Here is a 57,671-nt window from a genome sequence, read left to right on the forward strand (position 1 = left end):
TCTTTGATTGGATAAAGTTAAGTGTTTTAAATGACAATGAAAATATTAGTGTAAAAAATACACTAAGACAGCATATTCAACTCGATTAAAAAATATTTAACGCGATTCTGTTACATACATATTATTGCATATAATGTCAAAATTGGCTAAGTTTAACAAATAAAAACAATCAAAATATAGTATGTTGGAAATATACGGGATCAAAAACTGTAACACAGTGAAGAAAGCACTGGATTGGCTAAGTGCAAATGATATTGCCTACACTTTTCATGATTATAAAAAAGAACCTGCCACACAAGAAAGACTTGAAAAATGGGAAAAAAGCATCAGCTGGGAGTCTCTCGTCAATAAAAAAGGTACAACCTGGAAAAAGCTATCTGCTGAAGAACAGGCGCTAGTGATAGATGCATCTTCAGCCAATACTGTACTTCTTGCCAACAACAGTATGATTAAAAGACCTGTCATTGAATTTGAGGGGGGAATAATTCTCGGTTTTGATGAAGCTATTTACCAAGAAAAACTACTAAAAATATGATGTACAACCCCTTCAAATACCTTTTCTATCTCGGTTTAGTGGCTGCCCCTCTGTTGTCCCAAGCCCAGCAAAAGAGCCAATACAATTACTCCGAAGCTTTCGGTCCTAATTTCTACACTGAAAATGGCACAACTTATCGGTCTGCCAGTGGCAAGCCCGGCCCTGCTTATTGGCAGAATTCGGCCAGCTATTCCATCAAAGCAAAGCTCAACGACCAGCAAGATCAAATCAAGGGCTCCGTTCAGATTACCTATACCAACAATAGCCCCGAGGACTTGGACTTCATCTGGTTTCAATTGGACCAGAACCTGTTCAACAATGATTCCAGAGGACAGGCGACCATTCCGCTATCCGACAGCCGCTATGGCAGTTCAAACAACAGCTTTGAAGGAGGCTACCAATTGAACAACCTCGCCATCGACGGAAAGTCCCTGGCAACGGCATATACTATCACCGACACCAGAATGCGAGTGGATCTTCCCAGCCCCCTAAAAGCTAAAGGAGGGAAAACCACGATCAGCATGGATTTTGAATTTTCCATTCCCGAATATGGCGCCGATCGTACAGGTATTCTGAATACGTCAAACGGCAAAATATATGCTATTGCGCAATGGTATCCTCGCGTTTGTGTATTTGATGATATCCTGGGATGGAATACCCATCCTTATACCGGACCAGGTGAATTCTATCTTGAATTTGGCGATTATAACATCGAAATCACGGCACCTGCCAATCATATTGTCGTATCAGGCGGCGAACTCTTAAATCCCGATGAAGTATGGACTCCAGAACAGCTAAAACGCTATAACGCCGCAAAGAGCTCTGACGAAACGCTCCTGATACGCAGCGCAGCAGAGGTCGCCAGCAAATCATCTCGTCCAGCCAAAAAGGAGCTCACCTGGAAATACCGCTTAAATAATGCACATGATGTTGCTTGGGCCTCATCTCCGGCTTTCATTATTGATGCCGCTAAAATAAACCTTCCTTCAGGAAAATCATCCCTAGCGATGTCAGCTTATCCAAAAGAAAGCAATGGAGGTAATGCTTGGGAACGCTCGACAGAATACACGAAAGCGTCGATTGAACATTATTCAAAAAAATGGTTTGAGTACCCCTATCCTGTTGCTGTTAATGTAGCATCCAATGTTGGAGGTATGGAGTATCCTGCTCTTTCCTTTTGTGGGTATAAAGCCAAAGCGGCCAACCTATGGGGAGTTACAGATCACGAATTTGGACACAACTGGTTTCCTATGATAGTAGGTAGCAATGAAAGGTTACACGGCTGGATGGACGAAGGTTTTAATACCTTTATCAATGATATCTCGACAGAAGTATTCAACAAGGGTGAATATGCTATGAAATACGGCAAGAAAAATGCATTAGCATTAACCTTATTCAACCCTTCACTGGAGCCTGTTATAAACAGCCCTCAGACCATGAAAGAACGTAATATTGGGTATTTGGTATATTACAAGCCTGCATATGCACTACACCTACTTCGGGACGAAATAATTGGTCGGGAACGCTTTGACAAAGCTTTCCGCAAATACATCGAGCATTGGGCGTACAAACATCCGGCTCCAAATGACTTCTTCCGCACCATAGAAAATGAAACCGGAGAAAACCTAAACTGGTTCTGGAGAGGGCTTTTCCAAAACAACTGGCAAATGGACCAAGCGATCACTGAAGTACGTTATGTAGAATTGGATCCGTCCAAAGGTGCTATTGTAACCGTTGAAAATCTGGATAAACTACCTATGCCGGTAGAAATAGAAGCAACTACAGTAAATGGTAAAAAATTCACGGTCAAACTTCCTGTCGAAATATGGGAACGGAACAATAAATGGACCTTTAAATTAAATTCCACGGAAAAACTCACCGAGGTAAGATTAGACCCTCGCGGTGTCTTCCCTGATATCAACCCAGACAATAACACATGGCGATCCAAATAACAATGAAATCGATACGACTAATAATTACGACCTGCCTATTCATTGGATTACAACATTCCTTTGCTCAGGATATAAAAGGCTATGTTTATGAGCTTGTCAGCAGCACGCCGTTATGGAATACCACCATAAAAAACTTAAGAACGCAGGAAATCGTACAATCCGATCGCGATGGTAGCTTCAAAATCGCCGGTCAGGTCAATGACTACCTTGTTTTTACCAATCCTGGATACAAACAAGACACTATATTCTATTACGAAGACAATATCCGTCGGATATATATGACCCGAGACGAGAGTTTAATCTCTATTGACGAGGTCGTTGTCAGTAGAATGACAGACAGCAGATTGGCCGCCGAAATCGCGAAGGCGCAAAATGAAGGAAAAGCTGTAGATGCAGGCCAAGAACGCGGAGGACTACGTGTTTCACCATCTAGACTATTCGGCAAAAAAGCAAAAGAGGCACGCAAGAACTTGGCTTTACTAGTTTCAGAACAGGAAAAAAGAGAGGTTGACCGTCGATTTACGACACAACTGATCGCAGCTACCGTGCCGTTAAGCCCAGATGAGATCGCATTGTTCAGAGAACGTTTCAGACCGACTCCCGAACTGATAAAGAAAGCTTCTAACGAAGATCTAAAGGTATATATACTTGACTCTTATAAAAAATTCAAGTCCGACAAATAAAATTATATTATGATTTTACGTTTTAACAGCATAATTGTACTTTTTTTATTAACATTTGCTACTGCTCATGCTCAGAAAGTAGATCTCAAACTAGAGCAAAAGCTAAAAAAAGAAATCGCTGACTTCCGTGGGGATATTGGCATCTACGTACATCAACTGAAGAGTAACAAGATTGCTGCGGTTAATGCTGATACGACCTTTCCCACAGCCAGCATTGTGAAGGTACCTATCTTAGTAGGAGTTTTTCAGAAGGTAGCACAAGGTGAGCTCAAGCTAGAACAACCGTTTCAATATTCGGACAAAAGAGCGTATGGAGGATCAGGTCTTATGCAGTTTTATAAAGACAGTGCACAGACCGATTTATCCACCATGATTTCGCTCATGCTGACCTATAGTGATAATGTAACTTCAATCTGGTTACAAGAACTAGCAGGCGGTGGAGCTCAGATCAACCCTCTTATGAATCAACTGGGGCTGACACAAACCAAAGTAAATTCCAGAACAAAAGGTCGAGAAAAAATCTGGGAAGAATATGGTTGGGGACAGACTACCCCACGAGAGATGGCCAAACTCTTTACGTTAATCCGTAATGGCCAGGTCATCGATCAGCGTCATTCGGATAAAATGTACCGATACCTCAAAAATCAATTTTACAATGGTCGGTCTCTATCGCAAATTCCCTCGTGGGTTAATACTATTGCCAAAACAGGATCAGTAGATCGTGCACGCGGTGAAGTAGTATTAGTCAATGCTCCCAGTGGAGATTATGTTTTCTGCATTCTGACTAAAAACAATGAAGATGCAAGTTGGACCGACAAAAATGAAGCAGAAGAATTAACAAGGCGACTATCCAGTATTATCTGGAATCATTTTGAACCGAAGCATCCCTTTCAAAGCTTTGCTCCTATAAAATAAAAGAAGGTGTCCAAAAGGACACCTTCTTTTATTCAAATGTAATCTCACCAAAAAACTCGGGCAGGTGAAAATTTGGCTTATCATTCTTAATGGCACTCCATGAAACAAAATGAGGCCTCGGCAGTCCATCCCCACACTTATAAAAATTAGCATGGTACGTTTTTCCGGAGTAGGAAATATTACCAAATATCTGCTTCGGGATCTGTAGAAAAATCTCCCACCTCTTTTCTCCTTTTCTTTTCACAATCTTTGTACAGGCATCTACACTTTCTACGGATTCTATGTCCAGGCGTTTACGAAGCGACTTATCTGTTGGTCCGTACCCTATCAACCCTGTAGCCAATACATTAAATTCAAAATTATAATAAGTCTGTTTTTGATCAAAAGAAACAAAGAACTCTACACAACTATCCTCCCATACATTTTCGTTAGGACGGATATATTGTCCCTTTACAAATTCCTCCGTTACGGCATAGTGCAAATAAATAAACTTATCGGAGTGCGCTATCTGAAAACGTACCTCTGGACAATAGGGATACATCGACTGCCACGGGCATTCAGCGATAACATTCCAAGAAAGTGTTGCGAAAGTCTCTTCGAGCGCCTTAAAATCATTATCTAAATCAGTAATCTTTTCAACAGTCAGTTTATTCATACAGTTTTATTTGCTCTTTACGGCCTAATCGACCAAACTTAATTAAAATGCACCGTATTCACCAATATAATTAATTAACCAAACTTTGATGAAGTATATCGATAAGCTCTTCTTCGTGCGCTTCCAGTTCTTTAACCAGCTTTAACTGTGTATTAGTTCGTACGAGATTATGATCCATATAGTGTACTTTATAATAACGGTCACCGTCAATATAATCGGTCAGAAAACGAACAGCTTGCATGTAAGGCAGCAGTAAAACGCCATACCATAATGATTCAATTTCTTTTTCAGTCAAAAAGTCCTTAGCTTCACTGAAATACCCTTCCGTATATGCTTGGAACAAAGGAATATTCAAAACCACCTTATTCACATCCTTTTCATCCTCCGCAGCTGTATTGATAATAGTACGTATCGCATCTCCAAAATCATAAGCAATATAGCCAGGCATCACTGTATCAAGATCGATCACACACTGTACATTATCATCTTGATCCAATAGTACATTATTAAACTTTGTATCATTATGTGTAATACGTAACGGCAACTCACCATTTTTTGCCATAATAATTATACGGCGCATGCGTTCCTCACGTTCGAAAATATACGCAAGAATATCCTCTACCTGACTTAATCGACCTACCTTATCATCCGCTATCGCCTTTCTTAGGTTTGACAGTCTAAATTCGACATTATGAAAGTTGGGTAAAATTTCCACAAGCTTAGTTGCATCCAATGAGGAGAGTTGTTTTTGAAACTTACCAAATGCCATTCCTCCGGAAAAGGCCTGCTTAGGAGTTTCCACAATATCATAGCTTTTGGTACCATCCAATAGAATAAAGACACGCCAATAATCACCACTTACGTCTTTAAGATATTTAGCCCCCTCATTCGTTGGAATAATTGTCAACGTATACCTATTGACATCTTCTACTTTTCCCTGCAGTACAGATTTTAAATGATTGGTCACCAAATCTATATTATGCATAAGCCCTTCAACATCGGGAAATATGTGATGGTTTATTCTTTGCAATAAGTAAGAAACTCCACCGTCTTTCATTTGAAGTCTAAAAGTATCATTTATATGTCCAGAACCAAAACGTTCTATACCAACGACCTTACTATCGAGTTTAAAACTACTTGCTACTCGCTCCACTTCCTCGGAATCGTACAATGACATAGATTAATGTTTATAATTATTTTTATTTAAAAAACCGTTAAATTACTGCAATATCAATAATTAGAAACATTAAGTAAAGTTTTTTTTTCAATCAAACGATTGCACTATTAACTCAATAATAAACGAAATTATTCTACGTTTTACTTTCACGATTTATTATATTCGTAAAATACACCTCGTATATTCATATGATAACTGAAATAATCATAATTCTCGTACTCATTTTATTAAATGGTATTCTTTCCGCTTCCGAAATCGCAATTGTCTCTGCCCGAAAAGCCCGCTTACAGGCTTCAGCGGCCAATAATCTGGGAGCAAAGCGCGCGCTAAAACTCAAACAACAACCGAATCAGTTCCTTTCTACCGTACAGATCGGTATTACTTTGATAGGAATCCTGACTGGTTTTTTCTCTGGGGGTTCTATATCGACCTACCTTGCCGAAGTATTGAATAATGTACCTGCTCTCGCACCCTACAGCCAGTCTCTTTCGGTGCTTATAGTCGTTATTATCATAACCTACCTATCTTTGGTTATTGGAGAGTTGGTTCCAAAACGTATAGGAATGGCAATTCCAGAAAAATATGCTTCATTGATAGCGATACCGATGGATACGCTCAGTAAAATAGTAAAACCATTTGTGTGGGCACTGTCTGTATCGACCGACTTTATCGTCAAACTCCTTAACATCAAAGTCTCCAACAATAGTGTTACAGAAGAAGAGATCAAAGCCCTCGTCGACGAAGGTGTCGACAGTGGTATTATCGAAGACTTTGAGCACGATATGGTGGACCGACTGCTTAATATCGGTGACAAAAGAGCGATCAATATGATGGTACACCGTAGCGACATAGCCTACCTAGACCTTGAAGATTCGATGGAGGATATCAAAGCATACATTACCAAAAACGAGCATACGGAATATCCTGTCTGCGATGGCAATTTTGACCAGATAAAAGGCATTGTCCACACCAAAAGTATCCTGAAAGCCTTTTTAAATGAAGAAAAGATAGACCTTAAAAAGCTTGTACAACCTATTCCCTTCGTAAACGAAAACAGCAGTATCTACTCTGTACTTGATGTATTAAAATCAGGCAAGGTGCTACAAGCAGTCGTCATTGACGAATACGGAAGTCCACAAGGTATTATTACCGTAAAAGATATCATGGCAGGCTTAGTCGGCGGCTTCGATGACAACTCCTCAAGTAGCCGGTCTAAACTGTTCAGACAACGAGAGGACGGTACATTTGTACTCGAGGGACGTTATCAACTCGATGACTTTTTCGAAAAATTCGATATTAATATCACCGACGAGGATGAAGACGAACTGGGTAACATAACCACTTTAGCAGGTTTAGTTTTCCTATTACTCGATCACATGCCTATGGAAGGCGAAACTGTATTCTATAAAGGGTATCGCCTCGAAGTATTGGATATGGATGGCAACCGCATCGATAAAATCGCTCTCTCGAGACAGGAAAATCATGGGGCTGCTGAAATCTCTAATATAGATTAACTCAGATACTGGTTAATGACAGTCAACATTTGAGATTTGGTTAACAGCCCACTTTGCCTCCAGACCTGCGCTCCATCCCGATATAGAATCATCGTCGGTACCCCTTGTACAGCAAAGCTTTTAGCCAATGCCTGATTTCGATCGACATCAACTTTCAAAACCGACAATTGATCACCAAAATGGTCTTTGACCTCTTTTAAGATAGGAGCCAATGTTTGACAAGGCCCACACCATTCTGCAGAAAAGTCAACAAGAACCAACTTGCTTTTATTTATTAATTCATTAAAATTTGCCATAATTATTACAACAACGAATAAAATTCCCTTTTGTTTTCATCTCTTTAGGATAGCACACCGCTACCGTTCAAAAGGAATACATAATTTCTCCAATGCTTCTATATCCCCTTGAAACATATTCAAGTCGACATAGCCTTTGATTCCCGAAACAGCTCCGCGTTCGGAGAACTGCCAAAAGTTCCAATGTCCTTTAGGCTTTTCGACCCAAAAGTTATAATTGGCGATCCACAGCGTATAGTCACGAAACTCCTTTTCCAAGAAATCAGAGAAATAGCTGTCGCCCGAATATACAATAGGCTTCACTTTATAGTGATCCTCCACTCTGTCCAACCAACGCTTCAGACCGACCTTCAGACTATCCATAGATTGACTTTTTGGGCGTTCTTCAATATCCAATACCGGAGGCAGATCTCCTGATGACAGCTTCACCGTACGGATAAAATTCTCAGCCTGCTTTACCGAGTTTTCATTAGGTCTGAAATAGTGATAAGCGCCACGCAACTTATTCCGTTCCTGTGCCCCTTTCCAATTCGTCTGGAACTTCTTATCTTTATTTTTCTGCCCCATTGTAGCACGTACAAAGACAAAATCTACTGGAAACTCCTGATTGATAAGTTCTACTTCCTCCCAATTGATTTTCCCTTGGTATTCACTGATATCGATTCCAAAAACCTTATCCCGATGTTCAGACATCAAAAAGATATTACGCGCATCATGCTTATTCTTATCTGAGTCCGTAAAACGAGCCTCCTTACCGACCAAAGCTTTAACGTAATAGAATATACCTGCACGATAATGCCAAACAGCAAATAAAAAAATCAGACCAATAGGAATAAGAATACTCCACATCAAATAAGGTTTTCTATCACTCGCCGTTGAGACCAACTTCTCCTTACTCCTTTTCTGATACTTTGCCATAGTGCACCGAAAATACTGTATTTATTAGATTCAAGCAAGATTTTTAACATGACAAAAGGTAAAGAATACCGTGCTTTCTTAGTTTTTTTGCCTTCCCAAAGACCTGAAAACAGACAAGAACAAAATAATTCATCTCATTTTCAATGGTTAATATAATATAAGCGCTTTTAGTTTTGCAGAATTAGTTAGTTTTTCTACTTTTGTGGCGGAGAGCTGGCAGAGTGGTCGAATGCGGCGGTCTTGAAAACCGTTAACTGTAACAGGTTCGGGGGTTCGAATCCCTCGCTCTCCGCAGAGAAACCTTCATCGAAAGATGGAGGTTTTTTGCGTTTAAGAGGGATGAGAACCAGAAATAACCACTTACTTTATGAGTTAATTTCTTATTTTGCAATAAGTCAATCGTAAAAACGGGACCACAAGTCTTAGCCTCATTTCAAAAAGCTTAAAAACATGATTTTAGAAGTAGCAGTATTAAACGTAAAGCCTGGCAGAACCCAAGACTTTGAAAAAGACTTTCAAATAGCTGCTCAATATATTTCGTCCATAGAGGGCTATCTGAAACACTCCTTACAGAAGTGCATAGAAGTAGATAACCAATATCTCTTATTGGTAGAATGGACTTCAGTCGAAGCACATGAAGTAGGATTTCGTCAGTCACCGCAACACCAACAGTGGAAAGCCTTACTGCACCATTATTACGACCCTTTTCCCCAAGTTCTACATTACGAAAGCATATAACCAACTATGATAAACTACAATAACAAAACATTTGTTGCTGTTGCCAACAGTGATAACGGAGAAACATCCGCTGATACCGTATTTAACTACAAACAAGAAGGCTCAATGCTTACGGCACATTATCAAGGCGGTAAAATAATTTATGGTCATCTGATTGGAATTGTGGACGAAGCAGGTATTATAGATATGCGCTACCACCAAATAAACAGTGAAGGAAAATTAATGACCGGAAAATGTATTTCTCGACCGGAAATTCTAACGAATGGAAAAATACAGTTGCATGAAGAGTGGCAGTGGACATCAGGTGATCTGTCTTCTGGTCAATCTATTGTAGAGGAGATCTAACCTACTGTTGCAATCATTATATTCTAGGTAGTGGCTATAGTCTACGCCCTGCTATAGACAAGATGGTTCCCTATGAAGTTGAGACAATCCCTCGCTCAAAGTCCCCTCAAGTCCGTACAAGTCCGCTAAAGTCCGTTCAAGTGCGTCCTACCTTCGGTATAGCTGGGGTATAACCGGTATGATCCCGTATACGTTCTATATTACGATATATCTGATCAACTGAACACATTCTAACGAATCCATAGAAGCCTACGGCAACCGATTCAGATCACGACACCGCGAAATTGTGAATCTGATTGGGTTTGATATGAGCGTATAGGGAAAGAGGAAATAGAAAAGTCGTTGGTTTTACGCCAACGACTTTATCAAATTGAATCAATATATTTCAGGCTCATATTCTTGCAGCGATTCCAGGAAAAGTAGTGAACTAATAAAACGTAAAATATCTTCATTATGAGAGTCTGTACTGTAACCGATAAATCGATTACTCAAGACATCTTCTAAACATTTATCAAGTAAATTTCGCCAATCATGAATAGATCTTTTCTCAAAATTATCATACAATAACTTCCATGGCCGTTTAATCCATTCATACCCTGAATGGTGCAACTCATTCTTTTTCTCCCCAGGGTATTTCCATTTGGTATTAAACGCTACACCTTTATTACAAAGTTCTAGATAATGCATCCAATAAGAGTCAAGGATAAACAGAAAGTCATGATAGTAGTAAAGTATGTTACCTGGATTACCGTGGAGTTTCCAAAAATTAGTCGTAAAAAGAATCTTTCGTGAAATTGCTAAGGCATTCTTAAGCTCTTCCTTATTGGTATAGCTCAACCCACCTTGCAAATCGCTATTATAATCAAAAAAAGATTCTCTAGATATAAACTCATCACAGATAGTTTTCAAAACGGCCATATCTAATTCAGATAAGATATTATCTTTTTCGTAATGATACACGGTTTGAAGCGCACTGATAAGATCATTCATCTCTTGCATCATTCTAAAATAATATGGATCGATTTCATTTGAGTACTTCACGCAAGTCGGCATTAGTCCTTCAAATAGTAAATAGAAAAGATTCCCTCGTATGATATCTAGAGAGCTAGAATTGTAAGAAAAAACAACTATTCGATATCCCTCAGAAACGACATCTTTAGTCGTTTTTTTTGTCTTTCTATTGGGTACGGAAGCTTCGATCTGATCGTATGGAGTTAAAAGACTCTCGTGAACAAAAGACGTTGGTCTTATTTTAGAGATCAACCATCCAGCTTCAAATAGCCGCACAAGTTTTTTGTACTTCTTGTATAAAACAAGTGGTGAATCATAAGTCAACCAATAATTTCGACGTATAGCAATTGTCAATATTTCAAATAATTCATCTTGCAAAGCTTCAGCCGATGAAAAATCAACAAACAAGTTGTCCAAGACTAAATACGGATTCAATATTTCTTGTTTTGTCAATAATGTGATATAATTATTTTCGTATTCTACGTGATGCATAATGTTTTAATTTAGGTATTACGTTAAAGGCAGTTCTAAGGCTTTCAGAGCACAACCTTCGTCAATCTGAATCATCTTCATTCTTGGATTATCTCGATAAGTTAACTTACTGCGCCCCCAAAGACCTATTTCTACTTCTTCTGTAAACCAGATAGAAACTGTCGAATCGAAATGCGCATGAACAGTTCCTTCGGAACATTCCAAGTTAGCGCCATCATAATATCCCCTTTGATTCGTTAAAACACGTGAGATAATGCTTTCACCGGATATTTTTACACGTGCATTTTTTAACACCGTACAGTCAATTGAAAATGCATCTACGCAAATATCCAAACTCCCTTCTTTTACTATAATACCCGTCTGATGTAAAAACAATGTGTCTACTGATTTCACAAAGCAACGATCTAGTAGTCTAAGCCCTTTCAACTCAGTGAAGGTTATAGTTATTTTAGGATAATAGTCATGTAATAATAAAAAACCATAGAATTCAGGTTTGGTACATATGACCAATTCTCCATTAACAACGTCTATATCGATCCATCCAGCTCTGTCGGAATCCTCGTCAATGCTAAACGAATTACCTTCTCCCTTTTGAAGCGAAACCCTACATCGGGTTTGCACAACGATACTATCAAATTCTATCATAGTGTTTTTGGTTTAGTAATCATTAAGTATTGTGATATCCGCTTTATGCCTATTCTTTTCAAACCATCTTTTAAACCAATGTTGTGTATACATATGATTACTCTTCCAGAACAGTTGCATATGTTCATGATCCATACCATCGATAGTTTCATGTATTTTTAGTTCAGCCTTTAGTTCTTGAAACATCTGTTTAATTTGCTTTTTGGAATAAAGCGGTTGCCCATATTTGCTAGAAAGAAAGAATTTCATTCCGATTTTACGTTGTTCATTTGATGCAGAACTATGATGTGAATAACTTAGCATCCACATAAAATCACCTAGTATTTTTTCGACTTTGACATCTAATATGGCGCACAACATTCTAAGATTACTTGGAACAAGTAGCTTTATTTCTCTACTTTTACTAGAATACATTTCATCGATATCAGCATATTTGTGATACATATCGACCTCTACAATTTTCTTTTTCTTTCCCATAACTGTTTACATTTAGTTTATACAAAGAACTTCAGTAAAATCCACGTACCGAACCAAAACAACTTGTAACGCACCAATCCGATTAGTAAAAAACAAAAGCCAATTTGTAAATTACCAAGACACAAGATTGTCGATAAACAAATGACAGAATATTATTAACTTTGAGGTATGAGTAAGGAAAACAAGATCGGATCAAAAATTAGCCGCTTACGTGAGTTACGTGGCATGAAGCAAGAAGCATTAGCAACCGCACTTGGCGTAAGTCAGCAGACGGTATCTAATATGGAGCGCAGTGCTGAGATAGAAGAAGACTTGTTGGCCCAAGTATCACAGGTACTAGGTGTTACTCCAGATGCCATACGTAATTTTGATGAAGAAGCCGTGTTTAATATAATTAATACATTTAACGATAATAGTTCTAACAATGGTGCATGGAGCACGCAGCCGACATTCACATTTAATCCCATAGAAAAATTACTAGAAGCACACGAAGAAAACAAAAAGCTCTACGAGCGCCTTCTAGAAGCCGAGAAATCTAAAGTAGAATTATTAGAAAGGTTATTAAAAGACAAGTAGACATCAACATTTTTTGTATCAGCATCTCGCAGAAAACGCTTAAGATATAGTTTCTACTTTGCAGCTACGAATAAATGTAATTCCGATGAGTCGAACTCGTTGAAAGCTTCCTTTCGGTTACCCGAGTCCGTGTCTCTACCTAGTTTCATACTGCATTCACTATATATATACTGCCTATATACGCTCTAGCAAGGGTAAAAGCGAGTTGTATCTATAGTCTCTGCACCTCTAATCCACGCTAGACTCGGACTCAACATGGAGTTGACACGGACTCAGCATGGATACACTGTACTTTGGACCAGTATCCACAGTACCTCTTTAGTACATCAGACAGCCTATAGAAAGGTATTGCATAAACAAACAACAAACGCTGAACCCATTCTTGCCAATTGACAGCTGTTAATAAAACCGTTTACCAGACGACGCGGTGTGACGATCAAGGTCATAAACTGCAATGTCATTTCTAATCTTTATTCCTTTGCAAACTGTTTAGTTGTCAAATGCTCGCCAAAATGATGAACAATTTCGCTTAACACATAATCCTGTTGCATACGGTTAAATGCGGATGACGCATCAGAAATTAAAAATGTATTGTACCCCTTTTCGTGGGCATCACGCAGAGTGCTTTCTACGCAAACGTGGGTAGCGTATCCAACTAAATACAAGTTTTCGATTTTGTTGTTACGTAGATATACGTCCAAATTTGAACCAGTAAAGCCACTTGCACCAACACGGCCTATAACTATAAATTCGCTTTCGATCGGTTTTACCGTTTCATAGAATTGTGAACCAAATTCATTAATAGGGAAAGTTCCCGCACTTGGTATAGCTTTGCGCAGACCGCTTTTGCCGTTTGCTAATTCGGGATAGCCTTTTTCAAAACGTAATCCCACGTGGATAACTTCTATATTGTTCTTTCTTGCGTAATCCAATGCCTTTTCGATATTAGCTATTGAGTTGTGCATCATTTCCTTATCCTTTACCAATGCTTTATACAATTTACCATCTTGGTGCATCCATTCGTTTTGTGTTTCGATAAGGATAAGTGCTGATTTTTCTTGTGCCTGTACGTAATTCATACTTAAATAGATTAGTATAATTAGAATTGTCGTTCTCATATTATTTGATTAAAAAAAGTGAACTACTTATTTTAGAGCCAGCCAACTATCGTGTAACCATTTTTCAGTAATGCGTTTATGCTCGCTGTTATTCCATTTTATGTTTCGTTCAAATGTAATTACAGAGCCATCAAACCCAACAATTACCCACCCATAATCATTTTGTGATGCTCGATAACATTTGTACTTCATTCCTGCTATCACTGTTTTGATTCCGTTAACCAAAATTTCTTCATCGTGTCTTTCTATCCAAAGATTTTTCAGTTCATTAGCTAATGAGTTGTCTAACTTCAACAAAAAGTCTTTTGCTATTTTTTCAGTTTCCGATTTTGAAAGCATCTTGGTATTGGAATATCTTTTATCCATATTGGTAAATCCCAAAACTTGTTTATCCTTTTCTGAAATCACAAAGGAGTAATGCTCTCCTTCGACACCCTTGTTTTCTGATTTTTCAAAACGAAACAGGTAAGCCTGAACATCATCTGCTTTTACTTTATCTACAGAATGGAATGAATATCCATTGGGAATTTTTACTGTCTTTTGAAATGCTTCCAAATAGGGTTGTGCATCATTCCAAGAAACTTCTTGTGTAGATACAGGGTTTAAACGATTTGCTTTTACAGTCATAGCCATTGTTATTAAAATTGTCAGTAATACTGTTAAAATAATGATTATCCTTTTCATACCTAAAATGCTCAAAATATTCAATAATTGTAAATTATTTACAATTGCAAAACAAAGACTATTATTTTATATTTGCAACATTAATTGTAAATAATTTACAAAATGAGCAAAAAGGAATCAAATAAAGATCTGTCATTTGACTTTGACTTTTTAGATAAGTTAGTTGTCGGGATTGGTGAGGTATCGCAGATTACGGGTATTCCTACACGTCAAATTCGGTATTGGGAAGAGAAAGGAATTATTACAAGTCTGACTGAAGAAGAAGGTAAAAACAGACGCTACAATTATGAAAACATAAAAAAAATGTTACTCATAAAAGAAATGATTGACGAAGGATATACGCTTGATGCTTCTGCTGAAAAGGTCAAAAAGAGAATGGAAATGATTGAGGAAACGCTGAATAAGCTTACAAAAAAGTAATTGCTATACAGATTGTTTGTAATAGCAGTCTAAATTGAACCGTGTCACATCACTTCTTTTAGGGCTGGCGACCAGAAGTTCCAAACCTCCGTTTACCAACCCTAAGAGAAACTGCCAAAGGACTTATTTCTATCTCCAAGATACTACTTCGGTCACAACAGCTCTCCCGTTCAAAACGGTCCTAATAAAGCCTCAGAAGTATACCAATCGATAAATTAATTACCGCTCGTTCTCTTGGCTTTAAGATTAGTAGGCCACTCCATTTGCTTCCCTTGTTTATCTATCGGCAAGACTATTTTATCCCGCGACACCAACTCCGGCTCTTCACAGGCCAGATAGGTAAGAATCGCAACAATGATTGCATTCTGCTTCACTTCATCAAAAACGATCTTGTCGTAGGTATCCCGATTGGTATGCCACGTCAACTTACCATAATCCCATGACGTTGATGACAGGCCAAAAGCTGGTATTCCTCGCTGTACAAAGGAAGAATGGTCACTCCCACCCGTGCCAGGCATACCGGGGAAGGTGGTCTGGATTTCACGGCGAAACTCTTCAGGCAGGTATTGAAGCCAACGGCCAATGTATTCATACGATTTTTCAAAACCACTGCCTGCAATGCGTACAATACGACCTGTACCATTATCCTGATTCCATACCACCTGAATATTCTTAGCGATCTCGGGATGATCTTCTACAAAAGCCGAAGATCCATTAAGTCCCTGTTCCTCGCTCCCCCAGTTTCCGACCAATATGGTTCGCTTATTATCGGGATACACTTTCTTTAAGATGCGTACCGCTTCCATCATCGTAATCACCCCCGTAGCATTATCGGTAGCACCTGTTCCTCCATCCCAAGAATCTAGATGGGCAGATAAGACCACATATTCATGTGGCTTTTCTTTACCCTTTATTTCAGCGATACTGTTATACGTTTTTGCTGTTCCGAGCTCTTTCGAGTTGCCCTCTAAAAGCACCCTTGGTTTCACTCCTCTTACCGCCATACGGTAGAGCAATCCGTAATCCTCTAGTGCAATATTAAAAACAGGAATCTGCTTCGACTTGGCATCAAATATCCGTGTCAGCCCAGGCAACTCCGTCCAATAGGAATCTATAACAGCGACTGCTCCTGCTGTTTCTAAAACCAGGGGTATCGTCCGGCGTGTACTCTCCGTATAGGACATACTCAAGTCCCATTGTTTCTGTTGCTCATTTTTTAATGCTTGGTAGTTTTCATACCCTTTTGTAGAGGCCGATTCCTTCCAGTTGGCATCCGACCTGCCTGATATAGGGTTCATCCCGATCAGGACGATCTTTCCTTTTATAGTTTTTAACCAAGTCTGAAAATCTGCTGCGGATTTGAAGACTGGCATTGCTATTACTTCCGCCTCGATTCCCTTTCCTTTTGTCATGGGGCTAAATGCCAGCTGTGTCCCTTCTAAAGATTTTAGCCTGGGAAATGTCATGGTCGCCTGCGAAGTGCCGCGATCCCAAGATCGCCATTCGCCATAAACCTCATTCCGTGCCTCCGCACCGAGTGCTGTATACTGTTTGACTACCCAATCATGTGCCTGTTGCATCTGTGGACTACCGACCAGTCGGGGACCAATCATGTCCACCAATTCAAAAGCATAGTTTTCCAACTGCGAATTAACATTTGCTTCTTGAATGATAGCAGAAACTATTGCATCCTTATTCTGTGCCACAACAGAAGTACTGCATACCAATGTACAGCCGAGCACAAGTGATTTTAAGATGGTGTATTTAGTTCTTGTTATTCTCATTAGATTATAATTTAGTTTAGTTCACCCTAAATCTACTAAAGAAAACTTATAATCTTACTCAAATCCTTCATTCTTCCACCATATGCAGCCACATCGCTTTACTTTCCTTTACAACAAAACTGCTGACGAAAATCTTTTTGCCTTGAATAAAATATTCTAAACTACGATCGATAGTTATCACTTATATGCTCTAATTAAACACGAGTATACAGAATGTCAAGGATCTTTATTCCTAATGAATGCAGTATACTTCAAAGAAACGGGTACACCACATTGATTTCTAAAGAATTACACTTTCAGTATATTTATTCCCATTAGAATCGATTGCCTCAACCTTAATAGTCACACCTTTTGTTACCGTTGGTTTATAGTAAAACATGTGATCATTATAGGCTTCTGGTTCGGCAGATGGTCGGTGCGCGGGTTTATCGTCTCCAAAATAGGCATCATAAGCATCCCTATCCATTTCGAACCTTAGGTTTTCTGTTAATGTGGTTTTGTAAACTCCATTCTCATATACTTTGACAGTCCAGTCGGTATGCCACGCAAAAACATTGACTATAATCCCATCTTTTCTTGATTCAGTAACGGCCTGTCCCGGTTTATAGATCTTGATCTGATAGTCTTTCGTTTGGTCTGTTCCTTTATAATACCAATTTTTAATCTTGTTACCTTCTATCTCGTATACCGCATAACCGCGAGGACTACCATCATTACACAAGTAATTCCAAAAAGCCCCCATCACCGATCCCAAATTATTCTCTTCGATATTCTGGTTGATTGTAGTCATGCGGTTATTGTGAAGATGACCAGTCAAGATACGGACTTTATATCCCTCCAAAAGTTTATAAAGCTCTTCCTTATTGCTCGTTCCGAGGTTAGGACGGTCTCTTCTTGACGTATAGATATGGGTTCCTAGAATGATTAACTTGTCTTTACTTACATGTCTCAAATCCTCTTTCAACCAGTCTAATTGATTCTGCGTAATATGTGCACTGTAATCACTATGTCCATTATAGTTCACATTGTCCAACACTATAAAGTGACAGTCTCCAATATTATATGAATAGTAAGTGGGTCCAAAATTAGACTCAAACTGATAAGCTGCTCTAGAATCATTCCCTATTACTGTACGATCATGATCATGATTACCAATTACCTGAAACAAGGGTATTTCCAAGCGCTTCATCTCATTTGCATATTCCGTGAAATAGGTCATATTGTCCCATACAAGGTCTCCTAATGAGATACCGTACACGGGTGATTCTGATTTCATGGTCTTTACATAATCCCTAATCAATGGCACCTCTGTCTGACGTAACCAATTCAATTCTACAGATTGACCGATCTGCACATCAGCCAAAGCTAACAATTGAAATTTATTTACGATTGCCTGTTTTTTCAACGCAAAATCTTTTCGTAAAACCTTGGTACGATCTGTACCAAGCTCTTGATATATTTTGGGTAACCCATTTTCCAAAGGGATCGCATAATCTGCAGGTATAGATACAAATACAAATTTAGCAAGCTTATCGGCTTTTAATTGATAAATTCCCTCTGCATCAGTAATGACCGTACTGTAACCATCACTTACTACTGCACCAACAACTGGGTTATTGCCGTCCATAAGTTTGCCTACGAGATTTATCCCCTCCTTTATAGTTATATCAGAAGGCTCCTCTGGAGATGGGTTTCTCACCAATCGCTCATCTTCACTACAGCCAACAAAGAAAAGCAGACTTATTACTAATAACTTGAACAATATTTTATGTGTCATAATTATTTACTTTACCATTAAATTGATTGACTATTTTCCTTTACCACCATATCCTGGATTGGGATTTAAAAGATTATTCGCAGAAATAGCGGAGTATGGGATCGGGAATCTATTTCTTGTGACATCAGTTGGTTCATGATCCCACCATTTTTCTCCTGTAAATGCTCCCCAACGAATGAGGTCTGTACGCCGACGTCCTTCTCCCAAAAATTCAATAAGCCATTCGTCCAACATCCTGTATTTATCCAAGTTGCTTGCAGTTACTGGATCTGGATCCATTCCATTAACGAAATTTCTCTTCCTTACGGCATTGATTAAATCCGCACCACCTTTTGTATCACCTCCGCGTAATTTACACTCTGCCAACATGTAATAGACTTCTGTAAGACGAATAACAGGACAATCTGGATCAAACTGCAAGGCTTGATCGGCAAGATTAGGTTGTGGTACTTTCACCAGCCGGACCCCACTATTCTCCTCCCCTACCTGAATACTCGAAGGCAGTTTCGAAATGTCCCCCCCGTATTTCGAGTTGAGTTCTTTGAATGGAGCAACGATATCTATGAAATTCAAGATCTGACCTTGATAAGCCTTGGTCCCTTTGGTAGACTCTCCCGTAATCGGATTCGTTTGGGCACCGACCAAGAACATACCTTCGAAATTTTTGCTTCCTCTATAAACAAAAGGCTTCTTACGAAGGTCATTGTCGTGGAATTTCTCGTATGGATTCCCTAGTTTAAATTCGGTATATACTTCTCCCGTTGGCTTGCGAGATGGGCTAAGCATGAATCCATTATAGGGGGCTCCGTTACCAGCTACTCCACCAAAATACTTGCTACTTTCCTGATGATAGAAATAACGCCAGTACCAGTTCCATGCCGTTTCTGTTGCTCCACCTCCTTTGGAAGGAGCAGACCAAATAACTTCAGTAGAACGGTCATTATCAAACCCATGTGGGCCCCACCAAGTTTTATCTAACTCGTAGTTGCCATACACACCCTTAATCAGATCTTCACATATAGCTGCACAATCTGCAAACCGATCTCTCCCCGTGTAAGCCTCTGCATTAAAATAAAGCTCTGCCAACATTGTCGCTGCAGCTGCCTGTCGTATGTATCCGTCCTCAAAGCCACCAAGCTGTATCTTTTTCTTTAAATTAGGGATTGCTCTTTTCAGTAGGCCTTCAATATGATCAAAAGTCTCTTGGTCACTGGCTCTAGGCTTCAACTCATCCTGTGTAGATTCATAAATCGGCATGCCTCCAAAAAAGTCAAGACCTCGCATGTAAAACCATGCTATCAATGCTTCTAACTGTTGAACCTGATCTGCTTTATCTTGGTCAGTCATCCCTACTGTCGAATAATCTAATCTCTCCAGATCCTCTTTTGCTGACATCGTACGAGCTATTCCTCCTCCTACGCCATTATACGTATTCTCAACAAAGCGATCGTCTGGATTCCATGTATGGTATTGCAACCGGAAATACTCTCCCCCATTATACCAATCCTCTGCACGTTGAGGGCAGGTCATCGCATCAGTGGTCAGCTCCTGCAGATACCATCGATCCGCGCCAATAAACCATCTCCAATGTGTGAATGGACGAGCCAATACAGCATAAGTACTTTCTTTTGATGTAAAAAAAGTATCCGGAGTCACTGAAGAGAAATGCTTTTCATCCAACTCACACCCCCCTAAAAGGAGAGAAGCCGTTAATGCTGAGATTTTAAAATATGTTGATATGTAACTTTTCATCTCTTATCTATTTTTAAAATGTAAGTTGTACGCCTAATGTAAACCTGCGTGTTTGCGGGTACATACTAGCTGTGGTATTGATCTGTTCGAAACCTGGAAACAGGCCATTTAAATTTACCTGAGGATTGACTCCTTTATAGGAGCTCCAAACAAACAGATCCCGTGAACTGAAGTACAATCTCGCTTTTGAAACATAGGGTGTATACTTCTTCAAATCGAAAGTATATCCTGCACTTACGGCATCTAAAGCGAGAAAGGTAGCATCACTCATAAATACATCACTTAATATCTTTTCATCATTTACTGCAGCGTACCTGTCAAAGGCTTCTTTTAAAACGTTAAACTGTGATTGTGTGCGTAATCCATAATACATATTGATCTGACTGAATACATCGTAGTTGATATAGCTTCGCAAGGATGCCGAGAAATCAAATTGCTTATAGCTCAAATTATGATCCCAAGAAACTGTCAGCTTTGGGATAGCATTACCTGCATGGTACTTATTCTCATTGATCAGGTTGGTACTTATTCCCGGTACTACATCACCATTTTTATCATAAATCAGCCATTTACCATGCTCATCTAATCCAGCATATTTAAACACAAAAAACTGACCTATGGTAGCATTGTTTTCTAGACGGCCTCCCCTTCCAGGATTACCCGGCGAAGGAAACGCATCCATATCAATCACACCATCTTCTCCCAGATCTAATATTTTAGATGTGTTATGGGAGAATCTTGCTATGGTATTATAGTTCCAATCTTTTTTGCGCACGACCTCACTTCCCAACTCAAATTCCCAACCTTTATTCTCGAGCGTTCCTACATTACGCATAATGGTAGTATGTGTCATTGGAGGTGTCGGTGCGTCGGTTTGAAAAAGCAAATCTTTAACCCGCCTTTTATAAACGTCGAGTTTACCAAAGAAACGATTATTCCACAAACCAAAATCTAAACCAATGTTTAATTCTCCTTTTTCTTCCCACTTTAGATTAGCGTTGATATTTCGCTGTGGGCCATAAGCAAATATCCATTCTCCGCTTGGTGTTGGATACATCTGTGTATCTGGACTGTACATACGCGTCGCATACCCATTCCCAAAACTGTTATTACCAGTCACGCCATAGCCTGCTCTTAGCTTAAGATCACTGATGAAAGGAAGGTCTTTTATAAAGTCTTCTTCAATAAGACGCCATCCTCCTGAAACAGCCCAGAAATTACCCCAACGGTGGTTTGGTCCAAACTTAGACGAACCTTCCCGACGATAACTTGCCGATAAAATATACCGATCTTTGAATGTATAATTAATCCGAGAAAACATGGATAAAAGGCGCTCCCGAGGACTTTTCTCAGAATCCATAAGTGCCCTTCCATCGGTTAGCCAAGTACCATCTTCCATGTTCCAGGGACCTACACCTTCAATTGTAAAGTTGTAATTGGTCATATTGAAGCTTTCACCATTTGCTTCCCAAAAACTGTAGCCTGCTATAGCATCAATATTATGATCTCCATTAAAAATATTCTTATAATTTAAATATGCATCCGTAGAGAAGCGATTATTTTTACTAAAACCATGGTATCCCTCTCCCCTTCTGGAATTATCAACAGAAGATTTATGATAAGGTGACGTATAACGATACAATTGCCATTTTGACTCTTGGTAGCCAATTGTTCCTTTTACAGACAAGTTGTTAGAAAGATTTATCTTAAGAGATGCATCACTTAGTAGCCAGCTATCCTTCCCGTCATAAGTCTTTAGCATGATATCAGCGACAGGATTATAGCTGGTACCAGAGATTCCAATCTCTCTTACATTGTATCCGGATTCATTTGCATCGCTATAGATAGGAATAGTTGGATTCAACATCATGGCCGTATTAAATGAACCGGAACCGTTACGCTGATCACGTTGGGCCTGTCTATATTCTGCGCGAGCCTGAATCTCAACTTTATTATCAAACATAGAAAACTTACTGTTGATACGCCCCGAATAATCTTTCCGACCATCTCCAATAACGATTCCTTTCTGATTTTGTGTAGAAAATGTAGTATAAACTAATGCATTAGGACTACCTCCAGAAAGACTAATCACCTGACGATGAGAAAATGGTCTATCATTGGTCAATGCACTGTACCAGTCTGTATCATATCCGTAGTCTTGCCCGAGACCATACATCACATATTCACTTGAACTAAGCAGGTCTGGGCGTTTGCGAATTTGCTCTGTCGCAAATTCACCACTATATTGTATTTTCACTTCGCCAGCCTTAGCCTGCTTTGTTGTAATAAGTATCACTCCTCCTGCAGCACGTGTCCCGTAAATGGCACCTGCTGACGCATCTTTTAAGACATCAATAGTCTCGATATCTTCTTGATTAATCGCCCGTATATCTCCTCCCGGTATTCCGTCAATAACAACAAGTGGTCCCTGTCCCGCATTTACGGAAGCTACTCCACGCAGTTGAAAACTATTACTCGCGTTGGGGCTCGATGTGCCATCGATAGTAAGACCAGGAACCTTGCCTCTAAGAGCTGTGGCTATTGTAGCCCCTCCGAGTCCTGAAGGTAGTTTGTCACCTCTAATCGAAGTTATAGAGGAAGTAACTTGTCGTTTTTCTAACGAACCGTAACCAATAACTACAGCTTCACCCAAATCTATAAACGAGAGAATCATTTGAACATCGATCTGCGATTGATTTCCTACTTGAACTTCCTCTGTTTCATAACCTACAAGTGAGAACACTAATTTATCGTTGCTCTGAATATTATTGATACTGTACCTGCCCTCCAAATCCGAAACTGTCGATCTTTGCTGTCCTTTTACGGACACTGTAACTCCTGCCATTGCTTCTCCATCTTTTACGGTAACAGTTCCCGATACATTTTTAGTCTGCCCTTGTACCGTAACGAAGAAGGAAAAAAGCGCTAATATCAAACTCAAAGTGTGATTAAGCAAACGCTTTGTTGATTTTACCATGTGTATATATATCATTACTTATTAATATAGTAGGATTCGAAAATACTACGCATTTGGTCCTTTAATTTACTTTACTGTACTTTTCAAACTTCACATCGTTAAGTAACCATCGATTATATCTTCCTCCGAGTGTTTTTGTGCTTGGCTTAATGGTTATTTTCGTTTCTGAAGTAACTCCATATAGGATAACACTCCTCTCTATCCAATACCAATCGGTAGATGCATTATCAGGTATTTGTATATCAATATTATCCTTGAATTTTGTCGCTTTATCATCCACACCTACGGATCCAGGACCTTCAATCTCTACCATAAGAAGTACGTCATCAAAGCCACTACCGGATGTAGAACCACGAGATGGGCTGGCGTTGAATGTAAGTTTTATATTGGTCGATTTGTCTGTAGTAATATTTGGTATAGCTTTTAATTGGAGTCCAGTCTGCACGTCCGTCTTCCCCATTTTCAGATAATGCGCACCAAAATAGAAGGCATTTCCATCCCAATTAATATCCTCATAGTTTCGATTCGCAAAAGCCTGTGCTGCTGAAACAGTAGCCGTTCCTGTAGCGCCTGTAGTATGCATGTTTTTTGTTGAGCCCGAAAATCCTCGTCCATCTCCAGCCTTCGTTGGAGTCTTTAACAACTCGTCTTCACCACCATATGGCTTTACCCATTCAAAATTATCCGTTAGGTATATATAGCCGACCGCTTTGCCATCGTCGGGTACTTTTACTTCCTGTTTGACCGTAACGACGGTACTCAATGCATCTGTATCCGTAATTTTAATGACTCCATCACGCGCTACTGTAGCTGGGTCGATCCAAACCGTCACTTCCGTTTTCCCCACTCCTCCGTTATTAGGTGAGACATGTATCCAGCTATCGCTCGCTAATGTCCAAGGTTGTAGAGCATCTATTTCAAAAGTGGCATTACCATCGCTTATAGTTCCACTTTGATCGCTTGTTATCAATGCAGTCTGAGTTAAAGCGGTAAAAGAAAGATCCTGTTCAACAGTAATTGTTTCCGTATTAGCTCCAGATACTACGGTAAATGTTCCTTTGCGGACTTTTCCACTCTTATTCTTTTCAATGATTAACTTCACAGAAAATGTTCCAGCTTTTCCGGCAACCTTATCAGCGATAATCCACTCTGGTAATTCGGAGATTTTCCAATCCGAGTTAGTTGAAATGTCAAGCATTGGTACCTCTCCATTCTCAAGTAACCCTCTGATATTGACAGAAACAGTAGCCGGAGAAATAGAAAGTTCCTCTATTTTCTTCACCTGCTTTATACTCACAGAAATAATTTGGTCCAAACTTTCAAATAAGATATCACCGTCCCTATCTTCATCCGTACCAGCCTCTTCCACTAACAAAAATATCGTATAACGCCCACGTTCACCGTCACTCTTACTAAGTTCTACCCAATCTGGTTTTGATTTCACGACCCAAGCCCCACTACTAGCGAGCATTATCTCTGCTACCTCACCACTGGCCAAAAACCCTTCGTAATTTAAAGAAACGCGTTGAGTTGACACCTCAAAAATATCCACCATCTCTAATGTAGGTTTACAGGCATGGAAAAACAATGCGGCAAAGAAGGATAACAGCGAAATAAATATTCTAATGTTCATAACTTAATAACTGTTAGTTTGTTGTTATTTTTTCAATTTTGATATCATTCAAACTCCAACGGAAAGTTCCTGTTTCACTTCCACTTTTCGTTGTTTTTAATGTAATTTTGGTACGTTCTTCTACACCGTATAGCTCAAGGCTCTGGCTTACCCAGTACCAAGGTCCTCCATTGGCATTTTGAATATTAATCTCTCCACTGATTTTCTTTGATCCTGCTCCAACAGAACCTGGTCCTTCAATCTCCACAACTACCTGTACATTATCATAGTTACCCGACCCCGTACGGATTGGTGTAGCGTTAAAGGAGAGTTTGATATTAGTAGTCTTACCACTCTCTAAATTCGGTATTTTATTTAGGCGAACTCCTGTCTGATAATTTGTCTTTCCCATCTTGAAATAATGCTTACCTAAGTAGAAACAGTTAGCTCCAGGATTGACATCCTCATATCCACGAGAATTTAAGGCTATTTTGGCTACCGCGACAGTATTGGCATTAATGGTTGTTCCTGTAGCTTGGTTTTCAATTTCATCCACCCCTCCAAATTCTTCGCACCAGCTAAAATCATCCTCTAGGTATACAAACCCAACAGATTTTCCATCATCTGTATCTAATTCCATAGTTTGTATGATCTTTACACGTTCCTTCAACTCTTTGGACGAGATCGTTAGGTACCCCATGCGAATATCACCACTCGTATTTTCTTCAACCTCCAATATCACATCTGTTTTTCCTTTACCTATAGGCTTATCTACCTTTACCCAGTCCACATCACTAGTTATCTGATATCCCAAATTCGATAGAACATTAATTGCCGCTTTACTGCCAGAAAGTAATCTTCCAGACTGTATTACTGAAATTTGAGATTTACTCACCTGTAAACGTGTTCCCACATTTTTGGTATTATCTTCCTTTGAGCAAGTCGAGAAAAAGAAGCAACTGAGTAGGAAAATAATATTCCAAAATATACTCTTTTTGTATTTCATATGTAATTAATTATTTCATGATCCGTCAATTGACGGATCGGTTTACATTTTATTTGTAGTTAGTTTATATTGTTGCGGAATATTCACATAATATTAACTCCTTTGGTACAGTCTTTACACAAAGAATTTCACCTTTCAATGAGTTGGTAATATAAGTTATCATTGGTTTAAACAAAGTCTCTACGTTCGATTTGTTTTTTACTTCCTCAATTTCATTCTCAATTAGTTAAAATGAAATTTAAATTGTTTTTTCAACCCTTTATTTTTAGAAAACAGAGTTTAAAAATTGTAAAGGAGATTCATTTTTTTTCATCTAGTTCTATATTGGCTTCCATATAAATTATCATAAAACCAAAGTTCTGAATTTCAATCCGGTATAAATAGGCTTCATACCACAACTAAAAAAAAATCAAAACAAAACAAAGAAATAAACACCTGAAAAACAACTTCTTAAACTAAAAACAAGACAGTTAAAATCAAAGCTTTTAGGAATAAATGAAGGCTAAGTTATAACAAAATATACTATGTTAAACTAAACATTGATTAAAGAAAATATACTTATGATAGATGCTTATGACTACCTTTGATGCGTTCTTCAAAATCATCTCTGTAGTACGATTTATTTTTACTTCTAGATCTATACGTATATATAGTTGCTACTGAACAACGCAAAAATTTTGCTATTTTATTGCTATCTGTAATACCTAACCGAATCAGTGCAAACACTCTTAGCTCTGTTGATAAGAGTTCACTAGATTTTATACCCTGCTGATCTTCTTTCGGAAATAGACTATTAAATTCAGAAACGAAGTCAGGATATAAGTTTAAAAAGGTTTCATCAAAATTTATTAGAAACCATTTATGTTCCTTCTCAACGTACTTGGTCGATTCCAATTCTTGTTCTATTTTTTCAACTTTACCACTTTTTAAAAGTCTCTTTAGACTCCCCCTGTAGGCATCGAGTTTATCAATATAGTCAGAGCATAAGTCTATAAACTTGCTCAAATAAGTCTCTTTCAGCCGATTTGCTCCAATTAGCTCGCTGTTTAAAAAAACTAATTTGCTGTTATTTATTTGAAGCTCGGTATTAGTAGAATATAACTTTTCACTTAAAGAATTAAGCTCTATGTTCAATTGTTTCAAGTCACTATTAACGCGGATTAATTCACCTTTTGCGTTATCCAATTTTTTATATTGCCTAACTATATATATACAGAGAAAAACAGAACAGGTCAATAGAAAGGCAATTACTAAAAACGCTGAAGATATGGTATTCTTTTGTTGTAAAATAGTTGCGTGATATCTCGTATAAATGTTTGGTAAAATCTTTATTATCGACTGTTTCCATCTGTATGCTCCACTGTAAATAGCATCCTGCAAAGATATGTCAATAAATTGATATGCGGTTTTCACATCGCCTTCATCGTAAAGAACCGTTCCCAATTTCCAAAGCGATATGTATTCCTTTACTGCATGTTTCATATCGGAGATAGAGGAGACGGCTAAATATTCTTTTTCACGTTGCACATCACCCTTTAAGCGATATAGATCTGACATATAAAAAGCAACATGTGCCATATCACGGTCTGCAGTAGTCAATTGATTATAGGCTTTACACAAAATATCCACAGCTTGATCATAGTTCTGGTCAGCCTTGAGCTTATTTGATAAATGGACGTAATACCAAATTGATTTTTTTGGAACAATTGCAATTAAAGAATCTCGATTATCTGATATCACCTTCCTATATGCAGCAAGATCAACTGTTGAGATAGATTGATCTGCTAATCCCTTATACAATTGCATTTGTATTTCAAAATAAAGCTGTTTCAGGTTATCTGGTAACAATCCAGCATTTGCATGCGCATGAGCTAACAAATGACTTGACTCTTTATACATTCCCGAATATGTGTAAACTCTAGCTATTAAAAAAAGAGCTTCTGTATGATAGAAAGGATTTACATTGAGAGTAGTCTCCGATATACTCTGCATACGCCGCGCATAGTTCAATGCGCTATCAATCTGTAAATCGTAATATATTTTAAAAAGAGACCTACATTCGTTAAATTGAATTAATGGATCTGATGAAGAATAGAGCTTATTTCGTATGGCATCAATTTGCTTAAGTTTTTTCTCTAAATAATACTCTCGATTATCAACCACCAATTTTAGAGAGTCAAGAGACGGAGAAGATGACGTGCCATTACAAGCAAAAAAAAATATTGAGATCATTAGAGCTGGACTAAGTACTATCCAATTCTTCATTCTATTATACACCACAAAGTATTTTATTTATATAGAACCAGCTTTTCCTTTCCTATATTCTAATATTACCAAACAAAACGCGGATATTACTGTGCTTTGTTAGAATTATAGAATTCGCTGACTAATATAAAAATAATGGTGCTCAATGTCAAAATTCTTGATTCTACGAACTCTCTATCCTTCATTACAAGTATTCAATAGATCATTTTCTTTTTAAACTTTATCTCTACCCCACATAAATGGGTATATTTTGCTTTGATAATCGTAACTTGAATAAAAAAACTATGTGGTGGATTTACGCTTTACTATCAGCACTATTTGCTTCCTTGACAGCCATCTTTGCTAAGCTTGGCGTTGCCAACATTAGCTCCAACTTAGCTACGGGTATCCGTACCATCATTATTCTAATCTTAGTGTGGTGCATCGTGTTCTTTAAAGGCGAAGCAAAAGATATTGCCAGTATATCCAAACAGAGTCTTTTTTTTCTGATTATTTCGGGCATTGCTACAGGTCTCTCTTGGCTGTTTTATTTCAAAGCCTTACAAATCGGCAATGTTTCCCAGGTGGCATTGGTTGACAAACTGAGTGTCGCCTTGACCATTATATTAGCTGTGGTATTTCTCCATGAAACGCTAACCTGGAAAACGGCTGTAGGTGCTGGGCTGATTATTGCAGGCACATTGGTAATGATTGCAAAGTAACCCGGACAGTTCGTGACAGCGATGACATTACTCCGAATTACAATTGTCTCATTGCTTATGATTGGCTTTGAGGGTATTTACCAGCAACAGGATAGTATCAAACTATCGGAGAGATATCAAGCTGCTCTGAAGGAATATCATACTTTTGAAGAGCAGCACCGCCATTATCATACAACTAAAAACATCGGATACCCATTCTCATCTTAGCCTCTATTTACGATCTGTGTCCTATATCGGTTATGATGAACACAAGTTATTGTCGTTAATCATGCAGAGAATAATGTCTACTATACCAAACCTGATATACTGGTCAAGTATTTGATCAAATTAATCAGCAGTTTTTAAAAGCAAAAATTCAAACTGCATCACTTTAAAGACCATTCGACAAAAGTCGCCATCACTTTTTTCCAATGAGGCTTTTCATGATCGACTTTTCCTTCATTTACTTCAAAGAAATTATGTTCTAGATTAGAGTATCGCTTGTAGGTAAGATTATCCTTCTGCTCTCTGATAAAATATAATGGTATTAAATCGCACAGATCACTGACAATATCTGCAGTACCGTATGCGAGATAAATAGGTTTATCAATTTTGACCAAGCGTTCAATAGTCGGTGTGGAAAATGAATGCCATGCTATTAAATCGGGATTTTCCTTTCTCTTCTGAATCTCATTTGCGTCCCGATAAAATTGATATAGTCTTTCTATCTTTTTATCGGCCTCTTCCCAGGAAATATTCTTATTCTCGGCATCTTTTCTAGCTTGTCTAATTAATTGATCAATCCGTCCAAAAGAATTAAAACCAAACAGGCCTAATTTGGAGACTCTTTTATATTTTAAAGCAAGATCAAGAGCCACTTTCGATCCCTGCGAGTGTCCAGCAACTATAAGTTTCGAATTATCCACCCAATTCTGTTTCTTTAAAAAATCTAGAACTTTTATTGCCCTATTGGTATAATTCTCTAGATAATCGCCTTTTTGAAATTCCAGCGTTGGTGTATTTCTATCCCCGGAATTCCCAAAATACCAGTAGGAATCATTAACTTCTTTCTGTTCCACTATCAAGGGAGTATAAGGCATCGAAACAACAACTAAATGATAGTATTTTACAATTTCCTGATAATCAAAATTTGAAATCCCTCCCGCCATCATCCAGAGTCCTTCCTTTTCAAAATTAATATAAAGGGGAAGAGGTAGAGAGCCCTGGCACCAAAGAAATACAGGCTTCTTCTCTTTAATATCTTTATCAATAACAATAAAGGTTATGGAATCACTCCCTGTCCCGAGTGTATAGCTCGTTGCCTCCTCATTGATAATACGTTTATTCTGAGAAAATCCGATATAGGATAAACACATCACAGAGAACACCAATATTGTTTTTATCAGTCGTGGTTTTAAAAAGCAACTTTTCAATAGAATCATAGTGGTTTTAAGCATGCTCATAGATTTGTTATGCGACAGCCATTCCAATTTAATGATACGGATTAGGTATCTCTCACCCAATGTGCTATTCAGCTTTTGGTTTATTTTAATGTTTTTTTGAGCTGTTTTTCAGATTTCTTAATCGTTGACTTTAGCTTCTCAAGCTCCGTATTTGCGGTTTCCAGTAATTGGTTCTTTTCCTCCAGCTCCCGCTGTAGGGCCACCACCCTCATCTCCAACACACTAATCTTACGAGAATTTGTCCTTCTGACAGCAGTCAGTAGCTCTTCTAAGGTATATAACAGGTACGAACGAAGCCCTACCCGGTCCACTTCCACGAGATAAACAGCAGATTCCTTGGAGGTTGCCCCTTCTTTTTCACAAACTATATTCGCATCCTTCAACCAAGCAACACCTTCTTTATCTGCATCAGCTAGATTGGTATTCTTTTTGATTTTAATTGATTTCTTGCCCCGCTCTAAATTTTTCGATCTCAGCACCCTTATAATAGGCATCAATCGATGTTCCAATAGTGCTAACAATTGATTTGGCGAGTCATTGGAAAGGATTTTCTTGGACAGCTCCGCTGGTTCACTACTATTCATCCCTACGAAAAAGTTCACCCAGGTACTGGAAGACATTTCCTTTTTAGGAGGCATATTCCAATTGATCCCCATATTGCTCTGTATAAAGACAGTTGGGTACCATACTAACCTATCTAAATCCTCACAGGTCTCTTGAAATGTTCTTAAGCTCATTATTATAACTTAACTAATAATTGTTTCTATAACACCAAATAGTGAAACTGCTACTTGGAGATTCCAACACTGATCCCCTACGCTAAAATTCATTCTAAATATATTCATTTCAAGGTATACCGTCTTTTGATGTTTAAAACTTTAAGCCAAAAACCCACTTTTACGACAATTATTAAAACTAAGGTTAAACCAAGATCAGAGTTACTATAATCAAAATACTTTTTGATTATGGGGTAACATTTGACCGATTCTATTTATATCACTACAGACAATTAAAAAATATAAACTTTTAAATTTTTGAACTATGAAAAATTTTATCAAACCCCTGGGATTAATTGCACTAGTGCTGGTTGCTCTATTTTCTTGTGATAAGAAAGACAGTGTTCCTGTCGAAGAGCAAAAAGAACAAATGTATGCTGTCAATTTTCAATTAGAAGGTGCGGCCTCTTCAAAAGGGGTTCTTGTTGGAACGAAACCAGAATTAGAAAAAGCATTAAAACAATCGGATGGACCTCTAGTGGTCAAAAAGGTATCTAAAAGTAACAATGTTTTTGAACCCGTTGTGGGAACTACCAATCCGTCTTTTGATCAATGTTGGACAGAAATCCACAATTACTATGAGGCTCACTACGCAGAATGGCTACAAACTGCCAACCAGAATTGTAAGAAAGTGATGATTTGTCTGACCTGTCCTGAGGCTGGAGAAGGGCTCTTTGTCCTTTATGAAATCAAACCTACCGCTCCAAAATGTTTGGAAGCTGTACTTGCTGACGTAGTCTTTTCTCCATTTAACTTTGGAAAAGGTCAGTATGAATCTGGCGAAGTTGGTAAATTTATTGATTCAAAAACCCGATAAATAGACGTTTTTAAATATCCTCCTTAAATAGGTCTGTATTACTATGGTATCGTAAGTGGCATTACCTAGGTGACAAGTTATTTCCACAGCTCATCGTTCCTGACCTTTCCATTACTGCTTTTGTTCTGGTTTGTGGTCAATAGTGGACTAGTAGCATTGAACAGAAAATAAAGACCATCATAATAAGCAAAGAGTCGTTCTCTCAAAGAGAATGACTCTTTGCTGTTTATTCATCTATGCTATTTTGCGTATCGCTTTAGCATATCGATATGTTCTATTCCATCTTCATCATAGGGCTGCCCCTCTGGTTTAAACCCCAATGACTGGTACATCGCTAACAGGTGGTACTGTGCCCCTATTTTTATATCAGCTTTGCCTAGAATAGCATAACAAGCTTCTATAGTTTCTTGCACAATGAGCTTTCCTAATCCCTGTCCCCTAAAATCCGGATTGACGAGAACTCTGCCTAGAGAGATCTCCGTATAAGAAAGTCCCGCAGGTACAACCCGACTGTAGGCCGCAAGCATATCCCCCATATACAACATCACATGATGGCACGACAGATCTTTGCCGTCTATATCTTGATAAATACAAGTTTGCTCTACCACAAAAACCTCACTCCTCAGTCGTAGTATTTCATAAAGTTCGACATTGGTCAACTCCTCAAAAGCCTTGATTACTATACGTTGCTCCATATTATCACTTGCTATTTTATGTTTTCAAACCTACATAAATTCACCTTTACCCCCATATAATTTCTTTGAAATAGTAAAAGCGTACGCTGTAGTGAACATCTGGACGTTTAAGGAACAATTAGAGTTGCATATGCAGAATCGGATAGGCTTTGCCCTGTCCATCTCGCTCGGATCTCCCAACTGTATGGAACCCGACATGTTCGTAAAAACCTACGGCTTGTCCATTCTGCTCATTAACATCCACTTTTACTACAGCTAGATTGGCTATACCATAAGCGATCAACTTCCGGCCTATTCCCTTGCCCCGGGAGTCATCATGGATAAACAACATTTCCAAGCAACCATCTGCTACCCCCATGAATCCCTGCAAGCCCGCTTCGTCCTCAACACCGTACAATGTCACATAACCGAAATAAACTGGTAATTGCTCTTTATAAAAGACAAAGTCTTCTTCTTTCAGAAAATCATGGGTATGCTGCACTGCACTAATCCATATTTCTATCAACCGTGGGTAATCCGCCTTTTCTATTTTTCTAATCATAACTATTCATTAAGAGCTACAAAATTCGCTACTTCATTGCTATAAACACTGAACCTGGGTTAAAAAATACGTTTACGTATTCTGCTTAATGCCTGTGGTGTAATTCCTAAATAGGAGGCGATGTCCTTTAAGGGAATGCTATTGAAGGCGCCCCCATACTCTGCCATCATATAGAAATAATCACACCGAGATCCACATGAAACTCTTCCAATAGTTTTTCTAAAAGCATATTCAACCAGTAAATATATCTAAAACATACACTTTAACGGTGTATTTCATAAACCAGGCTACATACACTTTTCAGAAATCAGGCCAACTAATCTATCCGTAGTGTATAGACTCGGAGCTCTTTAGTATACCCCATTGGTGAAGGTACGTATTCCGTTACTCCTCCAACTAATGTAGCTCCAGTCTTGCTGTTACTCATCAAATTATCAATTTCCTGAATTCCTACAGTTCTGTATCGCTTATTAGCATTCTTCTCTACGGTCATCTCTGCTGAAATATTAGAATAAAGACGAGCGTATACTACTTCTGGAACTCTCCATTTATCAAACTCACAGTCGTATGATTTGGATTGACCTTCTACTCCAAAGTTTTTAGTTAAAGTATTTTCAGCTCGTGGTCCAGCCATAGTAAAAAAATAGACGTGAAATGGTGCTGCAGAAGGCAAGCTAGCTGGTACAAAGTACTCTTCTTCTTTTATCACCTTCCCCGCCCTTAAATCATCTTCTCTCTTTTTTGCCATGCGCTGTCGTTCAAACTCGTCCATGGCCCGAGTAAGCATTTCATCATCAAGCATTTTCTCCTTACTATCTCCTGGATATAGTTTTATTGAAATCCCAGAATGATGTTTTTCCAATATACCCGAAGAGAGCTCATCATACACAAGTCTTAGGTTTTCATCATTACATATAGCCCATTCTTTGCGCGTATGATAGTATTTAATGGGATCTGAAGGAGCTGTCTTACCAATTTCCTTATCATCAGACAATACAAAAGATGCATTCGCATTACTATAAGCCTGAAGTTGTTTGGAAGAGTTCTTCAACATTTTGTATTTATCAGGATGAAGCACCAATTTTTGCTGGACCGTATAATTTGTCTCCTCTACAGTTTTACGAATGACTGTACCTTCTTCATTAATTTCAACATCTTCTCTGTATATATCCACAGTTAAATTTCCTGTTTTTCTAACTTCCTTAACTCCGATTTGTATCTGTGCTGATACGAAGTGTGCGAAAGTCATTGCTAAACAACTCAATATGATGTTTCTCATTTTCTTACCTATCTATTAGATTATATATTATGCTCCAATCTATTTGTTTAACAAACCAATCTGTGATCTCCTTAGGTCCATCGATTTCAACAACGATATTTTCAATTTTTCTTAACTTGTCGCCACCTTGAAACTTGTACTTTGGGCGATCATTCATATTGGCAGTCTTGGAAGGCAAAGTCTTGGGCCAATTGTTTCCGAAATAAAAAAGACCATATTGCTTTGCAACTATATTAGCTGTAAAAACATGATATGCATGTGCAGCCAAAGGTATCTGAACGGGAAACAATTGATTTATCTCGTTTGGAAGGTTGTGCGCATAAGGATAAAAATATTCTTCATTAATACTTACCCTAACATAAAAATCATACCCAGGAACCTGTTTAGTCAAGAGTAGACTATCATGTTTTATACTGTAAGCATCTCGTACTTCTTTTTTCTGTCCAGCAAGATTAAAGAGCTTATCATTCAGATCAGTAAGGCTTCCACCTTCAAGAAGTTGACTCTCCCAATCCTTCATAAAGTGTGCTTGTTTCTTCATTTGTTCTTCAAAATGTTCTAATTTTAGATGATATTGATAAGATACGCCAGTACTCTTATCATCCTTGTCGTTAGAAACTCTCTCTTTGAGAAAATACCTGCCAAATAGGGGTTCTAAATTTACAAACACATCATCTGCTGCTTTGATAAAGCTAGAATAATATGGAGGTCGATTCTGGGCGATAATACTTAGATGTATACACAGCAGATTAGCTGTGATTAAAAAAAATGTTTTCAATTCCATTGTTGTTATGATGTTGATTACTTTGCTTCTTTAAGCCTGTTTACTGGGATCGAGAATGTAAATTTAAGCAACCCTCCTTCGGCTTCTATCTCTGACATTTCTGTCCCCGTACTTACAATTAAGCTTCCAATAACTTTTTCTAAAGAGGCATGTGTAAAGCTCAAATGAAAATTTTCACTCTCCTTACTAAAAACCGGCCCTGTCTCCTGTTCGGTAATAGCTGCCGTATAACCCATTTCGGGATCTGCAATAGTGAAATCGGTTCCAGAAAGAAATGGAGCGGCAAAAAGATTTACTAAAGTCTCCTCAAAATAGTATGGGTGACTTTTATTATCAAAAGGAGTCCTTTCCTTGAAGAAGCTTGGTTGCAAACCGTTGAGCATTGCTGACAACTTGAAATCTTTGCTTTCAAAATGTAGAACAAGTTCCATAAGTCCGTCACTTCCTTCTCCCAAAAGTGCCACGACAGTTTTTGGTTCAAATTTAAAAGGAGCTGAAATTGGATATTGGGTTGCAAGTCTATTATGAATCTTCAATAATTGTTTCTCATCTTCATCCCATCTTAATTCTTTGTCGAAGATCGCTACAATTTCGGACCTAACTGGCTTAAAGCCTATTAGTCCAGATGCGTGGCCCTGAGATACATGTTGTCCGTAGCCAAATGACAATAACGTTAAAACCCATACTACAATTATGCTAGTCTTCATATTAAAATCACTTTCTTACAAATTCGACTCTTCTATTTTTTGCTTTGTTTTCGGCTGAATTATTTTCCGCTATTGAATTCGACGATCCGTACCCCTTTGTCGTCAATCGACTACTTTCCACTCCCATCTCGACCATTTTAGCTTTGACTACATCAGCACGTTCTTGTGACAATTTGTTATTACGATCTGGTGTTCCATCACCATCGGTATGCCCTCCGATTTCAAAAGCAAGTTCTGGTTTCTCTTTCATCATCTTCACGAACTCATTAATGGTACCCATCGATTCTGGTTTAAGAACAGACTTGTTTACATCAAACTGAATACCATAGGCAATAAACTTACCATCACTAATAACTTTCTTATAAGCATCATCGCCCCCTTGCGCCAGGCGAATATTCTTGATGTAAACCGGACGGCTGCTCGACGAGCTAATTCTTAACATATCGGCACCTGGCTCTAAATTATTTACAGCCCTAATACGGTGTTGATCTACATAAACTTTACCAATATTTTTATTCATGTAGATGGCAATATGCTTCCAAGTGCCCGATCCGCCTGCTACATTTTTTGGTATATCGGCCAAATTGGAAGAACCTGGTTTGGCCCACCCAATCCGCGGACTTTTATCATAATCGAAAAGCGTTAAAAACTCTACATAGTGAGGGCTCGAGTACCCCGTTGCCTTTGGGTCACTGCTGTCCTGAAAAAACACCCTTAAATCGCCATAATAATCTTCCTTATCAAACATCATTACATCAAATTCTAATGTAAATTGCTCGGGCAAATACTTGTTGTTTTTCATTACAGGGATAAACTGCATTTCGCTATTGGGCTGAACATGCAAAACCTTTTCGCCGTTCATGGTTTGTACCTCAGCATTTCCATCGATTAAAGTTAGTCTGCCCGGAAGCTCGCCGTCTCGTTCATCTGCAAAATCACATTGAAAGATAATCTTATCTCCGGGTACAAAGTCGTAATTCGCATAAGAATTGATTCCTTGAGCAGCTCCCTTTGAGGTACCTTGTTCTGGAGTGGTCGTTTTTTTTGACTGAGAGGAGACTTTATCATCTTTCCCTGTTTTCTTGTTGGTTATTTTTTCTTCGGCTTTATCCATTCCCTTCTCCGTTGCGTCACCAGCCTTATTAATGACTTTATCTTCTGCTGTTTGCTTAACCCGCTCTTTGAGCTTTTCAAACAGCTGCGCATCTGCCATTTGTACATCGTACATAAATAACAAAAGCAGTCCAAAAATTTTGATCAAATAGGTTTTCTTCATGATATTAATGATATTTATTATCCAATAATTGATGAAGCAAAGCTATTGTGAAAGAAGAACGTGCCCAATAGAACAAAAGTTATATTTTGATCTACGTCTGTTAAAAACTTACATGTTATTAAAATATTTATTAAGTGCTTCTGTTCGATTCTGTACATGCAACTTATCATATATTTTATGAATATGCTGTTTAACGGTACCTACCGAAATAAATAATTGATCGGCTATTTCTTTATAAAGAAATCCCTTTGCAAGGAGATTTAAAACCTCACTTTCCCGTGGAGATATATAATAATCCGCTGTCAGTTTAGGTTGTAATGTTTGTTTCTGAAAGGCGGACACCAGCTTTCTCGCTATTTGGGCGTTCATAGGTGAGCCTCCATGATATAATTCTGTTAAAGCATTCAATATATTTCTATTGCAGGCAGATTTCAACAAATAACCACTGGCACCTGCCTTTATAGCCTCATAAACATGATCACTATCTTCATAGATAGTAAACATCAAAAACTGAATTTCAGGGTATTTCTGCTTTAATTTTACTATGCATTCAATCCCCGACATACCTGGCAACTGTATATCCATGATGATGATGTCAGGTATATTTTTGGAAATATCATCCAGCACGGCTTCTGCATGGGGATAATCACCAAGACATTCGAACTCCTCGGTACTGTCTAACAGTTCTACAATCCCACTGCGAATAATACCTTCGTCTTCCACTATACTGACTTTTATTCTATTTACCATATTCTATAAATTTCCTCATTCCAAATTATAGACTATAATTCAATGATAAAATATAACTTTTGTTAGCTTATGGGGTAAGGAACATCAAAATAAACAACTGTACCATTTTCGAAGAAAATCTCCCAACTTCCAGACAGACTACGGATACGTTGCTCCATATTCTTCAGACCATTCCCCATCATCTCTTGCTTTTGAATTGATATTCCATCGCCATTATCGATAATTCGTATCTTTAAGTGTGGAACCACCTCTACTTCAATTTTTATACAGTCTGCTCCGGAGTGCTTAATCGCATTATGTACGGCCTCTTTTACGAGTAAATACATATTACGCCTAAAAAAACCACTAAGAGTAATTGTTGGTATGTCTTCAGGAAAATAGATTTTATAGATTATGTCATTTCCATCCAGTAAGGTCGCTATCTTTACACGAATAAAAGTAAGTAGTTCATCAAGAGTGTCTCTTTCCGTATTCATACTCCAAATAATTTCGTTTATCTGTTCAGTCAGACTCTGCGTTGCCTCCTGAATTTTTTTACTGATCTGCACTTCCAGTTCTCCTCCTTGCTTAGTTATTTTTTCAGCTAAGAATCGAATACTTGTCAAGCCTGTTCCCAAATCATCATGTAGTTCTTGAGCAATACGAAAACGCTCCGTAGCGGCACCTTCCAATCCTGCCCGTAGTACGGACATTTCTTTCTCCTTGTGTAGACTATCACGCTCTGCGATAAACAATCTATTACGCTGTTTGATATTTCCGTATAGCAAATAGCTGATTCCAGCCAATGTGACTACAAGAAAAAGACCTACAATGATATACCAGTTTTTTTTACGATGTTGTAATTCGCTTTTGGTCAATTGTAGCTCCTTCATTAACAATTCTTCTTCTTTTTGCGACAGCTGATATTTTTTCTCCGCCTGACTAATGGTCTTTTGTATTTCCGTATGCTGAAGAATATCCCTTAATGTTATATAACGTGAAAAATAGATGTAACTACGTTCGTGATCACCAATATGATATTTTATGTCTGCCAATAGCTTATACAATAAAAGCTTATCATGAGTCGGGTCCTGACTTAACTTCTCTAAAGCTTCATTTCCATAAAAATCTGCTCGCTGATAATCCTTCTTTTGAAAGTAAACCTGAGCAAATCCCTGTAGAGCTATTGCTAAGTTTTCCCTATTCTCTTGCTTCTTCGAAATATCATAGCTTTTTTGATAATAATAAAGGGAACTATCCAATTGTCCTACTTGTTTCAGCGAATTAGCATAGTTGCCGTACAATTGTGCGGTATATAAACTTTCTTTATTATAGCCAATATATCTAAATGCATCTTGAAAAGTTTGTATTGCCTCTTCCTGCGAACTTTTAAAATTAAGAGCTACCCCTTTATTATTCAGTATAGACAGAATCATTAAGCTATCTTTCATCTCTTTGGCAGAAAGATATGCTTTATTGTAGTAATCTATCGCTTCATCATGCCTCTCTAACCCTTCTAGAACCGCCCCAATATTAGAATATATGATATAAAGTTTTGGGAAGTCCACCTTTTTAAAATAAACTACGGATTGGATGTAATAAACATAAGCTGTATCATAAAGGCTCCGATAGTTGAATGTATTTGCGATATTATTGAAACCTTTTGCCATATTAAGCGTATCGTTTTCTTGCTGGGCAAGTCTTAACGCTTCTCTATTAAGCTGCTCTGATTCCTCAAATTTCCCTGAATTATTTAAGACTACGGAATAATTATAAGCGAATCTGATCTTCCCATTATAAGAAAGTATACTATCAGCTAGCTTCCCTGCTTTTTGATAGAAATAAATTGCACTGTCGATATTTACATCTTCAAATTCAACAGCGCTATCGATCCACTCATTGATTTTCTTTTCATCAATAGACTCTTCTGCATCCTGACATTCAATATCTTTTATTTTTTGACCACAGGCGAAAACAAAAAAAAGAAAACTTATTAAAAAAAGGAAAATCAGCTTAACGAATAATAATCGCTGTATAGATACAAGGGGATTAAAGTCCATGATTTTGAAAAAACATAATTTATTAAGAATCGGTCAGGTAAATATACACAATAATAAATGTTTCTTATAAAGATGAAAATATAGGACTTAGACTGTTACTAAAAAACAGTTCCTTGATCCAACATCTTTAAACCAAAAGGACATTAAATAGCAAAAAAAGCCGATATTGTCTCAAAAAAGGAATGGAAGCAATTTTCACGAAAGTCTCCAGCGATTGGAAAAGAAAGCCGTATTTCGATTATTTCTACTCTACCATCAAGACAAAATATAATATAACCCACCACCTGGACATTACTACTTTTCTTTCTGAAATCAAGCGTAATGGTTTCAAGTTTTACCCTTCATTTTTATTTGTCATCATGAAGGCTATCAATCAAAATGAGGCATTTAGGATGAGTTTTAATGAAGATGGAGATCTGGGAATCTGGAACTATGTAAATCCCTCTTATACCATCTTTCATGACGATGATAAGACATTTTCTGATGTATGGAGCTATTACAAACCTGACTTCCGTGAATTTTATCAGGAGGTAACGAGTGATATCGAAAAATACAAAGACGTCAAAAAGATTAAGGCGAGAGAAGGTAGACCCGCAAATTTCTGTCCGCTATCCGTACTGCCCTGGTTGAGTTTTGAAAGTTTTAGTCAGGATACCTATCAGGAGAGCAACCTCCTTTTTCCTATCATCCGCTTTGGAAAGTATTATGAGCGGGATGGCAGACACCTCATCCCTGTCTCCGTATTCGTCAACCATGCTGTAGCTGACGGTTACCATACCTCCAAGTTGATAAACGACATCGAAGAACTGGGGAATACTATCAACGGGTGGATATAGGAACTACAGAAGAAAGAAAGCAAACATTCTAGAGAATAATTATATATTTAGCACTGTACTAAAAATAAGATGCATAAAGCGTATGAATGATAAGGAAAATAAAGATGCTATGCAGGAACTGGCATCGCAGCTCCGCTGTCCTTCGGGACATCAGGCCGAAGCCATTGCAGACAATATGTCCACCTCCAACCATACCATGATACAGGAAGCGATCTATACGTTGACTCTAGCGGATAAGAGCATGATACTGGAGATCGGTTTCGGTAATGGTAAGCATATCGCTCAACTGCTCGATGTTTCGCCCAACATAAAATACCACGGCATCGAGGTGTCAGAGGCCATGCACGATCTCGCCGTCCGCCACAACCAATCTGCCGTCGAGACTGGCAGGGCTCACTTCACTAAAGTAGATGGCAGTGGCTCGCTCCCTTTCCCGGACAATCATTTTACGCATATTTTTTCTGTAAACACCTTGTACTTCTGGCCCGACATTGAGCTTTCACTACGAGAAATACACCGTACATTACAAGATGAAGGCCAGCTGGTACTCACATTCGTAGAAAAGGAGTTTGGATCGAAGCTTCCTTTTACACAACATGGGTTTACTTTGTATACGGACGACGAGCTTGCAGAATACCTCTATGAGATTGGATTTGAAGAGATACAATCTATGACGTACCATGATGATACCATAAGTAAAGATGGAACGCCTGTAAAACGTACTTTCCTAACGGTGTATGCTGTGAAAAGAGAAAATGGATAATAGCTGGACTACATGATACTAAAGTGCCGAAACATCATCAGTCCACCGATACCGATAGAAACAAAAGGATAGCCTTTCTGTAGGGGCATAGCATAATCATAGCCTACCCTACAGTGGAAAAATCCCTGATACTCTACATAGAGGTGTGGACTCACACGAAACTGATTGTCCATTCCTTTATTAAAATCAAATAGGTAGCCGGTCTGCACATTGGCTGAGACCAGGAAGTCTTTGTATCTATTATCAACTATATACCGGACAAAACCGAGTTGTGGGGCTAAGCCCGAAGGCTGTTTAGAATTTTTACTGGTGTAATCTACTCCTACCGTAAAGTCGTAATTCTTATCGGTGTTAAATACGAGAGGCACATTCAGTGCTGCCTGAAACATAGGCCTTTTATCTTGCTTCATTCCTAAACTGAAAATTTGGGCAACGGCTCCCGATATACCGAAAAAAACAGCTAATATTAGATACAGGCAATATCTCTTCATAAATAAAACACAGCAATATATATGCCTTAATTTATCATTTAGATTATTTCTTGTCAGACAAACCATTACAAATCGAACATTAGTCTATAAAAATTGAACATGTATTGCTTTTGGGAAAAGTTAACTTTGTAAACTATACCCTTACGGTTACCAAAAGAACTATGCAATGAAATTACCCTTTGAATCTTATACCTCTCGTTGGAAAACAATGTTTAAAACGCTTAAAGAAGAACTGAGCGAAAGGCTATCCGTTCTTTCTCCCGCTATCGAACATATCGGAAGTACATCGGTAGAAGGTCTCTCGGCCAAGCCGATCATTGATATCATGATTGGTGTGGCAGATAATAAGGACTTGGATAAGGTACCTCCTCTTTTGGACAATGGGAGTTATGTATACTATGAAAAGTATAATGACGATATGCCTTACCGCCGATTTTTCGTTCGTTTGACAGATAATGCGGTAGACCTAGGCTTGCCTCTTGTTATCCAGACGAAAGACGAAATCCCCGAACGTATGCATGACCACACTTTCCGTATGGCGCACATCCATGTCATGCCCAGCAGTTCGGAACATTGGTTGAGACATCTTGCTTTTCGGGATTATTTACGTGAACATCCAGCTGTTCTCCACGAATATCAAACCCTTAAGGAGCGTTTGGTTCAAAAGGAATGGACTGATGGTAACGACTATAATGCCGGAAAAGATGTATTTTTAAAGAAAGAAGAGCAAAATGCCATAACATGGTATAAAAAGCTACATCACAAATGAAAAAAGAAAACATACACTTAAAAGGAGAAAACTATATCCTATATATACAATACCAACAAGATAATACTCTGCGTCAGGAATTTAACCGACTGACACAGCAGTTTTGGGGCTTTGATTTTGAAAGCTATTACCAGTCAGGATACTGGGACGAAAGTTGTATCCTATATTCACTCTTTGATGGAGATAAAATTGTCTCGCATGCTACAGTGAGTTTCTTTGACTCTGTAATAATGGACGAATCCAAGAGACTGGTTCAGATTGGTACCGTGATGACGGATGAAAACTATCAGAAAAGAGGCCTGAGTCGCTTTCTAATGGAACGTATTCAAGCGGATTTTGAACAATCCACTGATGGCATGTTCTTATTTGCAAATGAAACGGTTTTGGATTATTACCCCAAATTCGGATTGGTTTCGGTTCCTGAGTTTAAAGCTGTACAGAGCACAGTTAAGGTACATGGCAATCCACTAACACCTGCACAAAAATTAGATCTAGAAGTTTCAGAAGAGTTAAGCCTGTTCGAACGCTTAGTTGAAAACAGTGTTCCCAACAGCCAAATGACCTGTAAGAGCAAAGGATTGAGCTTTTTTTATACGTATGCCTATCCTGAAATGGGGTATAAAGATTCTCTCTATTACATTCCGTCACTGGATTGCGCTGTACTGGCCGAAATTGATGAAGGTACATTACATATAACAGAACTATTCAGTACCCAAAGGGTAGATTTAAGTGCGGTTATATCGGCCTTTACAACCTTCGAATTTGACAGCGTTTCTTTAGGCTTTACACCCTTACAGGATGGCTTTACACTGGAAAGCTGGAAGGATGATGACTTACAGCTTTTCGTTTCGGTCCAGTTAAAGCAGCTATTTGAAGAAAACAAACTGATAGCACCTTTACTTTCACATACTTAGGGTAAAAAAAACATGCAGATACGAAGACTTACCACAGAAGATATTCCTGCTTTACTGGAATCGGTTAATGGTGCCTTTGCGGACTATATCGTCCCTTTTCAACTTAATGCCGAACAGCTGGAATTTAAGATACGTTCGGAAGACATTCTTATGGATTATTCCGTAGGTGTGTTTGATGAAGAGAAACTTATTGCATTTATTATGCATGGTGTACGTCATCATGATAACATTTATGTTGTCTATAATGGAGGTACAGGAGTACTTCCCGATTATCGGGGCAAAGGGCTTGTAGGAAAAATGTATGCGTATATCCTTCCTTTCCTGAAAGACAAAAAAACGGAAAAAACAGTACTGGAGGTTATTGAAAGCAACCGATCTGCCATCCGAGCTTATGAAAAACAGGGCTTCAACGTAAACCGTAAGCTGCTTTGTTTTTCCGGGCAATTCACGTTACATCCTACTCAGCAGGCAGCGGCTGTAATACCTCTAGAAACACTTCCCTGGGCGGATCTTCCTGCTTTTTGGGATATTACTCCAAGCTGGCAAAGTGATACACCAAGCATGTTGACTACGGCTCCGAACATACTGGGGGCTTTCTTAGAGCAACAGCTTATTGGCTATGTACTTTTTAATCCAACTAAAAAAAGGATATACCAACTGGCTGTGGCTCCTGCTTACCGTCGCAAAGGTATTGGCCAGCAGCTTTGTGCTACTGTACAAGGTCTTATTCCGAATGATACCCTACAGATCAATAATGTAGACGAGGCTAGCATTGGTTTAAAACTATTTTTCGAAAGACAAGGACTGACCAATGATATCAATCAATTGGAAATGGTTATGGAAATAACAAAGTAATGATACGATTAGCACAGGAAAAAGATTATGACCGTATGGTCGAGATTTGGCTGGAAGCGTCCATCAAAGCGCATAACTTCATTCCTGCAAAATATTGGGAAGACGGAGTTTCTGATATGCGAACAGTGTACCTACCGCAGAGCCAATCTTGGGTTTATGAGGATGAACAACAGCAGATACAGGGCTTTGCTTCGGTATTGGACAATCATATAGCCGCATTATTTGTCAATAGTCAATTGCAGGGCCGAGGAATAGGTTCTCTCTTGATCCGGTTTTTAAAAACAACATCCCGAAAACTCTCCTTGAATGTGTATGCGGATAATAAGGAAGCTGTAGATTTTTATAAAAACCATGGATTCCAAGTTGAAGAGGAGACCATGGATGAGGCCACATCCGCTAAGGATCTGGTGATGAATTGGACCACTGAACTATACACCCCTTAAAGTAGATTACAATGGAGGAACACCTACATAACTTCTATCTCGATAAATCGGAACCGAATAAAAGTTGCTTGTTAGCCTTGCGTTCAATCATCCTTCGTAGAGATGCTCATATGGTGGAAACCACCAAATATGGTATGCCTTGCTTTTGTTATAAAAACAAGGCATGCTGTTATCTTTGGGTTGATAAAAAGAACGCTGAGCCTTACATTCTTTTTGTCGAAGGAAACTTATTGGCACATCCTGAACTTGAGGTAGGCGACCGATCACGTATGAAAATATTACGTATTGATCCCAATCAGGACATTGCGATTGATACCGTGACCGAAATACTAGATGACGCTTTGGAACTGTATCGCAACGGTACGATTAAAACCAAGGGCTAAGTAAAACTTAGCCTCTAGCCTGAACTCTGTACATTCCGAAAACCACTAACACTAATAATATCGCGAAGAGCAAATAACGTACCGCCAGGTCTGCTTGTGTAGATACATTACCGCTGATAGAAATCAACGAACTGGCTATCGAAGTAATAATATACACCAATCCTCCCATCAGCCCTCCTGCTGTACCGGCATTCGCTGGAAAAAACAGCATACTACTGGTAAAAAATGTAGTAAATAAAACACCTGAGATAATATGGATTAAGAACGCAAAACTTACCATAATGTAGATACTCTGGTAAAAGCAGCTTATCACCAACAGGCTCACTATGGCCGTCAACTGTACACCGATAGGATAAGCGACCCTTTCTTTGAATTCCGTATTCATACGGCGCTTTGCAATAAGACCTCCTATCATCCACGAGAAGCCGAGCAGTAATGTACAATATCCAATCGTTACCGAAGTAAAATGGAAGGTATTTTCGATAATAAATGGCCCTGTGATATTAAATAACATGACGACGGAATAGCTCAGCCCCAGCACAAGAATACCAAGGATAAATAACTTGTTCTGTAGCATTGTTTTATAGACTTTGACATACTCGACTATTTTTATCTTTTTCTTTTGTGCTATGCTTTCTCCACTATAACACAGCTCAAATAGCAGCAATACGGCCGCATAACCTGCCAGAAAATAAAAATTGGTTTTCCAATTAAACATCTTTTCCAGGTAGCCTCCTAAAAACGGCGCCAATATAGGACCACAAGACCATACAATGGTAAAATAACTTAAGTAATTTTTAAGACGCTCCCCTTGGTATAAGTCGGCAAATAATGCCCTGGTAGCCACGACCAGTATAGACACAGCTATTCCCTGTATCGCTCTCCATAGACAGATAATAAAAACACTATCGGTATAGGTGATAGCCATGCTACTCAACAAAAGGATGAACAAGGCTAATAATCTAGGGCGATAACGACCAATGCTATCCAAGATACTGCCGATAAACAGCTGCGAGATACCATAACTCAATAAATATGTCGTCAATGTCAATTGAATATCCCTTTCGTCAACACCAAGGTTTCTGGCCATCGCCGGAAATGAAGGCAAGTAAATATCCGTTACAAAACCTGATAGCGGCATCGATATAAATGCCATCAGTGTTACCAATTTAATCCGTTCCTGCGAAGCCTGTCTCAACATATCATTTGATTTATTATGGAACAAAAGTAGAGACTATCTCCTATTCACACATTTTACCTGACAAAGCAATAATTATAAAAATCAAAGATTACTTACTTTCCTGACGAAACCGTAGCGGAGCAACCTGCGCATTCTTCTTAAAAAAATTATTGAAATGTGTTGGTTCCTCAAAACCCAAGGTATATCCGATTTCTGCGACATTCCAGTCGGTATAGGTTAGCAGATTCTTGGCTTCTTCGAACACCTTTCTTTTGATAAGCTGGGTCGTCGTTAGATTCGTAACTGATTTGACAGAAGCATTCAGGTGGTTGACATGCACATGTAAGCGAGTGGCAAAATCTGCTGCTGTACGCAATTCGAGTGGATAAGCGGGCGAATCCAACGGAAACTGTTTATGAAGCAACTCATCAAACATACGGTATATACGCACAGCTCCCGACTGATTCTCTACCTCCAAATCATCAAAACGCCATTCCAATGCCAAGTGCAGTATCGCGGCGAGATTGCTTTTTATAGCATTACACCGAAGTAGGTAGTTGGAATGGTTCAATCGGTACATATTGTTAAAAAACGTTGTTACCGTCTGCAGTTGCTCTTCATTAAGGAAGATTATCGGTTTACTCCACTCTTTGAAAAGGGATGTTTTCTTGAAGGGTTCGAAAGCCTGACTTCCCGAAAAAAATTCTTGGTTAAACAGGCAGAAATAACCTTCTTGCTGATTGGTGTCGCAGACCCAGGAATAAGGAATATTAAGTGCCGGCAAGAATAAAACAGGACGGTCTATATACAGTTCATGTTTACCATACTTGAACCATCCCTTCCCGATGATCAAACTAATTTTATAAAAATCGCGGCGATTATAGGGGGTTTTAAAATCGCAGTATTTGCGTGGCGAAATATTAAAATGTGATTTTCCAATTTCGAAATCATTGATTTCATCCTTACCATCGTGCAGATGACTCAACCGTTTGTAGTAATCTTCTAATGTTTCTAGCCGTTCACTCATGTAAACACAAAATTACAAAAATCAAACATTAATCGCTAAAACCAAAAATCTATCTAATGTAAAGATTGCTTCGCATAGCTCGCAAGGACGTACTAGTATAGCCGTCACTGCGAATGCAATAAAGCAGTCTCTACGTAACAGATTGCTTCGCATAGCTACCAATGACGTGCCCGCCTAGCCGTCACTGCGAGGGTTAAGTTTTTTAACAAACACAGAGGAGGTTTGATGACAGTAAAAGTAAACGTCACCTCGACCTTGTGGAGAGGTCTATTAACTGCATAGGGTTAATATATAGCTTGTAGATCTCTCCGCTACGGTCGAGAGGACGACATAGTTTCCAAACGGAGCTTGCGAGCTCACCATAGATAATCTGTCATTGGCAGGGAATGAAGCAGTCTCTATAAAACAGATTGCTTCGCACAGCTCGCAGTGACGTACTAATGATTACTTCTTGTATTCTCTTTTCAATACGGCAAAAATCTCTCCATCGACAAAACGTCCTTTTTCAAAGAAGTAATCCCGCAGTATGCCTTCGGATGAAAGTCCTACCTTTTCCAATAATCTACGCGAAGCGATATTGGCAGGATCGATAAAGGCTTCTATACGATTCAACTTAAACTGCGAAAAACCGTAATCCAATATACATTGAATTGCTTCGGTCATCATTCCTTTTTGCCAAAAACGGGGATGCAGTTCATATCCTATCTCTGCCCGGCTATGCTCGGTGGCAAAATTATGAAAACCACAGGTACCGATCAGTGCTTCAGGCTCTTCCTTTAGGCAGATAGCCCAGCGGATGGTATCTTTCCGTACATAACGATCCTCCCAAATTTTAACAAGGTCATGTGCTTCCTTAATATCGTGAAATGTAGGCAGGTCGAAAAATTCTGTGACCTCATCTTTGGAAAAATAGGAATACAGCGCCTCCGCATCGGAGGGCTGTATTTGTCTTAACTGTAAGCGTTCAGTACCTAACAGTGGAAATTTATCAAAACTCATAGGCCATAAAAGTACCTAAAATTACAACCAGGTGTTGAACTTTTTAATAAACCAATTCTTGACTACCTGAGTAAGCAAGCAATACGATACTAATATTCCGATCAACCAAGGGAAGTAACTAAGTGGCAATGGTTGCATCTTTAATGCTTCTGCAAATGGTGAGAATGGCAATAGAATACCGATCAGCATAATCAGTGAAGTCAACGCGACTACCGGTGCAGCTGCCCAGCTCTGTATAAATGGAATCTTGCGGGTACGTATCATGTGAATAATCAACGTCTGCGACAGCAATCCTTCTACAAACCAACCCGTCTGAAACAGGGTTTCATGCTCTGGGCTATTGGCTTTGAAGACGAAATACAATACAGCAAACGTCGCAAAATCGAATATGGAACTAATCGGGCCTATATATATCATAAATCTGGATACACCTGCCGCATCCCATTTACGTGGCTTTTGGATGAAATCTTCGTCCATTTTATCCCAAGGGATAGATATCTGCGAGATATCGTACAACAGGTTCTGGATCAACAGGTGCATGGGCAACATCGGCAGGAAAGGCAAAAAAGCACTCGCCCCCAACATACTGAACATGTTTCCAAAGTTACTGCTAGTCGTCATATTGATATACTTGATAATATTACCAAAGGTCCGTCTTCCGTAGATGACACCTTTACGCAATACCATGAGATCCTTCTCTAATAAAATAATATCTGCACTTTCTTTAGCAACATCGACAGCGGTATCGACACTGATACCAACATCGGCTTCTTTCAATGCTGCGGCATCGTTGATACCATCCCCCATAAAACCAACGGTATGTCCTTTTTCCCGTAATGCTTTGACAACACGTACTTTTTGAAGTGGGTTAAGCTTAGCGAATACCGACACGGACTCCACGCAGTTACTCAAATCCTCATCCGACATCTGCTCCAATTCGGCTCCACGTACAATATGCTGTACAGGAATACCGATATCTTTACATATCTTCTGGGTCACAGTTTCATTATCTCCTGTCACCACTTTTACTTCTACGCCCAACTTGTGAAGCGCCTCGATAGCTGGTTGAGCTGATGGCTTGGCGGGATCCAAGAAACCGATGAAACCTGTTAAAGTCATTCCTTTTTCATCTCCAATACCATAAGTCAGCGGGTGTGATGCATCAAACTCTTTAATAGCTACAAGGAGTACACGCAGACCTTCATCATTCATTTTCTTGGAAGTCTGCAATACAATCCTACGCATGGTATCATCCATTGGAATGGCCTTATCATTCTCGACATGGAGGCTTCTGTCTTCTCCCGGCTCAAAAGCATAATCACAAAGAGCTAACATTTCCTCTACTGCACCTTTACAGATCAACAAGTGTTTGCCATCGTGTTTTTTCAAGATGACCGACATACGACGGCGCTCAAAATCAAAAGGTATCTCATCTACTTTCAGATATTGCTCCTCGACCTTCAGGTAATCATGCAATTCGACATGTTCCAACACCGCTTTATCCATTAGATTTTTAAGTCCGGTCTGATGAAAGCTATTCAAATAAGCCCATTTCAACACCTCATCGTCTTCAATACCATAGACATTAAGGTGTTTTTCGAGGACGATTTTATCAAGGGTCAATGTACCTGTCTTGTCTGTACATAACACATCCATCGCTCCTATATTCTGTATAGAGTTCAGGCGTTTGACGATCACCTTACGCTTGCTCATATTGACAGCTCCCTTTGCCAGGTTGGCGGTGACAATCATGGGTAGCATCTCTGGTGTCAACCCTACGGCTATCGCTATCGCAAATAGTAACGCTTCCAGCCAGTCTCCTTTGACTAAACCATTGATCAGGAATATGACCGGAACCATCACCAGCATAAAACGGATCAGCAATAGACTGACATTATTGATCCCCTTATCAAAGCTGGTCTCTGGCCTTTCACTGGTTATGGATTTACTGATACTACCGAAATAAGTGTAATTACCCGTAGCCACGACTACAGCCATCGCTGCACCACTCACCACATTAGTTCCCATAAAACAGAGGTTACGCAATTCGATGACCTGCATATTTTCTGCATCACGCACAGGCAGATGATGTTTTTCTACAGGCAATGCCTCTCCTGTGAGCATACTCTCACTCACAAAAAGATCCTTACTGCTAAGAATACGGCAGTCTGCAGGAATCATATCTCCTGCAGAAAGGTAGACGATATCTCCAGGTACCAACTCCGCAATTGGAATTTCCCTTTTTATCTTAGACTTACGCGATACGGTAGCAGTGGTTTTCACCATTCCCTTAAGCTTTTCGGCGGCGCTATTGCTTCTAAACTCTTGGATAAAACGTAATAATACGCTTAGGAATACCATAACCAATACGACTGTAACGGTCATATAATCCTTTTCGTGTGCAGGAGCCAACCACACATCAATAACAAAAGACACTAAGGCTATCGCCAATAATATATAGATAAAGGGATTGGCAAAAGCCTGGAGCAACTGTATATACCACTTGGGCGCCTTTTGATGCTGTACCTCATTAGGTCCGAATTTTGCACGTCGGTCTTCGGCGATACGATCGGTAATGCCCTCCTCATTGGTCTCCAACATGGCATATACCCATTTGTCATCCTGCGCAGAAGCATTCCGCAATTTGGTCACGGTTCCTAGGTTCATACCGCTAGAGCCTAGTGTTGTTTGGAGTGCATCCTTAATCCTGTTGTTCATCTTTAATGCCATAAGATTCTCTGTTTATTCTAATTTCAACGGTTCAAAAATCTGTTAATGATCTCTTTCCATACTAGTCTGTATGGTTATAACTCTGATTGTGCGCCGATAATCTCCCAGCTCACCTTCGCTACTTTTTCCTGTATCGTCAGGCGGCTGGCAACACTTTCGATTAAGCTATCCTGCGGGGTAACTGCTCTGATAATAGCTGTGATTATAACATACGACTTATCTTCGCTATCGTCACTGGACAGTGACTTTAGCAGTACTCTGTCCTCATTGCTCAACATCTGCATCAAGGATACCCGAACGGCATTCTCCACATCTGTATTACATTTGAGCTTAATCATATAATCCACCTGTTCGTGTTCCGACTTGGAGAAGCTAATGCGTCCTAAAAACAAACCAAGCGGTCGTAACAACAAGTGGGTCAATATTATTGCCAGGGCTACCAAAGTCGCCTGTGGATACAATCCTACTCCACACAGTGCACCTACAGCAGCAGAACACCAAATGGTAGCCGCTGTATTCAAGCCCTGTACCGTCCCCCCATCTTTCATGATGACACCTGCCCCCAAGAAACCGATACCACTGACGATATAGGATGCTACCCGACCGGTCGCATCTCCGGCGATCTCGGCAGCGAGTAACAAGAAAGAGGCAGCACCCAATGATACTAATGTATTGGTACGGAGTCCGGCGCTTCGCTGGCGCCATTGTCTCTCTATACCTATTAATGCGCCTAATAAAAAAGCGACGGCAAGTCGTGTTGCAAAGTCAAGAATTCCCATTGTCACAGATTTTTATTGTTTACAAAAACAAAGATCCTATAACAACAACAAAATAGCCGTTAGAGTGTTGGTAGAAAAAGATTAGAATTTTATTAGAAAGGGATTGGGTGGTTTATAAATGTGGTAATTTGAGATAAAATGTTGTTCCTTTCTGCAGGGTAGAATCAATCTGTATGCTTCCCTGATGTAAGGAGACAATTTTATGGGTCAGGGAGAGACCGATACCATTACCATCGGTAAAAGTTTTATTCTCCCCTCTAAAAAAAGGCGTAAAAATACGCTCGATATCTTGTGCTGAGATTCCGATGCCATTATCCTCAAATGTCAGAAAGACATTAGTTTTATCAAATCCAATGGATACGGTACACTTGTGATTGTTGGAGAATTTGCACCCATTGTCGATCAGGTTGGCAAAAGCCACTTTGAGTAGGTAGGCATTGCCCTGAACAGAGATGGAGGTGTCATCTTCAATCTCGCCATCGAATTCCAGACCTATTGTATAGGAGGGCTCAGCCGACTGTACCTGTTGCAGCGCATCGATCAATACTTCGTCTATACGTGTCGGTTTGAATGTTATTTCTGTTGGATCATAACTTGCCTTGGCCAGATCCAGTAGACTATTGGACAATTTGGTCAAGCGTTTAGCATCATTTAGCGCTCTATCAATAATCAATTTATAATCTGCAATAGCCTGGTCCTTGGAAGTCGACAGTTCCAATTCAGCGATTATAGCAGCCAAGGGGGTACGTAGCTCGTGTGCGATATTAGACACGAAATGCTTCTGGGCATCAAAAGAACTCTCTAAGCGATCCAACATACCGTTGAATGTATCGGCCAAGCGTGCCAATTCGTCGCCATTAGCCGAGCTCTCAATACGTAAATCTAAATTCGTAGCTGATATATTCCGCGCCCGCTCAGTCATGGCATTTATCGGCCGGAAGAAGCGTCTGGAGAAATACTTACCAGCTATATATATAATCAATAGCGCTATGACCAAACCGACCAACATCGCCTTTAAGAGATAGTCAAGCTTACGGTAGCCGTATTCATCATAGGCTGCTGCTGTCACAATATAGTCTTTACCCTCATACGGATATAATAAACCTATTACCTGCCATTTGTCCTGATAGAAATATAGCTTTTGCTCCTTTGCCAACTTGCTGAGCATATCGGGCGTTTCCTTCACAAAATCGATGTCAACCGCATCATGGTATAGGAGTTTGTGCTCGGTATCATAGATCGCAACCTCAACCTCATTTAGGATCTTACGGTTATTGTGGTATATATCCTGTAGAGTCTGCTTATCGACGCGTGCATTCAAAAAAACGTTGGCCTTCGTAATAGCCTCTTTCTCTAAAAGTGCATAGAATTCACGTTCACGGTTATTCACTGAAGTGTGATATACCGCAAAAGCAAACAACAACAGGATAGCTCCTGTAATCGCTGTAAAAACCAAGGTAAGCCGCGTCCGAATCTGCATTAATCCTGTTTTAGTATGAACCCCATGCCCGATTTAGTATGGATGAGCTTCGTGTCAAAATTCTCATCCACCTTTTTTCGGAGGTAATTTATATATACATTGATAAAATTAGTTCCCGTATCAAAGTGCGTATCCCATACTTTCTCCGCTATCTCTACACGAGACAATACCCGTTCCGGATTCTGCATCATGTATTCTAAGAGCTTAAATTCTTTTGGTGTCAGATTAAGCTCCACCTCTCCCCTTTTTACCACCTTGGTATGTAGATTCATTTCCAGATCACCATATTTCACTATGAATCCTGTTGGTGATGCAGGCCTTCCATTACGTTTTAACAATGCCCTTACCCGCACCATGAGCTCGCGCATTTCAAACGGTTTGACCAAATAATCATCAGCTCCGGCATCAAAGCCTTCAACTTTATCGTCTGTTGTCCCTAAAGCAGTAAGCATTATAATAGGCACATCCGGTTTAATCTGTCGGATTTCTTTACATAAATCCAATCCATCTATTTTCGGCAAGATGATATCCGTAATGATTAATTCGTAATCGTTCTGTAGCGCCAATTTTTTAGCAGACAATCCATCGTAGGCAATCATCGATGTGAATCCTTGTTCGTCCAACCCCCGTTGAATCAACTCTGCTACACGAATATCGTCTTCGACTATTAAGATGTTCATACGTAAATACTGTTAATAGTAGTCCAAAACTAAGTAAATATATTCAATTTGACTATCAACTGGCGCTTTGCTTTTGCGGAGCCTACAAAATCTCAAACAAGTACTGGGCGAAACACTTATATTTACTGCTGATAAGCCATGAACGATTGGAATGGAAAAAATCAACTCTAAAGTAGCGGTAAGCAATATCATAAAGGAATCGTTGGAAGTTCTGGAACGCTGTGGAGCCGATGAATTCTTTGCAACTCTACATAAGGATCTGTTAAAAAAGAAAATCAGATTTCCTTTATTGGAATTTGCTACCCGACAAATTATAATTCAGGTGCCTTCTTCAAAACAAATACAGCTAGCAGACCGTATTATCGAGATGCAGGAGATTGGCAGTCAGGTTCTTGCAGGAATCATCCTACAGACCCGACTTGATCTAGACTTTGAGGGTTCGATAGCAAAGGCTTGCGCTTACATTCAATATGGCAACGAATGGTATGTGTGCGATATTATAGGCGAACGGGTACTGGGTTACGCTTTATTAACCAATCCAGAACGAACAATCCCGGTACTCCAACACTTATCATCTCATGAGAATAAATGGATCGTCCGTACTGTAGGTGTAGCTACACATTACGCCGTCAAAAAAGGACTTGACAAGAGTTTTGTTGAAACAGTATTTCAGATCCTATTGAACTGCACCAATACCACTGACTTTCACACCAAGAAAGGTATCGGCTGGGGAGCCAAGACGGTGGCACGATTTCATCCGGACATAGTAGCTAATTATACAGCACAGATTATGGCTCCCACGACGAAGCAGTGGTTTCGTACTAAAATCAATATCGGCCTTAACCGCAACAAAAGTCATGACACAACGAATCTCAGCAAAAAGCATACTCCATAAAACCAAGCGAAGGGATTCTTGGTTTTTGGATGACTATACGCTCAACCCCTATAGCAGTTGTTCTTTCAACTGCCTGTACTGCTACACCCGAGGTAGTAAGTATGGGATAAATATGGAGGAAAAATTGAGTGTAAAGGAAAATGCTGTAGAATTGTTGGACAAGCAATTGACCCTACGCGCCCGTAAACAACAATATGGAATCATTGTACTCTCATCAGCGACAGATCCCTATTTACACATAGAAGCTTCTGAGAAATTGACAAGACAGCTTTTGGAAGTCATCCTTCATCACCGGTTTCCGGTTCACGTACTGACTAAGTCTGACCTCGTGGTCCGCGATTTTGATCTGTTAAAAGCAATAGATAAACAGGCCATTCTACCAGTAGACTTACAGGACAAATTAACCCATAAGGCTTTTCTGAGTTTTTCTTTTTCTACCATTGATGACGCTGTAGGGCATATTTTCGAACCTGGAGCCACAGCACCATCCGCACGGCTATCGGCTATCACTCAGGCGCGTGCACGGGGTCTTCATTGTGGGGTTAGCCTGATGCCTCTTTTGCCTTTTATCTCAGACACTACAGCTCAGCTCGACCTGATGTTTCAAACCTTCCAGGCGTTGGATATTTCTTATATTTTTCCAGCGACCTTGACTCTACATGGGAACGATATAACCGATAGCAAGACACTTGTGTTAAGAGCTATCGCTAAGCATTATCCAGATTTACTCCCCCGGTACCAACACTATTTTGCAGTTGATTCGCAGATGCCAGCCTATTATCGCAAGGCCTTTTCTAAAAAAATGCAAGAACTCTGTCACGAATATCAACTGCCGAACACCCTGTTTGATAGATAGGCCCTACGAATCACACCATATTATCTATTTAGTTTTATTTTTTGTATATTACCACCTAGGCCAGACACCTGATATTGTTACCACTAGTTATGTGTCCGCTTCTTAACCTTAACTGTATACTTTTTTTTGCAATAAATCTAACAGCAACTTATTGCATTGTATAAGCAGCGATAAATAATCCTTTCCTAATGTGGTAATGGTCAGTCTATAGTTTAAAACTAAATTTAAAATATATGATTAACAAAGAAATGAAGTACAAAGCCTATCAAGTTCACAACTTTAGAACGATTCCGCAACTAGTCGCGTTGAGCGAAGACGAAAAAGTGAATATTGAAGTCGTAGGTAATGTACTTCCTTTTAAAGTAAACAATTACGTCATTGATGAATTAATTGATTGGAGTGATTACAGTAATGACCCGATCTTCAGACTTACCTTTCCGCAAAAGGAAATGTTGAGAGACGCTGATTTTCAAACCATGAAATCAGCTTTAGAGAACAATCTTGAGAAGGATGCCTTGAAGCTCGTTGCCGACTCCATCCGTATTAAACTGAACCCTCACCCAGCCGGTCAGATGGAGCTCAATGTACCAGAACATAACGATGAAAAGCTTCTGGGTATTCAGCACAAATACCGAGAGACTCTATTATTTTTTCCTAGCTCAGGACAGACCTGTCACAGTTATTGCACCTTCTGTTTCCGATGGGCTCAATTTGTGGGAATGGATGGTCTTAAATTTGCGATGCGAGAAACAGAATTATTAATTGAATATCTGGAAGAGCATCAGGAAATCACGGATATACTATTTACCGGAGGTGATCCAATGATAATGAGCTTCAAGGTCTTTAAACAGTATATCGAGCCTTTTCTGGATCCTGCGAACAAGACCAATATTCAGACCATCCGAATAGGCACCAAAGCTCTTGGTTTTTGGCCCTACAAGTTTATAACCGACAAAGATGCTCAAGATTTTCTAGACTTATTCAAGAGAATAGTAGATAGTGGCATCAACTTATCATTCATGGCACACTTCAATCACATCAACGAATTGAAAACAGCTGCTGTAAAAGAAGCCATTCGTTTAATCAGAAAAACCGGCGCCCAGATCCGTACACAATCTCCACTGATTAGACACATAAACGACGATGCCGACATGTGGGCTCGTATGTGGAGAAAACAAGTGAATCTTGGTATGATTCCGTATTATATGTTTGTTGAAAGAGATACGGGCTCACAACACTATTTTGAGGTACCTTTAGAAAAAACTTGGGAGATATTTCAAAAGGCGTATCAACAAGTAAGCGGTGTATGCCGAACTGTACGTGGGCCGAGTATGTCTTGTACACCTGGAAAAGTACAGATATTGGGCACAAAAGAAATTTGTATTAACGGCCACACTGAGAAAGTCTTTGTTTTACAAATGATACAAGGACGAAACCCAGATTGGGTTAATAGGCCATTC

56 protein-coding genes and 1 tRNA gene (1 of these 57 running past the window's edge) are annotated in these 57,671 nt (G+C 39.1%); 22 read left to right on the forward strand and 35 right to left on the reverse strand.

Annotated features, from left to right (window positions below; genetic code table 11):
- Positions 1 to 181: 181 nt before the first annotated feature.
- Genes JKG61_RS06580 through JKG61_RS06595 form a run of 4 tightly spaced genes read left to right on the forward strand, consistent with a single transcriptional unit; the run spans position 182 to position 4,085 of the window.
- Positions 182 to 535, forward strand: coding sequence for an arsenate reductase (locus tag JKG61_RS06580; RefSeq protein ID WP_202102176.1), 354 nt, complete (start codon positions 182 to 184; stop codon positions 533 to 535).
- A complete protein-coding gene (locus tag JKG61_RS06585) occupies positions 532 to 2,487 on the forward strand; it encodes a M1 family metallopeptidase (protein ID WP_202102177.1) in 1,956 nt (651 codons plus the stop codon). Before JKG61_RS06580 ends, JKG61_RS06585 begins: the two co-directional genes overlap by 4 nt.
- A 2-nt stretch (positions 2,488 to 2,489) precedes the next feature.
- Positions 2,490 to 3,170, forward strand: coding sequence for a peptidase associated/transthyretin-like domain-containing protein (locus tag JKG61_RS06590; protein ID WP_202102178.1), 681 nt, complete (start codon positions 2,490 to 2,492; stop codon positions 3,168 to 3,170).
- Positions 3,171 to 3,179: 9 nt separating this feature from the next.
- Positions 3,180 to 4,085 (forward strand): serine hydrolase, encoded by a 906-nt coding sequence (locus tag JKG61_RS06595; RefSeq protein WP_237249398.1) that lies wholly within the window; start codon positions 3,180 to 3,182, stop codon positions 4,083 to 4,085.
- 28 nt (positions 4,086 to 4,113) lie between these two features.
- On the opposite strand, the gene JKG61_RS06600 is transcribed toward JKG61_RS06595, so the two are convergent.
- Together JKG61_RS06600 and JKG61_RS06605 are read right to left on the reverse strand one after the other, a co-directional pair.
- Complete coding sequence (locus JKG61_RS06600) at positions 4,114 to 4,740, reverse strand: carbohydrate-binding family 9-like protein (protein ID WP_202102179.1); 627 nt, start codon at positions 4,738 to 4,740, stop codon at positions 4,114 to 4,116.
- Between the two features lie 70 nt (positions 4,741 to 4,810).
- On the reverse strand, positions 4,811 to 5,917 hold the full coding sequence (locus JKG61_RS06605; protein ID WP_202102180.1) for a phosphotransferase enzyme family protein: 1,107 nt from the start codon (positions 5,915 to 5,917) through the stop codon (positions 4,811 to 4,813).
- Between the two features lie 188 nt (positions 5,918 to 6,105).
- On the opposite strand from JKG61_RS06605, the gene JKG61_RS06610 reads away from it, so the two are divergent.
- Entirely contained in the window at positions 6,106 to 7,431 is a 1,326-nt protein-coding gene (locus tag JKG61_RS06610; RefSeq protein WP_202102181.1) for a hemolysin family protein, read from the forward strand.
- On the opposite strand, the gene trxA is transcribed toward JKG61_RS06610, so the two are convergent.
- A complete protein-coding gene (gene trxA / locus JKG61_RS06615) occupies positions 7,428 to 7,751 on the reverse strand; it encodes a thioredoxin (protein WP_317192400.1) in 324 nt (107 codons plus the stop codon). The two genes, JKG61_RS06610 and trxA, sit on opposite strands and share 4 nt — an antisense overlap.
- Before the next feature lie 36 nt (positions 7,752 to 7,787).
- A complete protein-coding gene (locus JKG61_RS06620; RefSeq protein WP_202102183.1) occupies positions 7,788 to 8,645 on the reverse strand; it encodes a glycoside hydrolase family 25 protein in 858 nt (285 codons plus the stop codon).
- Positions 8,646 to 8,852: 207 nt separating this feature from the next.
- On the opposite strand from JKG61_RS06620, the gene JKG61_RS06625 reads away from it, so the two are divergent.
- The 3 genes from JKG61_RS06625 (at position 8,853) to JKG61_RS06635 (ending at position 9,728) form a co-directional block, all read left to right on the forward strand.
- Positions 8,853 to 8,937 (forward strand) — tRNA-Ser (locus tag JKG61_RS06625).
- A gap of 158 nt (positions 8,938 to 9,095) precedes the next feature.
- Positions 9,096 to 9,383: an antibiotic biosynthesis monooxygenase family protein gene (locus JKG61_RS06630; protein ID WP_202102184.1), complete on the forward strand. Its 288-nt coding sequence runs from the start codon at positions 9,096 to 9,098 to the stop codon at positions 9,381 to 9,383.
- 6 nt (positions 9,384 to 9,389) lie between these two features.
- Complete coding sequence (locus JKG61_RS06635; RefSeq protein ID WP_202102185.1) at positions 9,390 to 9,728, forward strand: n-acetylglutamate synthase; 339 nt, start codon at positions 9,390 to 9,392, stop codon at positions 9,726 to 9,728.
- Positions 9,729 to 10,103: 375 nt separating this feature from the next.
- On the opposite strand, the gene JKG61_RS06640 is transcribed toward JKG61_RS06635, so the two are convergent.
- From JKG61_RS06640 to JKG61_RS06650, 3 genes are read right to left on the reverse strand one after another with little or no spacing between them, the layout of a single operon-like run.
- Entirely contained in the window at positions 10,104 to 11,231 is a 1,128-nt protein-coding gene (locus JKG61_RS06640) for a hypothetical protein (RefSeq protein WP_202102186.1), read from the reverse strand.
- An 18-nt stretch (positions 11,232 to 11,249) separates the two neighbouring features.
- Entirely contained in the window at positions 11,250 to 11,876 is a 627-nt protein-coding gene (locus JKG61_RS06645) for a GIN domain-containing protein (RefSeq protein WP_237249399.1), read from the reverse strand.
- Positions 11,877 to 11,888: 12 nt separating this feature from the next.
- A complete protein-coding gene (locus tag JKG61_RS06650; RefSeq protein ID WP_202102188.1) occupies positions 11,889 to 12,353 on the reverse strand; it encodes a hypothetical protein in 465 nt (154 codons plus the stop codon).
- Between the two features lie 168 nt (positions 12,354 to 12,521).
- Between JKG61_RS06650 and JKG61_RS06655 the strand changes: the two genes are divergently transcribed.
- Positions 12,522 to 12,929, forward strand: a complete 408-nt coding sequence (locus JKG61_RS06655; protein WP_202102189.1) for a helix-turn-helix domain-containing protein — start codon at positions 12,522 to 12,524, stop codon at positions 12,927 to 12,929.
- A gap of 470 nt (positions 12,930 to 13,399) precedes the next feature.
- On the opposite strand, the gene JKG61_RS06660 is transcribed toward JKG61_RS06655, so the two are convergent.
- A complete protein-coding gene (locus JKG61_RS06660) occupies positions 13,400 to 14,008 on the reverse strand; it encodes an isochorismatase family cysteine hydrolase (protein ID WP_202102190.1) in 609 nt (202 codons plus the stop codon).
- Between the two features lie 66 nt (positions 14,009 to 14,074).
- The gene (locus JKG61_RS06665; protein ID WP_202102191.1) at positions 14,075 to 14,731 is read right to left on the reverse strand and encodes a hypothetical protein; all 657 of its coding nucleotides are present in this window, start codon (positions 14,729 to 14,731) and stop codon (positions 14,075 to 14,077) included.
- Positions 14,732 to 14,833: 102 nt separating this feature from the next.
- On the opposite strand from JKG61_RS06665, the gene JKG61_RS06670 reads away from it, so the two are divergent.
- Complete coding sequence (locus JKG61_RS06670; protein ID WP_202102192.1) at positions 14,834 to 15,151, forward strand: MerR family transcriptional regulator; 318 nt, start codon at positions 14,834 to 14,836, stop codon at positions 15,149 to 15,151.
- Positions 15,152 to 15,366: 215 nt separating this feature from the next.
- Here the strand turns inward: JKG61_RS06670 and JKG61_RS06675 are convergent, their stop codons facing one another.
- The 7 genes from JKG61_RS06675 to JKG61_RS06705 form a co-directional block, all read right to left on the reverse strand.
- Positions 15,367 to 16,935, reverse strand: a complete 1,569-nt coding sequence (locus JKG61_RS06675; protein ID WP_202102193.1) for a M20/M25/M40 family metallo-hydrolase — start codon at positions 16,933 to 16,935, stop codon at positions 15,367 to 15,369.
- A 280-nt stretch (positions 16,936 to 17,215) separates the two neighbouring features.
- Positions 17,216 to 18,712, reverse strand: coding sequence for a calcineurin-like phosphoesterase C-terminal domain-containing protein (locus JKG61_RS06680; RefSeq protein ID WP_202102194.1), 1,497 nt, complete (start codon positions 18,710 to 18,712; stop codon positions 17,216 to 17,218).
- 30 nt (positions 18,713 to 18,742) lie between these two features.
- Entirely contained in the window at positions 18,743 to 20,464 is a 1,722-nt protein-coding gene (locus JKG61_RS06685) for a RagB/SusD family nutrient uptake outer membrane protein (protein ID WP_202102195.1), read from the reverse strand.
- 13 nt (positions 20,465 to 20,477) lie between these two features.
- The gene (locus tag JKG61_RS06690; RefSeq protein WP_202102196.1) at positions 20,478 to 23,405 is read right to left on the reverse strand and encodes a SusC/RagA family TonB-linked outer membrane protein; all 2,928 of its coding nucleotides are present in this window, start codon (positions 23,403 to 23,405) and stop codon (positions 20,478 to 20,480) included.
- A gap of 97 nt (positions 23,406 to 23,502) precedes the next feature.
- Entirely contained in the window at positions 23,503 to 25,074 is a 1,572-nt protein-coding gene (locus tag JKG61_RS06695) for a BACON domain-containing protein (RefSeq protein ID WP_202102197.1), read from the reverse strand.
- 13 nt (positions 25,075 to 25,087) lie between these two features.
- Positions 25,088 to 26,059, reverse strand: coding sequence for a BACON domain-containing protein (locus tag JKG61_RS06700; protein WP_202102198.1), 972 nt, complete (start codon positions 26,057 to 26,059; stop codon positions 25,088 to 25,090).
- Between the two features lie 558 nt (positions 26,060 to 26,617).
- On the reverse strand, positions 26,618 to 28,324 hold the full coding sequence (locus JKG61_RS06705) for a DUF6377 domain-containing protein (protein ID WP_202102199.1): 1,707 nt from the start codon (positions 28,322 to 28,324) through the stop codon (positions 26,618 to 26,620).
- 284 nt (positions 28,325 to 28,608) lie between these two features.
- On the opposite strand from JKG61_RS06705, the gene JKG61_RS06710 reads away from it, so the two are divergent.
- Positions 28,609 to 29,025 (forward strand): EamA family transporter, encoded by a 417-nt coding sequence (locus JKG61_RS06710; protein WP_202102200.1) that lies wholly within the window; start codon positions 28,609 to 28,611, stop codon positions 29,023 to 29,025.
- A gap of 365 nt (positions 29,026 to 29,390) precedes the next feature.
- Here the strand turns inward: JKG61_RS06710 and JKG61_RS06715 are convergent, their stop codons facing one another.
- Together JKG61_RS06715 and JKG61_RS06720 are read right to left on the reverse strand one after the other, a co-directional pair.
- On the reverse strand, positions 29,391 to 30,461 hold the full coding sequence (locus tag JKG61_RS06715) for an alpha/beta hydrolase family protein (RefSeq protein ID WP_202102201.1): 1,071 nt from the start codon (positions 30,459 to 30,461) through the stop codon (positions 29,391 to 29,393).
- A gap of 86 nt (positions 30,462 to 30,547) precedes the next feature.
- Positions 30,548 to 31,204 (reverse strand): hypothetical protein, encoded by a 657-nt coding sequence (locus JKG61_RS06720; protein ID WP_202102202.1) that lies wholly within the window; start codon positions 31,202 to 31,204, stop codon positions 30,548 to 30,550.
- Between the two features lie 304 nt (positions 31,205 to 31,508).
- On the opposite strand from JKG61_RS06720, the gene JKG61_RS06725 reads away from it, so the two are divergent.
- A complete protein-coding gene (locus tag JKG61_RS06725) occupies positions 31,509 to 32,060 on the forward strand; it encodes a hypothetical protein (RefSeq protein ID WP_202102203.1) in 552 nt (183 codons plus the stop codon).
- 77 nt (positions 32,061 to 32,137) lie between these two features.
- On the opposite strand, the gene JKG61_RS23070 is transcribed toward JKG61_RS06725, so the two are convergent.
- The 9 genes from JKG61_RS23070 to JKG61_RS06765 form a co-directional block, all read right to left on the reverse strand.
- Positions 32,138 to 32,266, reverse strand: coding sequence for a hypothetical protein (locus JKG61_RS23070; RefSeq protein ID WP_262896192.1), 129 nt, complete (start codon positions 32,264 to 32,266; stop codon positions 32,138 to 32,140).
- A gap of 33 nt (positions 32,267 to 32,299) precedes the next feature.
- Entirely contained in the window at positions 32,300 to 32,755 is a 456-nt protein-coding gene (locus tag JKG61_RS06730; RefSeq protein WP_202102204.1) for a GNAT family N-acetyltransferase, read from the reverse strand.
- A 118-nt stretch (positions 32,756 to 32,873) separates the two neighbouring features.
- Entirely contained in the window at positions 32,874 to 33,296 is a 423-nt protein-coding gene (locus JKG61_RS06735) for a GNAT family N-acetyltransferase (protein WP_202102205.1), read from the reverse strand.
- A gap of 316 nt (positions 33,297 to 33,612) precedes the next feature.
- Positions 33,613 to 34,575, reverse strand: a complete 963-nt coding sequence (locus JKG61_RS06740) for a hypothetical protein (protein WP_202102206.1) — start codon at positions 34,573 to 34,575, stop codon at positions 33,613 to 33,615.
- A gap of 4 nt (positions 34,576 to 34,579) precedes the next feature.
- Positions 34,580 to 35,353, reverse strand: coding sequence for a hypothetical protein (locus tag JKG61_RS06745; RefSeq protein ID WP_202102207.1), 774 nt, complete (start codon positions 35,351 to 35,353; stop codon positions 34,580 to 34,582).
- Positions 35,354 to 35,376: 23 nt separating this feature from the next.
- A complete protein-coding gene (locus JKG61_RS06750; RefSeq protein WP_202102208.1) occupies positions 35,377 to 36,066 on the reverse strand; it encodes a hypothetical protein in 690 nt (229 codons plus the stop codon).
- 7 nt (positions 36,067 to 36,073) lie between these two features.
- Positions 36,074 to 37,342: an OmpA family protein gene (locus tag JKG61_RS06755; RefSeq protein ID WP_202102209.1), complete on the reverse strand. Its 1,269-nt coding sequence runs from the start codon at positions 37,340 to 37,342 to the stop codon at positions 36,074 to 36,076.
- Positions 37,343 to 37,450: 108 nt separating this feature from the next.
- Positions 37,451 to 38,092 carry a response regulator transcription factor gene (locus JKG61_RS06760; protein ID WP_202102210.1) on the reverse strand — a complete coding sequence of 214 codons (642 nt, stop codon included), beginning with the start codon at positions 38,090 to 38,092 and terminating at the stop codon, positions 37,451 to 37,453.
- A gap of 62 nt (positions 38,093 to 38,154) precedes the next feature.
- Positions 38,155 to 40,131, reverse strand: coding sequence for an ATP-binding protein (locus JKG61_RS06765; protein WP_202102211.1), 1,977 nt, complete (start codon positions 40,129 to 40,131; stop codon positions 38,155 to 38,157).
- Positions 40,132 to 40,313: 182 nt separating this feature from the next.
- On the opposite strand from JKG61_RS06765, the gene JKG61_RS06770 reads away from it, so the two are divergent.
- The gene (locus JKG61_RS06770) at positions 40,314 to 40,967 is read left to right on the forward strand and encodes a CatA-like O-acetyltransferase (protein WP_202102212.1); all 654 of its coding nucleotides are present in this window, start codon (positions 40,314 to 40,316) and stop codon (positions 40,965 to 40,967) included.
- Between the two features lie 82 nt (positions 40,968 to 41,049).
- Positions 41,050 to 41,730 carry a class I SAM-dependent methyltransferase gene (locus tag JKG61_RS06775; protein ID WP_202102213.1) on the forward strand — a complete coding sequence of 227 codons (681 nt, stop codon included), beginning with the start codon at positions 41,050 to 41,052 and terminating at the stop codon, positions 41,728 to 41,730.
- An 8-nt stretch (positions 41,731 to 41,738) separates the two neighbouring features.
- Here the strand turns inward: JKG61_RS06775 and JKG61_RS06780 are convergent, their stop codons facing one another.
- Entirely contained in the window at positions 41,739 to 42,140 is a 402-nt protein-coding gene (locus JKG61_RS06780; RefSeq protein ID WP_144062811.1) for a hypothetical protein, read from the reverse strand.
- Between the two features lie 247 nt (positions 42,141 to 42,387).
- On the opposite strand from JKG61_RS06780, the gene JKG61_RS06785 reads away from it, so the two are divergent.
- Genes JKG61_RS06785 through JKG61_RS06805 form a run of 5 tightly spaced genes read left to right on the forward strand, consistent with a single transcriptional unit; the run spans position 42,388 to position 45,585 of the window.
- Positions 42,388 to 42,990 carry a GrpB family protein gene (locus JKG61_RS06785; RefSeq protein ID WP_202102214.1) on the forward strand — a complete coding sequence of 201 codons (603 nt, stop codon included), beginning with the start codon at positions 42,388 to 42,390 and terminating at the stop codon, positions 42,988 to 42,990.
- Positions 42,987 to 43,904 carry a GNAT family N-acetyltransferase gene (locus tag JKG61_RS06790; protein WP_202102215.1) on the forward strand — a complete coding sequence of 306 codons (918 nt, stop codon included), beginning with the start codon at positions 42,987 to 42,989 and terminating at the stop codon, positions 43,902 to 43,904. Before JKG61_RS06785 ends, JKG61_RS06790 begins: the two co-directional genes overlap by 4 nt.
- Before the next feature lie 12 nt (positions 43,905 to 43,916).
- Entirely contained in the window at positions 43,917 to 44,759 is an 843-nt protein-coding gene (locus tag JKG61_RS06795) for a GNAT family N-acetyltransferase (protein ID WP_202102216.1), read from the forward strand.
- The gene (locus tag JKG61_RS06800; protein WP_202102217.1) at positions 44,759 to 45,202 is read left to right on the forward strand and encodes an N-acetyltransferase; all 444 of its coding nucleotides are present in this window, start codon (positions 44,759 to 44,761) and stop codon (positions 45,200 to 45,202) included. Before JKG61_RS06795 ends, JKG61_RS06800 begins: the two co-directional genes overlap by 1 nt.
- Positions 45,203 to 45,213: 11 nt before the next feature.
- Positions 45,214 to 45,585: a DUF1801 domain-containing protein gene (locus tag JKG61_RS06805; protein WP_202102218.1), complete on the forward strand. Its 372-nt coding sequence runs from the start codon at positions 45,214 to 45,216 to the stop codon at positions 45,583 to 45,585.
- Positions 45,586 to 45,592: 7 nt separating this feature from the next.
- On the opposite strand, the gene JKG61_RS06810 is transcribed toward JKG61_RS06805, so the two are convergent.
- From JKG61_RS06810 to JKG61_RS06840, 7 genes are all read right to left on the reverse strand, one after another.
- Positions 45,593 to 46,786 carry an MFS transporter gene (locus JKG61_RS06810; RefSeq protein WP_202102219.1) on the reverse strand — a complete coding sequence of 398 codons (1,194 nt, stop codon included), beginning with the start codon at positions 46,784 to 46,786 and terminating at the stop codon, positions 45,593 to 45,595.
- Between the two features lie 88 nt (positions 46,787 to 46,874).
- Positions 46,875 to 47,792: a helix-turn-helix domain-containing protein gene (locus JKG61_RS06815; protein ID WP_202102220.1), complete on the reverse strand. Its 918-nt coding sequence runs from the start codon at positions 47,790 to 47,792 to the stop codon at positions 46,875 to 46,877.
- A 444-nt stretch (positions 47,793 to 48,236) separates the two neighbouring features.
- On the reverse strand, positions 48,237 to 48,791 hold the full coding sequence (locus tag JKG61_RS06820; protein WP_202102221.1) for a GNAT family N-acetyltransferase: 555 nt from the start codon (positions 48,789 to 48,791) through the stop codon (positions 48,237 to 48,239).
- 21 nt (positions 48,792 to 48,812) lie between these two features.
- Positions 48,813 to 51,521, reverse strand: coding sequence for a magnesium-translocating P-type ATPase (mgtA, locus tag JKG61_RS06825; RefSeq protein WP_237249400.1), 2,709 nt, complete (start codon positions 51,519 to 51,521; stop codon positions 48,813 to 48,815).
- Positions 51,522 to 51,595: 74 nt separating this feature from the next.
- A complete protein-coding gene (locus tag JKG61_RS06830; protein ID WP_202102222.1) occupies positions 51,596 to 52,300 on the reverse strand; it encodes an MgtC/SapB family protein in 705 nt (234 codons plus the stop codon).
- 112 nt (positions 52,301 to 52,412) lie between these two features.
- Positions 52,413 to 53,780 (reverse strand): sensor histidine kinase, encoded by a 1,368-nt coding sequence (locus tag JKG61_RS06835; protein ID WP_202102223.1) that lies wholly within the window; start codon positions 53,778 to 53,780, stop codon positions 52,413 to 52,415.
- The gene (locus JKG61_RS06840; RefSeq protein WP_202102224.1) at positions 53,780 to 54,460 is read right to left on the reverse strand and encodes a response regulator transcription factor; all 681 of its coding nucleotides are present in this window, start codon (positions 54,458 to 54,460) and stop codon (positions 53,780 to 53,782) included. The genes JKG61_RS06835 and JKG61_RS06840 overlap by 1 nt, the downstream gene beginning before the upstream one ends.
- Before the next feature lie 151 nt (positions 54,461 to 54,611).
- On the opposite strand from JKG61_RS06840, the gene JKG61_RS06845 reads away from it, so the two are divergent.
- The 3 genes from JKG61_RS06845 to JKG61_RS06855 all read left to right on the forward strand — a co-directional run.
- Positions 54,612 to 55,355, forward strand: a complete 744-nt coding sequence (locus JKG61_RS06845; RefSeq protein WP_202102225.1) for a DNA alkylation repair protein — start codon at positions 54,612 to 54,614, stop codon at positions 55,353 to 55,355.
- Complete coding sequence (locus JKG61_RS06850; protein WP_202102226.1) at positions 55,318 to 56,211, forward strand: SPL family radical SAM protein; 894 nt, start codon at positions 55,318 to 55,320, stop codon at positions 56,209 to 56,211. Before JKG61_RS06845 ends, JKG61_RS06850 begins: the two co-directional genes overlap by 38 nt.
- Before the next feature lie 233 nt (positions 56,212 to 56,444).
- Positions 56,445 to 57,671, forward strand: the 5' portion of a protein-coding gene (locus tag JKG61_RS06855; RefSeq protein WP_202102227.1) for a KamA family radical SAM protein. 126 nt of this gene lie beyond the right edge of the window; 1,227 of the gene's 1,353 nt are visible here — the first part of the coding sequence; it begins with the start codon at positions 56,445 to 56,447; the stop codon falls past the right edge of the window.

Source organism: Sphingobacterium faecale (genome assembly GCF_016746095.1).
In the GTDB taxonomy this organism is placed as follows: domain Bacteria; phylum Bacteroidota; class Bacteroidia; order Sphingobacteriales; family Sphingobacteriaceae; genus Sphingobacterium; species Sphingobacterium faecale.

Bases quoted from the DNA above. Each gene is read 5' to 3' on its own strand.
- JKG61_RS06580 (WP_202102176.1), top strand. From the start codon at position 182: ATGTTGGAAATATACGGGATCAAAAACTGTAACACAGTGAAGAAAGCA.
- JKG61_RS06585 (WP_202102177.1), top strand. From the start codon at position 532: ATGATGTACAACCCCTTCAAATACCTTTTCTATCTCGGTTTAGTGGCT.
- JKG61_RS06590 (WP_202102178.1), top strand. From the start codon at position 2,490: ATGAAATCGATACGACTAATAATTACGACCTGCCTATTCATTGGATTA.
- JKG61_RS06595 (WP_237249398.1), top strand. From the start codon at position 3,180: ATGATTTTACGTTTTAACAGCATAATTGTACTTTTTTTATTAACATTT.
- JKG61_RS06600 (WP_202102179.1), bottom strand. From the start codon at position 4,740: ATGAATAAACTGACTGTTGAAAAGATTACTGATTTAGATAATGATTTT.
- JKG61_RS06605 (WP_202102180.1), bottom strand. From the start codon at position 5,917: ATGTCATTGTACGATTCCGAGGAAGTGGAGCGAGTAGCAAGTAGTTTT.
- JKG61_RS06610 (WP_202102181.1), top strand. From the start codon at position 6,106: ATGATAACTGAAATAATCATAATTCTCGTACTCATTTTATTAAATGGT.
- JKG61_RS06620 (WP_202102183.1), bottom strand. From the start codon at position 8,645: ATGGCAAAGTATCAGAAAAGGAGTAAGGAGAAGTTGGTCTCAACGGCG.
- JKG61_RS06630 (WP_202102184.1), top strand. From the start codon at position 9,096: ATGATTTTAGAAGTAGCAGTATTAAACGTAAAGCCTGGCAGAACCCAA.
- JKG61_RS06635 (WP_202102185.1), top strand. From the start codon at position 9,390: ATGATAAACTACAATAACAAAACATTTGTTGCTGTTGCCAACAGTGAT.
- JKG61_RS06640 (WP_202102186.1), bottom strand. From the start codon at position 11,231: ATGCATCACGTAGAATACGAAAATAATTATATCACATTATTGACAAAA.
- JKG61_RS06645 (WP_237249399.1), bottom strand. From the start codon at position 11,876: ATGATAGAATTTGATAGTATCGTTGTGCAAACCCGATGTAGGGTTTCG.
- JKG61_RS06650 (WP_202102188.1), bottom strand. From the start codon at position 12,353: ATGGGAAAGAAAAAGAAAATTGTAGAGGTCGATATGTATCACAAATAT.
- JKG61_RS06655 (WP_202102189.1), top strand. From the start codon at position 12,522: ATGAGTAAGGAAAACAAGATCGGATCAAAAATTAGCCGCTTACGTGAG.
- JKG61_RS06660 (WP_202102190.1), bottom strand. From the start codon at position 14,008: ATGAATTACGTACAGGCACAAGAAAAATCAGCACTTATCCTTATCGAA.
- JKG61_RS06665 (WP_202102191.1), bottom strand. From the start codon at position 14,731: ATGAAAAGGATAATCATTATTTTAACAGTATTACTGACAATTTTAATA.
- JKG61_RS06670 (WP_202102192.1), top strand. From the start codon at position 14,834: ATGAGCAAAAAGGAATCAAATAAAGATCTGTCATTTGACTTTGACTTT.
- JKG61_RS06675 (WP_202102193.1), bottom strand. From the start codon at position 16,935: ATGAGAATAACAAGAACTAAATACACCATCTTAAAATCACTTGTGCTC.
- JKG61_RS06680 (WP_202102194.1), bottom strand. From the start codon at position 18,712: ATGACACATAAAATATTGTTCAAGTTATTAGTAATAAGTCTGCTTTTC.
- JKG61_RS06685 (WP_202102195.1), bottom strand. From the start codon at position 20,464: ATGAAAAGTTACATATCAACATATTTTAAAATCTCAGCATTAACGGCT.
- JKG61_RS06695 (WP_202102197.1), bottom strand. From the start codon at position 25,074: ATGAACATTAGAATATTTATTTCGCTGTTATCCTTCTTTGCCGCATTG.
- JKG61_RS06700 (WP_202102198.1), bottom strand. From the start codon at position 26,059: ATGAAATACAAAAAGAGTATATTTTGGAATATTATTTTCCTACTCAGT.
- JKG61_RS06705 (WP_202102199.1), bottom strand. From the start codon at position 28,324: ATGAAGAATTGGATAGTACTTAGTCCAGCTCTAATGATCTCAATATTT.
- JKG61_RS06710 (WP_202102200.1), top strand. From the start codon at position 28,609: ATGTGGTGGATTTACGCTTTACTATCAGCACTATTTGCTTCCTTGACA.
- JKG61_RS06715 (WP_202102201.1), bottom strand. From the start codon at position 30,461: ATGCTTAAAACCACTATGATTCTATTGAAAAGTTGCTTTTTAAAACCA.
- JKG61_RS06720 (WP_202102202.1), bottom strand. From the start codon at position 31,204: ATGAGCTTAAGAACATTTCAAGAGACCTGTGAGGATTTAGATAGGTTA.
- JKG61_RS06725 (WP_202102203.1), top strand. From the start codon at position 31,509: ATGAAAAATTTTATCAAACCCCTGGGATTAATTGCACTAGTGCTGGTT.
- JKG61_RS06730 (WP_202102204.1), bottom strand. From the start codon at position 32,755: ATGGAGCAACGTATAGTAATCAAGGCTTTTGAGGAGTTGACCAATGTC.
- JKG61_RS06735 (WP_202102205.1), bottom strand. From the start codon at position 33,296: ATGATTAGAAAAATAGAAAAGGCGGATTACCCACGGTTGATAGAAATA.
- JKG61_RS06740 (WP_202102206.1), bottom strand. From the start codon at position 34,575: ATGAGAAACATCATATTGAGTTGTTTAGCAATGACTTTCGCACACTTC.
- JKG61_RS06750 (WP_202102208.1), bottom strand. From the start codon at position 36,066: ATGAAGACTAGCATAATTGTAGTATGGGTTTTAACGTTATTGTCATTT.
- JKG61_RS06755 (WP_202102209.1), bottom strand. From the start codon at position 37,342: ATGAAGAAAACCTATTTGATCAAAATTTTTGGACTGCTTTTGTTATTT.
- JKG61_RS06760 (WP_202102210.1), bottom strand. From the start codon at position 38,092: ATGGTAAATAGAATAAAAGTCAGTATAGTGGAAGACGAAGGTATTATT.
- JKG61_RS06765 (WP_202102211.1), bottom strand. From the start codon at position 40,131: ATGGACTTTAATCCCCTTGTATCTATACAGCGATTATTATTCGTTAAG.
- JKG61_RS06770 (WP_202102212.1), top strand. From the start codon at position 40,314: ATGGAAGCAATTTTCACGAAAGTCTCCAGCGATTGGAAAAGAAAGCCG.
- JKG61_RS06775 (WP_202102213.1), top strand. From the start codon at position 41,050: ATGAATGATAAGGAAAATAAAGATGCTATGCAGGAACTGGCATCGCAG.
- JKG61_RS06780 (WP_144062811.1), bottom strand. From the start codon at position 42,140: ATGAAGCAAGATAAAAGGCCTATGTTTCAGGCAGCACTGAATGTGCCT.
- JKG61_RS06785 (WP_202102214.1), top strand. From the start codon at position 42,388: ATGAAATTACCCTTTGAATCTTATACCTCTCGTTGGAAAACAATGTTT.
- JKG61_RS06790 (WP_202102215.1), top strand. From the start codon at position 42,987: ATGAAAAAAGAAAACATACACTTAAAAGGAGAAAACTATATCCTATAT.
- JKG61_RS06795 (WP_202102216.1), top strand. From the start codon at position 43,917: ATGCAGATACGAAGACTTACCACAGAAGATATTCCTGCTTTACTGGAA.
- JKG61_RS06800 (WP_202102217.1), top strand. From the start codon at position 44,759: ATGATACGATTAGCACAGGAAAAAGATTATGACCGTATGGTCGAGATT.
- JKG61_RS06805 (WP_202102218.1), top strand. From the start codon at position 45,214: ATGGAGGAACACCTACATAACTTCTATCTCGATAAATCGGAACCGAAT.
- JKG61_RS06810 (WP_202102219.1), bottom strand. From the start codon at position 46,786: ATGTTGAGACAGGCTTCGCAGGAACGGATTAAATTGGTAACACTGATG.
- JKG61_RS06815 (WP_202102220.1), bottom strand. From the start codon at position 47,792: ATGAGTGAACGGCTAGAAACATTAGAAGATTACTACAAACGGTTGAGT.
- JKG61_RS06820 (WP_202102221.1), bottom strand. From the start codon at position 48,791: ATGAGTTTTGATAAATTTCCACTGTTAGGTACTGAACGCTTACAGTTA.
- mgtA (WP_237249400.1), bottom strand. From the start codon at position 51,521: ATGGCATTAAAGATGAACAACAGGATTAAGGATGCACTCCAAACAACA.
- JKG61_RS06830 (WP_202102222.1), bottom strand. From the start codon at position 52,300: ATGGGAATTCTTGACTTTGCAACACGACTTGCCGTCGCTTTTTTATTA.
- JKG61_RS06835 (WP_202102223.1), bottom strand. From the start codon at position 53,780: ATGCAGATTCGGACGCGGCTTACCTTGGTTTTTACAGCGATTACAGGA.
- JKG61_RS06840 (WP_202102224.1), bottom strand. From the start codon at position 54,460: ATGAACATCTTAATAGTCGAAGACGATATTCGTGTAGCAGAGTTGATT.
- JKG61_RS06845 (WP_202102225.1), top strand. From the start codon at position 54,612: ATGGAAAAAATCAACTCTAAAGTAGCGGTAAGCAATATCATAAAGGAA.
- JKG61_RS06850 (WP_202102226.1), top strand. From the start codon at position 55,318: ATGACACAACGAATCTCAGCAAAAAGCATACTCCATAAAACCAAGCGA.